This window comes from Methylobacterium platani (genome assembly GCF_001653715.1).
In the GTDB taxonomy this organism is placed as follows: Bacteria; Pseudomonadota; Alphaproteobacteria; order Rhizobiales; family Beijerinckiaceae; genus Methylobacterium; species Methylobacterium platani.
Genome location: NZ_LWHQ01000043.1, coordinates 149,436 through 199,287, shown reverse-complemented (window position 1 = coordinate 199,287; position 49,852 = coordinate 149,436). Strand labels below are relative to the sequence as shown.

The 49,852-nt window shown below is 72.2% G+C and carries 45 protein-coding genes, 1 tRNA gene and 1 rRNA gene (1 of these 47 running past the window's edge); 22 read left to right on the top strand and 25 right to left on the bottom strand.

The window, feature by feature from the left end:
* Window positions 1-61: 61 nt before the first annotated feature.
* A 5S ribosomal RNA gene (rrf, locus tag A5481_RS22035) occupies window positions 62-177 on the top strand.
* Between the two features lie 49 nt (window positions 178-226).
* Window positions 227-303, top strand: a tRNA-Met gene (locus A5481_RS22030).
* Between the two features lie 65 nt (window positions 304-368).
* On the opposite strand, the gene A5481_RS22025 is transcribed toward A5481_RS22030, so the two are convergent.
* From A5481_RS22025 to ubiG, 4 genes are all read right to left on the bottom strand, one after another.
* Entirely contained in the window at window positions 369-536 is a 168-nt protein-coding gene (locus A5481_RS22025; RefSeq protein WP_064504300.1) for a YqaE/Pmp3 family membrane protein, read from the bottom strand.
* 127 nt (window positions 537-663) lie between these two features.
* Window positions 664-1,638: an NADPH:quinone oxidoreductase family protein gene (locus tag A5481_RS22020; protein WP_048432671.1), complete on the bottom strand. Its 975-nt coding sequence runs from the start codon at window positions 1,636-1,638 to the stop codon at window positions 664-666.
* Window positions 1,639-1,739: 101 nt separating this feature from the next.
* Entirely contained in the window at window positions 1,740-2,312 is a 573-nt protein-coding gene (locus A5481_RS22015; protein WP_048432670.1) for a YbhB/YbcL family Raf kinase inhibitor-like protein, read from the bottom strand.
* 59 nt (window positions 2,313-2,371) lie between these two features.
* Window positions 2,372-3,121 (bottom strand): bifunctional 2-polyprenyl-6-hydroxyphenol methylase/3-demethylubiquinol 3-O-methyltransferase UbiG, encoded by a 750-nt coding sequence (ubiG, locus tag A5481_RS22010; RefSeq protein ID WP_048432669.1) that lies wholly within the window; start codon window positions 3,119-3,121, stop codon window positions 2,372-2,374.
* Window positions 3,122-3,327: 206 nt separating this feature from the next.
* On the opposite strand from ubiG, the gene A5481_RS22005 reads away from it, so the two are divergent.
* The 6 genes from A5481_RS22005 (at window position 3,328) to A5481_RS21980 (ending at window position 11,509) form a co-directional block, all read left to right on the top strand.
* Window positions 3,328-4,563, top strand: a complete 1,236-nt coding sequence (locus A5481_RS22005) for an aspartate kinase (protein ID WP_048432668.1) — start codon at window positions 3,328-3,330, stop codon at window positions 4,561-4,563.
* A 249-nt stretch (window positions 4,564-4,812) separates the two neighbouring features.
* Window positions 4,813-7,074 (top strand): phosphoenolpyruvate--protein phosphotransferase, encoded by a 2,262-nt coding sequence (gene ptsP, locus A5481_RS22000; protein ID WP_064504299.1) that lies wholly within the window; start codon window positions 4,813-4,815, stop codon window positions 7,072-7,074.
* A 493-nt stretch (window positions 7,075-7,567) separates the two neighbouring features.
* Window positions 7,568-8,647, top strand: a complete 1,080-nt coding sequence (gene prfA, locus A5481_RS21995) for a peptide chain release factor 1 (RefSeq protein WP_064504298.1) — start codon at window positions 7,568-7,570, stop codon at window positions 8,645-8,647.
* Entirely contained in the window at window positions 8,644-9,516 is an 873-nt protein-coding gene (gene prmC / locus A5481_RS21990; RefSeq protein ID WP_082984946.1) for a peptide chain release factor N(5)-glutamine methyltransferase, read from the top strand. Before prfA ends, prmC begins: the two co-directional genes overlap by 4 nt.
* A gap of 427 nt (window positions 9,517-9,943) precedes the next feature.
* The gene (locus tag A5481_RS21985; RefSeq protein ID WP_064504297.1) at window positions 9,944-10,966 is read left to right on the top strand and encodes a DUF4167 domain-containing protein; all 1,023 of its coding nucleotides are present in this window, start codon (window positions 9,944-9,946) and stop codon (window positions 10,964-10,966) included.
* A gap of 198 nt (window positions 10,967-11,164) precedes the next feature.
* Window positions 11,165-11,509: a CsbD family protein gene (locus tag A5481_RS21980; protein ID WP_048433031.1), complete on the top strand. Its 345-nt coding sequence runs from the start codon at window positions 11,165-11,167 to the stop codon at window positions 11,507-11,509.
* Window positions 11,510-11,533: 24 nt separating this feature from the next.
* On the opposite strand, the gene A5481_RS21975 is transcribed toward A5481_RS21980, so the two are convergent.
* From A5481_RS21975 to A5481_RS21955, 5 genes are all read right to left on the bottom strand, one after another.
* Complete coding sequence (locus tag A5481_RS21975; protein ID WP_048433032.1) at window positions 11,534-11,884, bottom strand: hypothetical protein; 351 nt, start codon at window positions 11,882-11,884, stop codon at window positions 11,534-11,536.
* Between the two features lie 80 nt (window positions 11,885-11,964).
* Entirely contained in the window at window positions 11,965-12,780 is an 816-nt protein-coding gene (locus A5481_RS21970) for a YfdX family protein (protein ID WP_048433033.1), read from the bottom strand.
* Window positions 12,781-13,428: 648 nt separating this feature from the next.
* Window positions 13,429-14,214: a 3-hydroxybutyrate dehydrogenase gene (locus A5481_RS21965; protein ID WP_048433034.1), complete on the bottom strand. Its 786-nt coding sequence runs from the start codon at window positions 14,212-14,214 to the stop codon at window positions 13,429-13,431.
* 26 nt (window positions 14,215-14,240) lie between these two features.
* Window positions 14,241-14,984, bottom strand: coding sequence for an acetoacetate decarboxylase (locus A5481_RS21960; protein WP_048433035.1), 744 nt, complete (start codon window positions 14,982-14,984; stop codon window positions 14,241-14,243).
* A 38-nt stretch (window positions 14,985-15,022) separates the two neighbouring features.
* Window positions 15,023-16,180, bottom strand: a complete 1,158-nt coding sequence (locus A5481_RS21955) for a patatin-like phospholipase family protein (RefSeq protein WP_064504296.1) — start codon at window positions 16,178-16,180, stop codon at window positions 15,023-15,025.
* A gap of 355 nt (window positions 16,181-16,535) precedes the next feature.
* Here A5481_RS21955 and A5481_RS21950 point away from each other — a divergent pair, with 355 nt between their 5' ends.
* Together A5481_RS21950 and A5481_RS21945 are read left to right on the top strand one after the other, a co-directional pair.
* Complete coding sequence (locus tag A5481_RS21950) at window positions 16,536-17,489, top strand: acetyl-CoA carboxylase carboxyltransferase subunit alpha (RefSeq protein ID WP_048437164.1); 954 nt, start codon at window positions 16,536-16,538, stop codon at window positions 17,487-17,489.
* A 298-nt stretch (window positions 17,490-17,787) separates the two neighbouring features.
* Window positions 17,788-19,338 (top strand): L,D-transpeptidase family protein, encoded by a 1,551-nt coding sequence (locus A5481_RS21945; protein WP_048437178.1) that lies wholly within the window; start codon window positions 17,788-17,790, stop codon window positions 19,336-19,338.
* Between the two features lie 80 nt (window positions 19,339-19,418).
* Here the strand turns inward: A5481_RS21945 and nhaA are convergent, their stop codons facing one another.
* Window positions 19,419-20,627, bottom strand: coding sequence for a Na+/H+ antiporter NhaA (gene nhaA / locus A5481_RS21940; protein ID WP_048437165.1), 1,209 nt, complete (start codon window positions 20,625-20,627; stop codon window positions 19,419-19,421).
* A 136-nt stretch (window positions 20,628-20,763) separates the two neighbouring features.
* Here nhaA and A5481_RS21935 point away from each other — a divergent pair, with 136 nt between their 5' ends.
* Complete coding sequence (locus A5481_RS21935; RefSeq protein ID WP_048437166.1) at window positions 20,764-21,075, top strand: hypothetical protein; 312 nt, start codon at window positions 20,764-20,766, stop codon at window positions 21,073-21,075.
* A gap of 40 nt (window positions 21,076-21,115) precedes the next feature.
* On the opposite strand, the gene tlpA is transcribed toward A5481_RS21935, so the two are convergent.
* On the bottom strand, window positions 21,116-21,760 hold the full coding sequence (tlpA, locus tag A5481_RS21930; protein ID WP_048437167.1) for a thiol:disulfide interchange protein TlpA: 645 nt from the start codon (window positions 21,758-21,760) through the stop codon (window positions 21,116-21,118).
* Here tlpA and argH point away from each other — a divergent pair.
* Entirely contained in the window at window positions 21,759-23,150 is a 1,392-nt protein-coding gene (argH, locus tag A5481_RS21925; RefSeq protein ID WP_048437168.1) for an argininosuccinate lyase, read from the top strand. The genes tlpA and argH overlap by 2 nt on opposite strands.
* Window positions 23,151-23,377: 227 nt before the next feature.
* Window positions 23,378-24,160, top strand: a complete 783-nt coding sequence (locus A5481_RS21920; RefSeq protein ID WP_048437169.1) for an SDR family oxidoreductase — start codon at window positions 23,378-23,380, stop codon at window positions 24,158-24,160.
* Window positions 24,161-24,579: 419 nt separating this feature from the next.
* Here the strand turns inward: A5481_RS21920 and A5481_RS21915 are convergent, their stop codons facing one another.
* Window positions 24,580-25,746: a complex I NDUFA9 subunit family protein gene (locus A5481_RS21915; protein WP_048437170.1), complete on the bottom strand. Its 1,167-nt coding sequence runs from the start codon at window positions 25,744-25,746 to the stop codon at window positions 24,580-24,582.
* 399 nt (window positions 25,747-26,145) lie between these two features.
* Between A5481_RS21915 and A5481_RS21910 the strand changes: the two genes are divergently transcribed.
* Window positions 26,146-27,468: a peptidoglycan-binding domain-containing protein gene (locus A5481_RS21910; protein WP_048437171.1), complete on the top strand. Its 1,323-nt coding sequence runs from the start codon at window positions 26,146-26,148 to the stop codon at window positions 27,466-27,468.
* 70 nt (window positions 27,469-27,538) lie between these two features.
* On the opposite strand, the gene A5481_RS21905 is transcribed toward A5481_RS21910, so the two are convergent.
* Complete coding sequence (locus A5481_RS21905; protein ID WP_048437172.1) at window positions 27,539-29,041, bottom strand: NAD(P)/FAD-dependent oxidoreductase; 1,503 nt, start codon at window positions 29,039-29,041, stop codon at window positions 27,539-27,541.
* 191 nt (window positions 29,042-29,232) lie between these two features.
* Here A5481_RS21905 and A5481_RS21900 point away from each other — a divergent pair, with 191 nt between their 5' ends.
* The 4 genes from A5481_RS21900 to A5481_RS21885 are packed head-to-tail and all read left to right on the top strand — an operon-like array spanning window position 29,233 to window position 33,508.
* Window positions 29,233-31,116: a hypothetical protein gene (locus A5481_RS21900; protein WP_197514221.1), complete on the top strand. Its 1,884-nt coding sequence runs from the start codon at window positions 29,233-29,235 to the stop codon at window positions 31,114-31,116.
* Complete coding sequence (locus A5481_RS21895) at window positions 31,113-31,667, top strand: hypothetical protein (RefSeq protein WP_245239197.1); 555 nt, start codon at window positions 31,113-31,115, stop codon at window positions 31,665-31,667. Before A5481_RS21900 ends, A5481_RS21895 begins: the two co-directional genes overlap by 4 nt.
* A 4-nt stretch (window positions 31,668-31,671) precedes the next feature.
* Entirely contained in the window at window positions 31,672-32,991 is a 1,320-nt protein-coding gene (locus tag A5481_RS21890) for a flavin monoamine oxidase family protein (RefSeq protein ID WP_048437173.1), read from the top strand.
* Between the two features lie 43 nt (window positions 32,992-33,034).
* Window positions 33,035-33,508 carry a hypothetical protein gene (locus A5481_RS21885; RefSeq protein WP_048437174.1) on the top strand — a complete coding sequence of 158 codons (474 nt, stop codon included), beginning with the start codon at window positions 33,035-33,037 and terminating at the stop codon, window positions 33,506-33,508.
* 61 nt (window positions 33,509-33,569) lie between these two features.
* On the opposite strand, the gene A5481_RS21880 is transcribed toward A5481_RS21885, so the two are convergent.
* The 8 genes from A5481_RS21880 to A5481_RS21845 all read right to left on the bottom strand — a co-directional run bounded on the left by A5481_RS21880 (window position 33,570) and on the right by A5481_RS21845 (window position 42,051).
* Window positions 33,570-34,022 (bottom strand): PIN domain-containing protein, encoded by a 453-nt coding sequence (locus A5481_RS21880; RefSeq protein WP_048437175.1) that lies wholly within the window; start codon window positions 34,020-34,022, stop codon window positions 33,570-33,572.
* Complete coding sequence (locus A5481_RS21875; RefSeq protein ID WP_048437176.1) at window positions 34,019-34,264, bottom strand: type II toxin-antitoxin system Phd/YefM family antitoxin; 246 nt, start codon at window positions 34,262-34,264, stop codon at window positions 34,019-34,021. Before A5481_RS21875 ends, A5481_RS21880 begins: the two co-directional genes overlap by 4 nt.
* Before the next feature lie 82 nt (window positions 34,265-34,346).
* Window positions 34,347-36,671 (bottom strand): Tex family protein, encoded by a 2,325-nt coding sequence (locus A5481_RS21870; protein ID WP_064504295.1) that lies wholly within the window; start codon window positions 36,669-36,671, stop codon window positions 34,347-34,349.
* Window positions 36,672-36,747: 76 nt separating this feature from the next.
* On the bottom strand, window positions 36,748-37,176 hold the full coding sequence (locus A5481_RS21865) for a hypothetical protein (RefSeq protein WP_048435805.1): 429 nt from the start codon (window positions 37,174-37,176) through the stop codon (window positions 36,748-36,750).
* A gap of 179 nt (window positions 37,177-37,355) precedes the next feature.
* Window positions 37,356-38,339 carry a DMT family transporter gene (locus tag A5481_RS21860; protein WP_245298650.1) on the bottom strand — a complete coding sequence of 328 codons (984 nt, stop codon included), beginning with the start codon at window positions 38,337-38,339 and terminating at the stop codon, window positions 37,356-37,358.
* A gap of 287 nt (window positions 38,340-38,626) precedes the next feature.
* A complete protein-coding gene (locus tag A5481_RS21855) occupies window positions 38,627-38,845 on the bottom strand; it encodes a YbdD/YjiX family protein (protein ID WP_064504293.1) in 219 nt (72 codons plus the stop codon).
* Window positions 38,846-38,849: 4 nt separating this feature from the next.
* On the bottom strand, window positions 38,850-40,913 hold the full coding sequence (locus A5481_RS21850) for a carbon starvation CstA family protein (protein WP_064504292.1): 2,064 nt from the start codon (window positions 40,911-40,913) through the stop codon (window positions 38,850-38,852).
* Between the two features lie 391 nt (window positions 40,914-41,304).
* Complete coding sequence (locus A5481_RS21845) at window positions 41,305-42,051, bottom strand: response regulator (protein ID WP_048437694.1); 747 nt, start codon at window positions 42,049-42,051, stop codon at window positions 41,305-41,307.
* A 523-nt stretch (window positions 42,052-42,574) separates the two neighbouring features.
* On the opposite strand from A5481_RS21845, the gene A5481_RS21840 reads away from it, so the two are divergent.
* The 4 genes from A5481_RS21840 to A5481_RS21825 all read left to right on the top strand — a co-directional run bounded on the left by A5481_RS21840 (window position 42,575) and on the right by A5481_RS21825 (window position 46,857).
* Window positions 42,575-43,735, top strand: a complete 1,161-nt coding sequence (locus A5481_RS21840; RefSeq protein WP_048437693.1) for an FIST N-terminal domain-containing protein — start codon at window positions 42,575-42,577, stop codon at window positions 43,733-43,735.
* A gap of 83 nt (window positions 43,736-43,818) precedes the next feature.
* Window positions 43,819-45,084: an ATP-binding response regulator gene (locus A5481_RS21835; protein ID WP_082984948.1), complete on the top strand. Its 1,266-nt coding sequence runs from the start codon at window positions 43,819-43,821 to the stop codon at window positions 45,082-45,084.
* Between the two features lie 289 nt (window positions 45,085-45,373).
* Window positions 45,374-46,534: an SDR family oxidoreductase gene (locus A5481_RS21830; protein WP_048433352.1), complete on the top strand. Its 1,161-nt coding sequence runs from the start codon at window positions 45,374-45,376 to the stop codon at window positions 46,532-46,534.
* Window positions 46,531-46,857: a DMT family transporter gene (locus A5481_RS21825; protein ID WP_048433351.1), complete on the top strand. Its 327-nt coding sequence runs from the start codon at window positions 46,531-46,533 to the stop codon at window positions 46,855-46,857. The genes A5481_RS21830 and A5481_RS21825 overlap by 4 nt, the downstream gene beginning before the upstream one ends.
* Here the strand turns inward: A5481_RS21825 and A5481_RS21820 are convergent.
* The 4 genes from A5481_RS21820 to A5481_RS21805 all read right to left on the bottom strand — a co-directional run.
* Entirely contained in the window at window positions 46,848-47,429 is a 582-nt protein-coding gene (locus A5481_RS21820) for a TetR/AcrR family transcriptional regulator (protein ID WP_048433350.1), read from the bottom strand. The genes A5481_RS21825 and A5481_RS21820 overlap by 10 nt on opposite strands.
* A gap of 49 nt (window positions 47,430-47,478) precedes the next feature.
* Entirely contained in the window at window positions 47,479-47,898 is a 420-nt protein-coding gene (locus A5481_RS21815; protein WP_048433349.1) for a tautomerase family protein, read from the bottom strand.
* 127 nt (window positions 47,899-48,025) lie between these two features.
* Window positions 48,026-48,673, bottom strand: coding sequence for a 5,6-dimethylbenzimidazole synthase (gene bluB, locus A5481_RS21810; RefSeq protein WP_048433348.1), 648 nt, complete (start codon window positions 48,671-48,673; stop codon window positions 48,026-48,028).
* Window positions 48,670-49,852, bottom strand: the 3' end of a protein-coding gene (locus A5481_RS21805) for an NAD-glutamate dehydrogenase (protein WP_048433347.1). 3,689 nt of this gene lie beyond the right edge of the window; 1,183 of the gene's 4,872 nt are visible here — the last part of the coding sequence; the start codon falls outside the window, past its right edge — the gene reads right to left on this strand; it ends in the stop codon at window positions 48,670-48,672. The genes bluB and A5481_RS21805 overlap by 4 nt, the downstream gene beginning before the upstream one ends.

The following is a 49,852-nucleotide window of genomic DNA, read 5'->3' as shown; positions in this document are numbered from 1 at the left end:
GACGGGCAGCCCCAGCGGCCGCCGGTCACCATGCTTGCCCGAACGCGACGTGCTTGGCCGGTCTGGTGGTCTGAGCGGGGTGATCAGAACCCGATCCCATCTCGAACTCGGCCGTTAACCGCCCCAGCGCCCATGGTACTGTGTCTCAAGACACGGGAGAGTCGGTCACCGCCAGACCTGCCAAGCACGTACACCTTCCCTCGACACGAAGCAGATCACACCCTGGCGCGGGGTGGAGCAGCCCGGTAGCTCGTCAGGCTCATAACCTGAAGGTCACAGGTTCAAATCCTGTCCCCGCAACCAACCACACGAAAAACCCCGCCGGGTGTGCCCGGCGGGGTTTTTCACGTTCACACGAGTGGCTCGCCTCAGTAGTTGCGGCGTGTCACGACCCAGATCGCATGGATCAGGCCCGGGATGTAGCCGAACAGCGTCAGCAGCACGTTGAGGATGAACTGCAGGCCGAACCCGACGGTGAACAGCACGCCGATCGGCGGGATCACGACCAGCAGGATGATGCGGATGATGTCGCCCACGGTATCTCCCGTCCTGACGCTTGGGAATCGAAAAGCCACGCTGTGAACGGCGTGGCACCCGAACTGTTCCCCGAGGCAGGCCGAAACCCTCCCGCATCGGCCGATGCGGGAGGGGAGGGGGGCGAGGTCAGGGCCGCAGCAGCACCTTCCCCATCGCTTCCCGTCGCGCCAGGATGCCGAGGGCGGCGGCCGCCTCCTCCAGCGGGTAGACGCCGTGGACCTTGGCCGAGAGCCGCCCCGTGCCGACCAGGTCCAGCAGGCGGGCCTGGTTGGCGGCGTGGCCCTCCGGCTCGCGCTTGAGGAAGGCGCCCCAGAACACCCCCTGGATGTCGATGCCTTTCAAGAGCGCGAGGTTCAGCGGGATCTTCGGAATCTCGCCGGCCGCGAAGCCGACGACCAGGAAGCGGCCCTTCCAGTTGAGCGAGCGCAGGGCGGGCTCGGAATAGGCGCCGCCGACCGGATCGTAGACGACGTCGATGCCGGCGTCCCCGCCGAGCCGCTTCAGTCCATCGCGAAGAGGTTCCTGGCTGTAGTCGAGGGTCAGGTCGGCACCGTGCGCCCTGGCGAGGTCGAGCTTCTCGGCCGAGGAGGCGCAGGCGATCACCCGCGCGCCCATCGCGTGGCCGAGCTCCACCGCCGCGAGGCCGACGCCGCCGGTGGCGCCGAGCACCGCCAGGGTCTCGCCGGGCTGCAGCTTCGCCCGGTCCTGCAGCGCGTGCAGCGAGGTGCCGTAGGTCACGGAAAGGCCGGCGGCCTGCTCGTCGCCGACGCTGCCCGGCACCCGGGTCAGGCCCGAGACCGGTGCGGCCACCCGCTCGCGGCAGGCGCCGTAGCCGAGATGGACGATGACCCGCTCGCCGACCCGGAAGGCCTCGGCGCCCGGCCCCAGGGCCTCGATGACCCCGCAGGCCTCGGCGCCGGGCGAGAACGGCAGCTCCGGCTTCACCTGGTAGCGGCCGGCGATGATCAGCGTGTCGAAGAAGTTCAGCGCCGCGACGGTCACCCGCACCAGGGCCTCGCCCGGACCGGGCACCGGATCCGGCACCTCCTCGATCACCAGGTCCTCCGGGCCGCCGAGCGCCTTGCACAGGAGTGCCTTCATCGCCACCGATCCTCCCCCGCCGCGCATCCGGCGGCTTTAGGCATCGAGTGGTGGGCCAGGTCGCGGCCGCTGGCAAGCCGGGACGGTGGATCAGCCCCGGGTCAGCGGCGCTCGTAGGTGCCGGTCAGCACGCCCTTGGCCAGGACATGGCCGTGCATCGCCGAGAGAAGGGCGCTGCGGCCCGGATGCCCGTCGAGCCCGAGATGCCGGTTCAGGGCGTAGAGCTGGAACAGGTAGCGGTGCGGGCCGTGGCCGGTCGGAGGATCGGGCGGCAGGTAACCGGCCTTGAGGAAGGTGTTCCGGCCGACCTCCTCGACCGTCCCGTCGGCGCCCGGGCTCGCCAGGGCTCCCGCGGGCAGGCCGTCGCTCGTCGGGCTCAGGTCCCAGGCGATGGCGTGGACGATCGGCTTCGGCGTCGGGCTGTCGGCATCCTCGACCAGCAGCACGAGGGCGGCGGTTCCGGCCGGGATGCCGCTCCAGGCGAGCGGCGGCGACAGCTTCTCTCCGTCCTGGGTGAAGCGGGCCGGCATCGCGGCCCCGTCGGCGAAGGCGGGGCTCGTCAGCCGGATCGTCTCCGGCGCGTTCTCGAACTCGGCGCGGTAGGCGGTCTTCTCGATGCCGGCCCGCAATCCCGACATGGCCTCGCCCACCGCGTGCGGAATTTTCTCCAGCATGGACCCCGTCTCCTCGTGTCGCAGCGACAACCGGGAGGGAGGGGTCGGGGTTGCCGAGGTCAGGCGCGCGGCCGCTCGGCCGTGATCATGTAGTTCACCGCCGTGTCGCGGGCGGTGCCCCAGCGGCCGGTGAGCGGGTTGAACACCACCCCGACCGTGTCGGTGAGCGACAGCCCGCCACCCTCGACCGCGCCGCGCAACTCGTCGGGGGTGACGAATTTTTCCCAGTCGTGGGTGCCCTTCGGCAACCAGCCGAGGACGTATTCCGCCCCCACGATGGCGAGCGCGAAGGAGCGCATCGTCCGGTTGATCGTGGCGGCGAAGAACAGGCCGCCGGGTTTCACCGCCCGGCAGGCCGTGCGCACGAAGGCCGGCATGTCGGTGACGTGCTCGACCACCTCCATGGCGCAGACCACGTCGAAGCGCTCACCCGCCGCGACCACGTCCTCGATCGTCTCGGCCCGGTAGCGCACCGGCACCCCGGCCTCGTCGGCATGGGCCTGCGCGATCGTCACGTTGGTGACCGCCGGGTCGAGGCCGGTGACGTCGGCGCCGAGGCGCGCGAGCGGCTCCGACAGCACGCCGCCGCCGCAGCCGACATCGACGAGGCTCAAGCCCGCGAGCGGCGCCGGCGCCAGGGGGGCGCGGCCGAGATGGCGGCAGACCGTGTCGCGGATATAGGTCAGTCGCACCGGGTTGAAGCGGTGCAGCACCCGCATCGGCCCGGTCTCGTCCCACCAGGTCGCGGCGAGGCGGTCGAAGCGGGCGACCTCGTCGCGGTCGATCGAGGGTCCGGTCGGTTCGCTCATCGGCACCAGGCTTTCGTGCGGGGATAGGGGATCGATCTCGACCGTCGAGGTAGCGCAGCCGCCGCCTCCGGCCAACCGTCGTGATCCGTCACGCGCAGGACCGGCGTTCGGCTCGCAAGATTGACACCGCCCCGGCCCGCTTGTACCCGCCGGACGCCCGCGGCCTCGCGCTGCGGCACAAGAGAACATTGTTCGATCGGATCCCCATGCCCCGCCTGGTGATGAAATTCGGCGGCACCTCCGTCGCCACGGTCGACCGCATCCGCAACGTCGCGCGCCACGTCGCCCGCGAGGTGCGGGCCGGCTACGAGGTGGCGGTCGTCGTCTCGGCGATGTCCGGCAAGACCAACGAGCTGGTGGCCTGGTGCAAGGACGCCTCGGCCCTCTACGCCCAGTCCGAGTACGACGCGGTCGTCGCCTCCGGCGAGCAGGTCACGTCGGGCCTGCTCGCCATCGTGCTCAACGAGATGGGCCTCAAGGCCCGCTCCTGGCAGGGCTGGCAGATCCCGATCGAGACCTCCGACCAGCACGGCTCGGCCCGCATCCAGCACATCGACGGCGCCCGCCTCGATGCCGGCTTCCAGCGCGGCGAGGTCGCGGTGATCGCCGGCTTCCAGGGCATCCATGCCGAGACCGGCCGCCTGACGACCCTCGGGCGCGGCGGCTCGGATACCAGCGCGGTCGCGATCGCCGCGGCGATCGGCGCCGAGCGCTGCGACATCTACACCGACGTCGACGGCGTCTACACCACCGACCCCCGGGTGGTGCCGAAGGCCCAGCGCCTCGAGCGGGTCGCCTTCGAGGAGATGCTCGAGATGGCCTCCCTCGGGGCCAAGGTGCTGCAGGTGCGCTCGGTCGAGCTCGCCATGGTGCACCGGGTGCCGACCACCGTGCGCTCCTCCTTCGACGACCCCGACGACGCCCGCCCCGGCACCCTCATCTGCGACGAGGACGATATCGTGGAACAGCAGATCATCACGGGCATCGCCTTCTCGAAGGACGAGGCGCAGATCACGCTTCGCCGGGTGAAGGACAAGCCCGGCATCGCCGCCGCCATCTTCGGCCCGCTGGCGGATGCCAACATCAACGTCGACATGATCATCCAGGTCGTGTCGGGCGACGGCGCGGCCACCGACATGACCTTCACGGTCCCGGCGGCCGATTACGAGCGCGCCCGGGCGATCCTCGACGCGCAACGCGGCGCGGTCGAGTTCGAGCGCATCGAGGGCGCCACCGACGTGGTCAAGGTCTCGGCGATCGGCGTCGGCATGCGCAGCCATGCCGGCGTCGCCGCCAAGGCGTTCCGGGCGCTGGCCGAGAAGGGCATCAACATCCGGGCGATCACCACCTCGGAGATCAAGTTCTCGGTGCTGATCGACGCCGCCTATACCGAGCTGGCCGTGCGCACGCTCCACGCGCTCTACGGTCTCGACAAGGCCTGAATTCCGGGCTGAATCCCCGGCTTGCATCGCCGAGCGCCCCGTCCGCGACACCCCGCGGGCGGGGCGCTCGCGCATGGGCGAGGCGCCGGCCCCGCTTCGACGGAGGCCGGCTCCCCCGGAAGGACGCTTGCCCGCCGGGCGCCGGACTCGCTATACGGCGGTAACGGGGCCGATGCGTCAGGCCCGCGCGAGCAGTCCTACGGTTGCGTCGCGCCGGGCCCGGCTCGCCAAAGGGTGGAACACGACACGATGCCCGCAGCGCCTGGAGGCCCGCGCCTGCTACTGCGCCGCCTTCGCGAGGCCATGGCGGAGCCCGTCGGCCCGCAGGCGCGCCTCGACCGCATCGTCGTCCTGATCGCGTCCAACATGGTCGCGGAGGTCTGCTCGGTCTACGTCCTGCGCGACGACGGCAATCTCGAGCTGTTCGCGACCGAGGGCCTGAACCGCGAGGCGGTGCACCTCACCACCATGCGGGCCGGCGAGGGCCTGGTCGGCCTCATCGCCGCCACCGCCGAGCCGCTCTCCCTCTCCGACGCCCAGTCGCACCCCGCCTTCTCGTACCGGCCGGAGACCGGCGAGGAGGTCTACCACGCCTTCCTGGGCGTGCCGCTCCTGCGGGCCGGCAACACGCTCGGCGTCCTGGTGGTGCAGAACCGCACCTACCGGGTCTATTCCGAGGAGGAGATCGAGGCGCTCCAGACCACCGCCATGGTGCTGGCGGAGATGATCGCCTCGGGCGAGCTGCAGGCGCTGTCGCCCGGCACCGTCAGCGCCTCGCGCCGGGCGCTCGCCCAGGGCGGCGTCGCCCTCGCCGACGGGGTGGGCCTCGGCCACGTCGTGCTGCACGAGCCGCGCATCGTGGTGCGCAACCTGATCGCCGAGAACGTCGAGCGCGAGGCGTCGCGCCTCGACACCGCCATCGCCGAGGTGCGCGCGGCGATCGACGACCTCGTCGAGCGCGGCGACGTCGCGGGGGCCGGCGAGCACCGGGAGGTGCTCGAGACCGTCAGGATGTTCGCCCACGACCAGGGCTGGCTGCGGCGGATGCGCGAGGCGGTCCTGTCCGGCCTCACGGCGGAGGCCGCGGTGGAGCGGGTGCAGTCCGACAATCGCGCCCGGATGCTGCGACAGAGCGATCCTTACCTGCGCGAGCGCCTGCACGACCTCGACGACCTCGCCAACCGGCTGCTGCGCCAGCTCGTCGGCCGCCCGATCGTCGGGCAGGACGCGATGCCCGAGAACGCCATCCTGGTGGCGCGCTCGATGGGCCCGGCGGCGCTCCTCGACTACGACCGCTCCCGCCTGCGCGGCGTGGTGCTGGAGGAGGGCGGGCCGACGAGCCACATCGCCATCGTGGCCCGCGCGCTCGGCATCCCGGCGGTGGGCGAGGTGGCGAACGCCACGGCCCTGGTCGAGACCGGCGACGCGATCATCGTCGACGGCGGGACCGGCGAGGTCCAGATCCGGCCGGGGCCCGAGATCGAGGCGGCCTATGCCGAGAAGGCGCGGCTCAGGGCCCGGCGCCAGGAGCAGTACCGCGCGCTGCGCGACGTGCCGGCGGTCACCCGCGACGGCGTCGCGGTCGGGCTCCAGCTCAACGCTGGCCTGATCGTCGACCTGTCGCACCTGCACGAGACCGGCGCTGAGGGCGTCGGGCTGTTCCGCACCGAATTGCAGTTCATGGTCGCCGAGCGGATGCCGACGGCGGCCGAGCAGCAGATCCTGTACGAGGCGGTGTTCGACGCCGTCGGCGACCTGCCGGTGACGATCCGGACCCTCGACATCGGCGGCGACAAGGTGCTGCCGTACATGAAGGCGCTCGAGGAGGAGAACCCGGCGCTCGGCTGGCGGGCGATCCGCATCGGCCTCGACCGGCCGGGCCTGCTGCGGATGCAGCTGCGCGCGCTCCTCAAGGCGGCGCGCGGGCGCCCGCTCAAGATCATGTTCCCGATGGTCGCGACCGTCGACGAGTTCGTCCAGGCGCGTGCCATCGTCGAGCGCGAGAAGGCGCATCTCACCCGCCACGGCCACCCGCTGCCGGCGGATTGCCGCCTCGGCGTGATGGTCGAGGTGCCTTCGCTGCTGTTCCAGATGGACGAGATCGCCGCGGAAGCCGACTTCCTCTCGGTCGGCTCGAACGACCTGATGCAGTTCCTGTTCGCGGTCGACCGCGAGAACCGCCAGGTCGCCAACCGCTTCGATCCCCTGAGCGCCGCGGCGCTCCGCGCCTTCCGGCTCATCGCCGAGCGGGCCGAGGCCGCCGGCACCCCGGCGACGGTCTGCGGCGAGATCGGCGGGCGGCCGCTCGAGGCGATGGCGCTGATCGGGCTGGGATTCCGCGCCCTCTCGATGTCCCCGGCCTCGATCGGCCCGGTCAAGGCGATGGTGCTGGGGATCGATGCCGGCGCAGTGGCGGCGTTCCTGGAGCAGGAGCTGGCGCGGACGAAGGACGGGGCGTCGTTGCGGCCGGCACTGGCGGCGTTTGCCGAGGAGCACGGCGTTCCGGTCTGACGGGCGCTTCTCCGCCGCTTACGCGAAACGGTAACCTCGCCGTGCGATCACGGTGACGTTGGGACAGATCCTCTCCGGCCGCGAAGGCTCCGTGGCACGCGGGGCTTGCGGCGGAATCGCCGGCCGCCGCCTTTCGAGCTGGCGTGAGACCGGAGAGGGGGTGAGAGATGTGAACGGCTTGCCGTTCGTGATGATCACAATCACGAAACGCCCGACCGGATGGGTTGTCACCATCACGATCGGGCTGATGTAGTGACATCGTCCTAGCAAGAGGAGCCGCGGGCTGCCACCCGCCGCTCCTCACCCTAAGATAGGGCACGCGGACCTCATCCGCAAAGGGTCTCGCGCGACCCCGGGACCGCGGGGCGTCTTTTGTCCACGGCCGCCCCGACTCCCCAACCCCCGCAGACCTGCTATACGCGGCACCATCGCCGGCACCGGGCGCGGGCCGCCCCGGCTGAACCGGCCGACGCCCATGGCCATATCTCCTTGCATGATCGCGATCCCGTCCGACCGTCTCGACGCCATCCTGGCCCGCCACGACATCGTCACCGCCACCCTGAGCGCCGGGGACGCCGATGCCGAGAGCTTCGTGCAGCTCTCGCGCGAGCTCTCCGAACTCGACGGGGTCGTGGAGGCGATCCGCGCCTTCCGGGCCGCCGAGAGCGCCCTGCGGGGCGTCGAGGAGATGATCGAGGAGGGCGACCCCGAGATGCGGGCGCTCGCGGCGGAGGAGAAGCCGGAGGCCGAGGCCGCCCGCGAGGCCGCCGCGCGGTCGCTCCAGCTCATGCTGCTGCCCAAGGATGCGGCCGACGAGAAGAGCGCCATCCTGGAGGTGCGCGCCGGCACTGGCGGCGACGAGGCCGCGCTCTTCGCCGGCGACCTGTTCCGGATGTATTCGCGCTACGCCGACCTGAAGGGCTGGAAGGTCGAGGTCATCTCCGAGAGCCCCGGCACGATGGGCGGCTACCGCGAGGTGGTGGCCGAGGTGAAGGGGCGCGGCGTCTTCGCCCGGATGAAGTTCGAGAGCGGCGCCCACCGGGTCCAGCGGGTGCCCGACACCGAGACGCAAGGGCGCATCCACACCTCGGCGGCCACCGTCGCGGTGCTGCCGGAGGCCGAGGAGGTCGATGTTCAGGTCAACGAATCCGACCTGAAGATCGACACCATGCGGGCACAGGGCGCCGGCGGCCAGCACGTCAACAAGACCGAATCGGCGATCCGCATCACTCACGTGCCGAGCGGCATCGTGATCTTCGTCCAGGAAGAGCGCTCGCAGCACAAGAACCGGGCGCGCGCCATGGCGCTGTTGCGGGCCAAGCTCTACGAGCAGGAGCGCAGCCAGAAGGACGCGGCCCGCGCCGCGGACCGCAAGTCGCAGGTCGGCAGCGGCGACCGGTCGGAGCGGATCCGCACCTACAACTTCCCGCAGGCGCGGGTGACCGACCACCGCATCAACCTGACCCTCTACAAGCTCGAGGAGGTGATGGCCGGCACCGCCCTCGACGAGGTGGTGGACGCGCTGATCACCGAGCATCAGGCGGCGCTGCTGGCCGCCGAGGGAATGGCGTGATCGCGCTTCCCCCGGAGACGAGCCGGATCGCGGCCCGGGCCCGGACCGTGGATGCGCTCCTCGCCCACGGGATCGAGACCGCGGCCCTCGATGCCCGGATCCTGGTCGAGGAGGCGCTCGGCGTCACCGCCACCGACCTCGCGCTGCGCGGGGCCGAGCCGATCGGGCCGGCGGGGGCGGCGCGCCTCGCCGCGTTCCTGGCCCGGCGTGCCGCCGGCGAGCCGGTGGCGCGGATCATCGGCGCCTGGGAGTTCTGGGGCCTGCCCTTCGGGCTCTCTCCCGACACCCTGGTGCCGCGCCCCGACACCGAGACCCTGGTCGAGGCGGCGCTGGGCCTCGGCCTCGACCCGGGCGCTGCGCACCGCCTCCTCGATCTCGGCACCGGCTCGGGCTGCATCCTGGTGGCCCTGCTGACCGAGTGGCCGCGGGCGCAGGGCCTCGGCCTCGACCGGTCGCACGGCGCTCTCCTGACCGCCCGGGCCAACGCCGCCCGCAACGGCGTCGCCGATCGCGCCGTCGTCGCGGTCGGCGACTGGGCCGGCGCGCTCAAGGGCCCGTTCGACGTCGTCGTGGCGAACCCGCCCTACATCGCCAGCGGCGTCGTCGCCGGGCTCGACGGGGAGGTCCGCGACCACGACCCGCTTCTCGCCCTCGACGGCGGTCCCGACGGGCTCGACGCCTACCGCGCCATCCTGGCGCAGGTGCCCCGCCTGCTGGCGCCGGGCGGGCACCTGCTCGTCGAGATCGGCTACGACCAGGAGGAGGCCCTGCGGGCGCTCGCCGCCGCGCACGGGCTCGCGGCGACGGTGCACCGCGACCTCGCCGGCCATCCGCGGGTGGTCGCGATGCGCGCCGCGATCGCGACCTGACGTGGATTGTTGAGGTTGCTGTGGCGTTTGTGCGCGAAATCGCGCCGAAATCGACGTGAGGTCCCTTGGCGCCGGGGGCCGAACCCGCTAACGTCCCAGGGCAGATCGTGAACGGTCCGGACAACACAGCCAGGCTCAGTTCTCGGGCGCGACATTGAGCGCGGACCTTTGGGCGATCTTCCACCACCGGGCAGACCAATGAGCGCGTAGGCGGTCCGGTGACCCGCATCTGTGGATCGATTACGGCCGGACCATGAGACGGCCCGCGGTCGCACAGGGCAAAGGCGGACATCGCTGCGGAGACGGCACATGGCCCGCCAGAGGCCGCCCGGCTCCGCGGACGAAGCACCGCCGCGCGCGTAGTCCCGCCCTTCAAGTCGTCGAAGAGGGTCAGTCGAGACCGATGAGACCGAACCAGAACAGGCGTATGCGTGGCCGCAACCGCACCAACAAGGGGCCGAACCCGCTCACGCGGGCCTACGAGTCGAACGGCCCCGACGTGAAGATCCGCGGCACGGCCCAGCACATCGCCGAGAAATACGCCCAGCTCGCCCGCGACGCCCAGGCGAGCGGCGACCCGGTGATGGCCGAGAACTACTTCCAGCACGGCGAGCATTATTTCCGCATCATCGCCGCCGCGAACGAGCAGTACCGGCAGCAATACGGCGGCACCTACGGCCGCCAGGGCTACGACGACGACGAGGACGGCGACGACGAGGGCGCGCCGACCAACGGCTATCCGCAGCAGGAGCGCGGCGGCGTCAACGGCTACCCCCAGTCCGGCTACGGCGCCGCCGACGATTACGGCGATCCCGGCCAGCAGCCGCAACCCTACGAGAGCCGCGACGACCGCCCGTCCCGCTTCGACCGGCAGGACCGTCAGGAGTCGCGGCAAGACTCGCGGCAAGAGGCGCGTCAGGACCGGCCCGACCGGCAGGAGCGCCGCGAGCGCTTCCAGAACCGGCAGGAGCGCCAGCAGCGCGACCGGCAGGGCGGTGATCGCCAGGAGCGGACGGACCGCCAGGATCGTCAGGATCTCTCCCGCGCCGAGCAGCCGCGCCAGGACGGCTCTCGTCAGGACTCTCCCCGGCAGGAGGCGTTCCGCCAGGACGCTCCGCGCCAGCAGGACGGCTACCGCGAGGGCGGCCGCTCCGAGTTCCGCCGCGAGCGCCGCCGCGAGGAGCCGCGCGCCGAGCCGGTCCTCGCCGCCGACGAGCCGACCGGCCTGCCGGCCTTCCTGACCACCCCGGTGCGTCCGGTGGCGCCCGCCCCCGCCCCGGTCGAGGAGCCGCCGCCGGCGCCCCCGGCCGCGTCCCCCGCCGAGGCGGAGGCCGAGGCGCCGGCCGCGCGGCCGCGCCGGCGCCGCCGGACCCGGTTCGAGGGCGGCGAGACCACGGGCGAGCCGTCCGGCGAGCTGTTCCCGAAGCCCTCCGACACGTCGGGCGAGTGACCCTTCCCGGATGAAGCGGCGCCCGGCCTCCCTCGCGGGGGCCGGGTGCGCGTTGCGAGCCGCTCCGCCGCATCCGTGCGGCGGGCCCGGAAGGCGAGGAAGACGCATCCGGGCCATTGCCGCGATGCGCGTCCGTCCCACCTGACGCTCAGGCGGCGCTCCTTCCGGGGGCCCGCGGGCCCGGCAAGGGAGGGACAGATGGTCGATACGGATCGCATCACCGGCGCGGCGCGCGAGCTCGGCGGCAAGGCGCAGGCGGCGCTCGGCGACATTGCCGGCGACCGGCGCGCGCAGGTCGAGGGCCGGCTCCGCGAGGCGCAGGGACAGGCCGAAGGACTGGCCGGCGAGGTCCGCGATGCCGCGCGCGGCGCCGCCGACACGGCGGTCGAGTATGCCGAGGACGCCTACGAGCGCGGCCGGCACGCGGCCCGGTCCGGCGCCCGTACGGTGACCCACTACGTCGAGGAGACCCCGCTGCTCGCCCTGCTGGTCGCCGGCGCGGTCGGCTACGGCCTCGCGCTCCTGGTGCATGGGCGCCGCTGATCGCTGCGCCGCTATCCCTGCAGCTCAATGCAAGGGCGGCAGGGGAGGCGGTTCGGTCGGGAGGGTGCCGTCGGCGAGCTGCAGGCAGGTGAGCAAGGCGACGTAGGACGGCGTGCCGCCGATCTCGCTCTCCTGCCGGCAGTCGCGCCGGTCCGGGGCCGGAAAGGTCGCCCATTGCCGGTGCAGCCGGCGCCGCGCCGCGCGCTCGTCGGACAGGCAGCCGCGATAGCTCGCGGGAGCCTCCCGCCCGGGCCGGCATTCGAGCTGGCAAGTCTTGGATAGGGAATAGACCGGGAAGCCGCCACCTTGCGCGTGCGCGGGGGCGGACAGGGCCAGCCCGATCACGACCGGAACCGAGAGCCGGGACAGCCTCACGACGACCTCCGGAGGGTTGGGTGTTCCAATGAGGCGCCGGCCCGGGACGGAGATCCCGGACCGGCGCGGTCGACCCGACGTTACTTCGTCGCCTTGCCGTCCGTCGCGTTCGTGGCGTTCTGCTGGGCCGGCTTGGCCGGTGCCTTGGCGGCATTCGCCTGCGGCAGGCCGATCGCGTCGATCACGTCGAAGCGCATCCCGTCCTCGGCGGTCTTCAGGGCCGCGTTCGCCTCGTAGTACTTGCCCTGGTTGATCAGGGTGGCCGCCTGGTTCACGTCGGCCACGGTCTTGTCGAGGGGCAGCACCGCCATCACGAAGTTGACGTCGACATGGGCGAGCTTCAGCTGCTCGATCGCGCCCTTCTGGTCACCCTTGGCGAGGTGCTTGTTCGCCTCGGTCACGGCAGTGGCCTTCTCGGGCGTCGCCAGGAAGTCCTCGCCGAGCGTCAGCTGGGCATCGACCGGCACCCAGGCGACCTTGTCCTTGGACTTGGCGTCGGCGGTGGCCGGCTGCACGCTGCCCGTCTTGTCGACCGAGGTCTTGTTCTTGGCCGCGTCCTTGGCCGCGCTCATCTCCGCCGGCGTCTTGAGGTCGGCCTCCGCCTTGTTGAACACCGCGTCGTCGGTCTTGGCCTTGGCGAGGGCGGCCTGGGCCTTGCCGATCAGCGTCTTGGCCTGAGCGGGATCGGCGTCGAAGATGGCGATCCGGGCGAGATGCATGTCGCGGAACGCCTGGGCCCCGTCCTTCGAGAGCTTGCCGACGTCTTGGTCGACCGCCTTCTGCGCCGCGCTCTCCTGCGTCACCATCGGTTTGGTCGCCTGCTCGGTCGCATAGGCAGCACCGCCCAGAACAGTGGTGGCGACAAGAGCAGCGGCGAGGGTTTTCCGATAGGACATGACCGTAACTCCTCTTGAGATCGATGCCGGTTTACTGGGTTGGCATCGCTGCGTTGGTGACATCCGGATAACCCATGCGTGAGGGGCCGGTTGCCTCTCCGTTTCATTAAAAGCCTGTAACTCAACGTCATCGCGCGAATGGCGACGGTATCAACCCGCGGTCGCTGCGAGGTGGCAGGCTGGTCCAAGCCGTGGACCGTGCCTGTCCTCGGCGCGCATGAACGGTCGGCGGAGCCGTTGGCCGCGGGCTTGCTCGATCGCCTGAGGGGCCATTCGAGCGGTATGTTCTTTCATGAAGCGGCGCCGACGCGAGGACGGGGAGACCTTGCGGGCTTGGCCAGCGCCGTCGAACGGATCCGTTCGAGGGCGCGGCGGTATAACGCCTCGGGATGAGGTGGAAGGATATCCCTGATTATCCGAGTTTCTTCGACGGAAATCTCGATCGAGCAGGCGCCCGGGACGAACTCGAGGGCGGAGCGGAATGGCCGCTCGATAATTTTTTTATGATAGATCGAGCAGGCTCTCGTGATGAGAGAACGTAATGCTTTCGATGACACGGCCAGGTGATCTGCTCGTCGTCGCGCCTGCGCGCATCGGCGCCGAAGGCCCGGGAGGGCCCGGCTCAGGCCCGCCCGTCGCGACGGCGCGCTACTGCGCCGTCCAGCCGCCGTCGACCGACAGGTTGGTGCCGGTGATCTGGCTCGCGGCGTCCGAGCACAGGAACGCCGCGATCGCCGCGACCTGCTCGACGGTGACGAATTCCTTGGTCGGCTGGGCCTTCAGCAGCACCTCGTCGATCACCTGCTCCTTGGTCAGGCCGCGGGCCTTCATCGTGTCGGGGATCTGCGCCTCGACCAGCGGAGTCCAGACGTAGCCCGGCGAGATGCAGTTCACGGTGATCTTGTGGGTGGCGAGCTCGAGGGCCGCGGTCTTGGTCAGTCCGGCGATGCCGTGCTTGGCCGCCACGTAGGCCGACTTGTAGGGCGAGGCGACGAGGGAGTGGGCCGACGCCGTGTTGATGATCCGGCCCCAGCCGCGGCTCTTCATGCCGGGGATCGCCGCCCGCATGGTGTGGAAGGCCGAGGACAGGTTGATCGCGATGATCTGGTCCCACTTCTCGACCGGGAATTCCTCGATCGCCGAGACGTACTGGATGCCGGCATTGTTGACGAGGATGTCGACCGCGCCGAGTTTCTGCTCGGCCTCCGCCACCATGGCGGCGATCTCGCCGGGCTTGGTCATGTCGGCGGCGGAGTAATGTGCCGTCACGCCGAACTCGGATTCGATGGCGGCGCGCTCGGTCTCGATCGCGTCGGGCTTACCGAAGCCGTTCAGGACCACGTTGGCGCCCTGCTGCGCCAGGGCCCGGGCGATGCCGAGGCCGATGCCGCTCGTCGAGCCGGTGACGAGGGCGGTCTTGGATGTCAGCGACATGGGTGGGGTCTCCTCGAGCCTGTCGATCAGGCCAGGTAGTCGTGCAGCACGTGGCCGTACGGCAGGGTGAAGTCGACGATCTGGTGGCGGCCGCCGACGATCCGGCGCACCGGCAGGTCGGCGACGCGGCAATTGACGTGCGGGATCAGGTGCAGCCGGGCCTCGCCCTCCCAGGCGCCGTGGACCCGGATGTCCTGGAGCCGGTAGCCGACGAGCTGCGCCACCTTCACGCCGCCGTCGACGTCGGGGATCAGCTTCAGGTTGACGTTGAGCTGGCCGATCCCGGCGCGGATTTTGTCCAGCTGCGCCTCCAGGCTGCGGTGCTTGTAGGTCATCGTGCCCATCGCCACCCGCTCCTCGTCGTAATGCAGGGTGCCGGTCAGCGTGTCCTTCATCACCTTGAGCCGGGGCACGCCGTACTTCTTCGGGAAGCCCCAGATCTCGCGGCCGGCGGTGATCGGCGGCTCGTCGTCGAGGTACATCTGGACCGAGTAGTTGCAGGGCTCGCCCTTCCAGGTCGCGACGATGGCCGAGCCGCTCTCCTCGTAATCGCCGAAGCCGGAAGAATCCGGCATCTTCATCCACTCGTAGTACGCCAGGTTGCCGGGCGCGGGTTCCAGGGGCTCGGGGAGAGCGGCCCGCAGCGCGTCCGGGTCGGTCTCGTAGGTGACGATGAGGTATTCGCGCCGCAGGAAGCGGTAGGGCCCGTGCGGGTAGCTCGGGCTGAAGGCCGGCATCGAGGGCGCCTTCAGGATCTCGTCGCGCGTCATGCGTATCGTCCTCCTGGACATCTTCCTCTTGGAAACAATCAGTCCCGCGCGTCGCGGGTGAGGTCGAACACGGTCACGCCCTGCTCGGGCCGGCAGCGCTCGATCCAGTGCCGGTGCCGGAGCGAGCGGCGCACGTCGTTGCGGCCGGCCTTCCAGTGCTCCAGCATCGTGGTGCGCGAGAACTCGTAGTCCTTGGCGTCGCTCTCGTAGTTCTTGGCGCGGTAGATCAGCTGCAGGATCGTCACCGCGTTCTGGTGGCTGACCTGCGACAGGAAGGCGACGTCGGGGTCCTGGCGCAAGCCGGGCGGCAGCTTGTCGAACAGGCGCCGGAACGCGGTCTTGGCCTTGTGGATCTCGATCTGGTCGTTCGTGTTGAGCCGGGTGCGGCTGGAATAGCGGATGTCCTTCTCGCGCTCGGCCGCCTCCGACAGGGTGCGGGGCAGCGGGCCGCGGGCGCTGAACAGGTCGACCTGGAACACCGCGAGATCGGCCAAGCGCTCCTCGTCGAGCACGTATTGCAGCGGCGTGTTCGAGACGATGCCGCCGTCCCAGTACAGCTCGCCGTCGATCTCGACCGGCGGGAAGCCCGGCGGCAGGGCGCCCGAGGCCATGATGTGCTCGGGGCCGATCCGGTCGCGGGCATTGTCGAAATAGACGAAGTTGCCGGTGCGGATGTTGACCGCGCCGACGCTGAGGCGGGTCTCGCGCCGGTTGATGCGCTCGAAGTCGATCAGCTCCAGGAGCGTCTGCCGCAGCGGGGCGGTGTCGTAGTAGCTGAGCGCCTGCGGCGCTCCGGGCGGGTAGAGGGTGGCGGGCGGGACGCGGGGCGCGAAGAAGCCCGGCACGCCCAAAGTCGCCCCGAAGGCGGCGCTCCAGGCGTTGAACACCTCCCGGACCTGCTCGCCGGGCCACCACGGCGAGACGGTGATCGCCGAGGAGACCTTCTCCCAGAACGCCCGCAGCCGCTCGACCCGGCGTTCGGGCGGGTTGCCGGCGATGAGCGCGGCGTTGATCGCCCCGATCGAGATGCCGGCGACCCAGTCCGGTGCCAGGCCGGCCTCCTGCATCGCCTCGGCGATGCCGGCCTGGTAGGAGCCGAGCGCGCCGCCGCCCTGCAGCACCAGCACCCGGCACTCGTCCGGCGGCGCGCGGTCCGGTGCGTTCGTGTCCGTCGCGTCCGTGTCCGTCGCGTCCATGGGGCCTCCGCGCACGAATCTCGGCGGTTAGATGATGCTGCAGTGCCGCGAAGCAAGGCGCCCGGCCCGCGCCGGGGAGCGTTTCCGCGCTCGCGGCCGCATCCGGGCTCGATCGCGCCGCCGGGTTGACACGGGCCGGCCCCCGCGCCAAGCCTCCGCGCCGCCCGGCCCCCGACCCAGGCTGCCGCGGCGAGCAGGCCCCGTCCCACCCCCGAAAGGGCCCTGTTCCACGGTTTCCCCGCCAAGGTTCACCCGTCAAGGCCAAGGTTTCCCTGCCGAGCGTTCTCGACCAAGGGGTCTCTCCCGAGGTTCCTCTCGGCTCCCCAGACGCCGGCCCGACACAGCACAGGTCCCGATGCGCTCCTACCTCGACTTCGAAAAGCCCGTCGCCGAACTCGAGGCGAAGCTCGAGGAGCTCAAGGCCCTCGGCGACCGCGACGGCGCGGTGGCGATCAGCGAGGACGTGGCGCGCCTGGAGGCGAAGGCCGCGGCGGCGCTCGCCGAGCTCTATGCCGGCCTCACCCCGTGGCAGAAGACCCAGGTGGCCCGCCATCCCCAGCGGCCGCACTTCGTCGATTACTGCGCCGGGCTGATCGAGGAGTTCCAGCCGCTGGCCGGCGACCGCGTCTTCGGCGAGGACGAGGCGGTGGTCGGCGGCTTCGGCCGCTTCCGCGGCCGGCCGGTCTGCGTCATCGGCCAGGAGAAGGGCGCCAACACCGAGGCCCGCATCCGGCACAATTTCGGCATGGCCAAGCCCGAGGGCTACCGCAAGGCGGTGCGCCTGATGGGGCTCGCCGGCCGCTTCGGCCTGCCGGTGCTCACCTTCGTCGACACCGCGGGCGCCTATCCGGGCATCGAGGCGGAGGAGCGCGGCCAGGCCGAGGCCATCGCCCGTTCCACGGAGGCCTGCCTCGGCCTGCCGACCCCGAACGTCACGGTGGTGATCGGCGAGGGCGGCTCGGGCGGCGCCATCGCGCTCGCCACCGCCAACACCGTGCTGATGCTGGAGCACTCGATCTACAGCGTGATCTCGCCGGAGGGCGCCGCCTCGATCCTGTGGCGCGATGCCGGCCGGGCCCAGGACGCCGCCACCGCGATGAAGATCACCGCCCAGGACCTGCTGCGGCTCGGCGTCATCGACGCCATCGTGCCCGAGCCGACCGGCGGTGCCCACCGGGACGGCGAGGCGGCCATCCGGGCGACCGGCGAGGCGATCGCCGCCGCCTTGGAACCGCTCTCGGCCCTCGACGCCGACGCCCTGCGCGACCGCCGGGCGCAGAAGTTCCTGGAGATCGGCCGGAGCCTCTGATCCGGCGCCGTCCCCGTCATCCACAGCCTCGCACAACCCTCATGCCCCAGACACGACCCGGCCTTGGTTTCGCCGAAGACCGGGCGGATGTCTTGGGCGTGAACCCCGTGACGCCGTGCGCCGGCTTGCTTGGCCCGCGCGCCTGTTGAGCCCATCCCCGCAATCTTGGCCGTTCTTGCGGTAAGAGCCGGGTAAGTTTAACGAAGCTATGGGGTTGGGGAGACCGGTCCGCGGCGTCAGGGTGCCGGCGGACCGAAGGCGAGAAGGCGGGGTTCCCATGGTGCGTCTGGCGAGGCGTCTGGCGGTGCGTCCGGTGCTGGCGGCGAGCGGGCTCGCGGCCGCCCTGTCGCTGGGAGCGTGCCAGGATGCCGGGTTCTCGGCCGCCGGCTCGGCACGGGCCCGCGAGCCGATCCCGCAGAAGACCGTCGCCCTGATGGCGACGAAGAACATGTCGCCCCGCGACCCGATCCTGATCCGCGCCTTCAAGAAGGAATCGGAGATGGAGGTGTGGAAGCGCGGCACCGACGGCCAGTACGCCCTGCTCAAGACCTTCCCGATCTGCCGCTGGTCGGGCCAGCTCGGGCCGAAGGTGCGGGAGGGCGACCGGCAGGCGCCCGAGGGGTTCTACCCCATCGCCATGGGCCAGATGAACCCGAACTCGTCCTACTACCTCTCGTTCGACACCGGCTATCCCAACGCCTTCGACCGCGCCAACGGCCGCACCGGCAGCTACCTGATGGTGCACGGCACCTGCTCCTCGGCCGGCTGCTTCGCGATGACCGACGAATCCATCGCCGAGATCTACGCCATCGCCCGCGAGGCCTTCGCCGGCGGGCAGCGGGCGTTCCAGTTCCAGTCCTACCCGTTCCGGATGACCGCGCAGAACCTCGCCAAGTTCCGCAACGACCCGAATATCGGCTTCTGGAGGAACCTGAAGGAGGGCTCGGACTATTTCGAGGCCCTGCACGAGGAACCGCGTGTCGGCGTCTGCGGCACCCGCTACGTCTTCGGCGGCGCGGATGCGGCGGCCGGGGCCTGCAGCCCGAAGGTCGATCCGGTCGTCGTCGCCAAGCGCGAGAAGGACGAGGTCGAGGTGGCCGAGCTCGTCGCCAAGGGGACGCCGGCGACCCGGCTGGTCTACCAGGACGGCGGCCAGCACCCGTTCTTCCGCGAATCCTCGCCGAGCACCCAGCTCTTCGCCGAGCAGGCGCAGCCGCGTCCGAACATGGGCACGATCAGCCGGCCCGAGGCCCTGGCGGCGGCCCCCGAGGAAATCGCGATCGAGCCGAAGATGAAGCCGATCCTGCTCGCCAAGACCGAGCCGAAGGGCCGGCACGGCGCGGTGAAGCCGACGGCGCTCGCCTTCGCGGCGCCGGCGACGAGCCCGGCGCCGATCCCGACCCGCGAGGCTGCGCAGGCGAGCGCCGCCCCGGCCGCACCGATCACCGTCGCGAGTGCCGACGGCGACCCCGCTGTCTACCGCAAGCTCCTCGGCAACCTGTTCGGCGGCGCCCCGGCGGCTCCGCCGGTCGCCTCCGCCGCCCTGCCGGCCGCCGACCCGGCTCAGGTCCCGGCCCCGGTCGCCGCGATCTCCCCGGCCGCGCCCCTGCCGAAGAAGGTCGCCGCCCACCTGCACCCGGCCACCCATTCGGCCGCCGCCAAGGTCGACGGGCTCAACCCGGGCACGGCGAAGAAGGCCGAGGCGAAGCCCTCCGACGGCAAGCCCTCCGACGGCAAGCCCGCCGCCAAGGCCGGCGAGGCGAAGCCGGCCGAGAAGGCGCCGGAGACCGGCAAGCGCACCGAGGGGCCGCACCGCAACCGCGTCGCCGTTTCGCAGCCGGCGAACTGAAACCCCCGCCGTCGTCCCGGGGCCGTGACGCGGCACCCGGGACGACGGCGAGTCGGGTCGATGTCGGCGCTGACGCTGCGCTACTTCGCCGCCGCCGGCCTCGGCTCCTCCCGCGGCCCGAGCGACAGCACCAGCGCCCCGGCCACCGTCGAGAGCACCGAGCCCAGGATCACCCCGAGCTTCGTCTCGGTGTCGTATTCCGGCATCTGCGCGAAGGCGAGGCCGCCGATGAACAGGCTCATGGTGAAGCCGATGCCGCACAGGAGCGCCACGCCGTAGACGTGGCGCCAGGTGGCCCCGGCCGGCTTCGGCGCCAGCCCGCTCCGCACCGCGAGCCAGACGCCGCCGAACACGCCGACCTGCTTGCCGAGGAACAGCCCTGCCGCGACCCCGAGGGTGACCGGCGCCAGCAGCGCCGACGGCGTCAGCCCGGCGAGCGATACCCCCGCATTGGCGAAGCCGAAGATCGGCAGGATCGCGTAGGCGACCCAGGGCTGGAGCGCGTGCTCGAGGGCGTGCAGCGGCGAGTGGCCGTCGTCGGGCCGGCCGGGGCTCGTCCGCAGCGGGATCGCCAGCGCCAGGACCACGCCCGCCACGGTGGCGTGGAGGCCGGAGCGCAGGACCAGGAGCCACAGCACGGCGCCGAGGATCAGGTAGGGCCCGAGCCGGCGCAGACCCGCGCGGTTGAGCACGAACAGCATCGCCGTCACCCCGCCGGCGAGCGCCAGCATCGGCCAGGCCAGGTCGGCGGTGTAGAACAGCGCGATGATCACCACCGCCCCGAGATCGTCGAGGATCGCGAGCGCGGTGAGGAAGATCTTGAGCGAGACCGGCGCGCGCGAGCCCAGGAGCGCCAGCACGCCGAGGGCGAAGGCGATGTCGGTGGCCGCCGGGATCGCCCAGCCGCGCAGGGTCCCGGGCGACGACGAGTTGACCGCCGCATAGACCAATGCCGGCACCGCCATGCCGCCGAGCGCCGCGATGCCCGGCAGCGCCCGGTCCGGCCAGGTGCGCAGGCCGCCGTCCAGGATCTCGCGCTTGATCTCGAGCCCGACCAGCAGGAAGAACACCGCCATCAGGCCGTCGTTGATCCAGTGCAGCAGGCTCAAGGGCCCGAGCTCGGCGTGGAGCGCGTGGGCGTAGCCCTCGCCGTAGGGGCCGTTGGCGACGATGAGCGCGAGCACCGCGCTCGCCATCAGGACGAGGCCGCCGCCGGCGCTGCTGACGATCAGGTCGCGCAGGGCCGAGAGCGGGCGCGGCAGGGGCCGGGGGGGGAGAGAGGGTTGCATGGCGCCCCGCGTGCCAGGAATCCGGAGCTGGATCAACGCGGGTCGGTCTGGCTCGGAGACCGCCGGCCGCCGCGAGGATTGCTGTTGCGAGGCGGCGAGGCCGGACGTTCAATCGGCGTCGCGGAGGGTCCTGGGGATGGAGCAGGTCGTGATCGTCGATCCGGCCGAGGCTGATGCCGGAACGTGGGCGGCTCTGCGCGGCCTGCCCAGGACACACGAATTCTCCGACCGCGTCTTCGTGGTGGAAGGCGAGATGCCGGTGATCGACGCCCTGAAGGCGCTGCCCGGCATCCGGACGCCGGCACAGCTCGACCCTGCGGCGCAGGCGCGCCTGTCCTCGGGCGAGAGGCTGTCGCTCCGCGCCTGGAGCGAGCGGGAGCGGGCCGCCCGGAACGCCCGGCCGGGCGACGGCCTGAACTGGGGCAGCGAGGGTTTCCGGGCTCCCTGATCCGGCCGGCCTCCTGTCCCGCAGCGCTACCCGGGGCGGCTCAGCCCCGCCCCAGCGCCGCCCGCACGAGCTTCACGGCATCCTCGCTCGCCCATTCCGCCGGGCCCTTCATCACGCCGATCTCGCAGCCGGCCGGGTCGATCAGGAAGGTGGTGGGCAGGCCGACGACGTCGCCGGTCTTCTGCAGCACCGGCAGCGCCCGCCCGCCCGGGTCGGCATAGTAGGCGAGCCGCGCGATCCCGTTCTCCTTCATCCAGAGCGGCGGCCGCTCGGGGTTGCGGGTGTCGAGGTTGAGGGCGACCACCTCGAAGTCGGGGCCGCCGAGCTCGCCCTGCAGCCGGTCGAGGGCCGGCATCTCCGCCTTGCACGGCGCGCACCACGTCGCCCACAGGTTCAGCAGCACCGTGCGGCCCTTGAGGTCGGCGAGCGTCTTCGGCCGGCCGTCCGGCCCGGTGAAGGTGATGGCCGGCGCGGGCTTCGGGTGGGCATCGACCTGGAGCGCCGCGACCTCGCCGCGGGCGAGCGGCGCGAGGCGGGCGGCGGTGGCGGCCCCGAGCGGGCAGGCGCCGCCGTTGCTCCGGTCGCCAAGCCCGTATAGGGCAGCCCCGAGGCCGAGGACGGCGACGAGCCCCCCTGCGAGGGCGAGGCGGGTGGTCCGCGAGGATGCGAGGCGAGGTGAGGACATGAGCAACCGGATGTGGGGCGGGCGCTTCGCGAGCGGCCCCGCCGAGATCATGGAGGAGATCAACGCCTCCATCGGCTTCGACAAGCGCCTCGCCCCCCAGGACATCCGGGGCTCGCTCGCCCACGTCGCGATGCTGGGCAAGGCGGGGATCCTGCCGGCCGAGGATGTGGCGAAGATCGAGGCCGGTCTCAAGACCGTCCAGGGCGAGATCGAGGCCGGGACCTTCGCGTTCCGCCGCGAGCTCGAGGACATCCACATGAGCGTGGAGAGCCGGCTGCGCGAGGTCGTCGGTCCCTCGGCTGGCCGCCTCCACACCGCGCGCTCGCGCAACGACCAGGTCGCCACCGACATGCGGCTGTGGGTGCGCGACACCCTCGACGCCCTCGACGGCCAGGCCGCCGACCTGCAGCAGGCGATGGCCGAGCTGGCGCTCAAGCATGCCGGCACGGTGATGCCGGGCTTCACCCACCTGCAATCGGCCCAGCCGGTCACCTTCGGCCATCATCTCCTGGCCTATGTCGAGATGCTGAACCGCGACCGCGGCCGCTTCCGCGACGCCCGTGCCCGGCTCAACGAGTGCCCGCTGGGTGCCGCCGCGCTCGCCGGCACCTCGTTCCCGATCGACCGGCACGCCACCGCGACAAGCCTCGGCTTCGACCGGCCGACCGCCAACTCGCTCGATTCGGTGGCCGACCGCGACTTCGCCCTCGAGGCGCTCTCGGCCGCGGCGATCGCGGCGGTGCACCTGTCGCGCTTCGCCGAGGAGATCGTGGTCTGGACCTCGGCCCAGTTCGGCTTCGTCAAGCTGTCGGACCGGTTCACTACCGGCTCCTCGATCATGCCGCAGAAGCGCAACCCCGACGCCGCCGAGCTGGTCCGGGCCAAGTCCGGCCGGATCATCGGCGCCCTGTCGGGCCTGCTCATCGTCATGAAGGGCCTGCCGCTCGCCTATTCGAAGGACATGCAGGAGGACAAGGAGGGCACTTTCGACGCGCTCCAGACCCTCTCGCTGTGCCTCGCCGCCATGGCGGGCATGGTGCGCGACCTCGAACCCGTGCCGGAGGTGCTGAAGGCGGCCGCCGGCTCCGGCTACGCCACCGCCACCGATCTCGCCGACTGGCTGGTACGCGAGCTCGGCCTGCCGTTCCGCGACGCCCACCACGTCACCGGCCGCCTCGTCGGCGAGGCCTCGTCCCGCGGCATCGGCCTCGAGGCGCTGCCGCTCGCGGTGATGCAGGCCGAGGAGCCGCGCATCACCGAGGCGGTCTTCGCGGTGCTCGGCGTCGAGAACTCGGTGGCGAGCCGCACCAGCTACGGCGGCACCGCGCCGGACAACGTCCGGGCGCAGGCCGAGGGCTGGCTCGAGCGGTTGGCCGGGGAGACCGCTTGAGCGGCGTCTATCCGCCCATCCCGCTCGCACCCTCATCCTGAGGTGTCGGTCCATCGGAGATGGACTGACCTCAAAGGGGGGCTCCAGGAAGCGCGAAGGCTTCCGGAGCCCTCCTTCGGTGCTCGCTTCGCTCGCACCTCGGGATGAGGGTGTGGGTGGGAGGGGGCGAGCGCTCGTGTTAGTTCCTGAAAGCTCCGAACAAGCTCGACCATCACGGGAGGAACACCATGGATCTCGGTCTCAAGGGCAAGCGCGCCCTCGTCCTGTCGTCCAGCCGCGGCCTCGGCCGCGGCATCGCCGAGGCCCTGGCGGCCGAAGGCGCGGACGTGCTGCTCACCGCCCGCACGGCGGAGCGCCTCGACGAGGCGGTGGCGGCGATCAACGCCCGCGGCCAGGGCCGCGCCCACGCCTTCGCGGGGCCCCTGAAGGACAACGTCGAGGCGATCTTCGCGGCCGCCCAGGAGCATCTCGGCGGGGTCGACATCCTGATCGCCAACACCGGCGGTCCGCCGGCCGGCACCGCGCTCACCGTGCAGCCCGAGGCCTGGACGCCCCAGTTCGAGGCGATGGTGACCCCGGTCTTCCGCCTCGCCGGCCTCGTCCTGCCGGGGATGCGCCAGTCCGGCTTCGGCCGTATCGTGGTGGTGGCCTCGAGCGGCGTCGAGCAGCCGATCCCGAATCTCGTGATGTCGAACGCCCTGCGCGCCTCGATCGCCGGCTGGGCCAAGACCCTGTCGGCCGAGGTCGCGGCCGACGGCGTCACCGTCAACATGATCCTGCCCGGCCGGATCGAGACCGACCGGACCGGCGAGCTCGACACCGCCAACGCCAAGGCCCAGGGCAAGTCGCGCGAGGAGATCGCCGAGGCCGCCCGCTCGGCGATTCCGGCCAAGCGCTACGGCAAGGTCCAGGAATTCGCCGACGTGGCGTGCTTCCTGGCCTCGGAACGGGCCTCCTACGTCACCGGCAGCATGATCCGGGTCGACGGCGGGGCGGTGCGGTCGATCTGAGGATAGTCGTCGGTGCGGGGCGATCGTCGTCCCGCCTCCATCCTGTTCGGGGCCAAAAAATCGTCCGGGAAAAGATCGGGCGCGGGTCCCTCCTCTCCCCGCGGGCGGGGAGAGGGCTGCGTCCCCGTTCAGGGGATGCAGCAAGCGGAGGCGAAAGCCGGAGCGAGGGTGAGGGGGTGGTGCCGGATGAGCCTCTTCCGGAGATACCCCCTCACCCTCGCCCTTCGGGCTCACTTCATCGACGACAAGGTCGATGACGTCCTCTCCCCGCCCGCGGGGAGAGGGGAGACCCGCGCCATTCGTGTCCTCGAATGGCCCCGACGGAAGCCTCGCAAGAGTACGACGACATGAAAAAAAGGGCGGTCCCGCGGGGCCGCCCTTTTTTCCAGCGTCCGAATTGTCGTGCCGCTTACTGCCGCTTACTGCCGCTTGCCCCAGCGCGCGCCCGGCGCCGGGCCGGCGCCCGCCGCGAGCTGGCCCACCGCCGGGCCGCTCGCATCGCCAGGGTGGTGCTGCGAGCCCGGGCCCATCGGCTCGGGCGCCATCAGGTCGGGGGTCGCGGCCATCTCGGGGGTGCCGCGGCCGGTGGCGAACTGGCCGGCCTTGCGGAAGCGCCAGAGATAGCCCGGCACCACCGCCTCGATCGCGGTCGGCGCGATGCCGATCCCCTCGATCGTGCGTCCCTCGGCCTTCGCCGCCTCCGACACGACGTTGTCGCTCTGGAGCAGGGTGACCTGGTCGCGAGTGAGCTTCAGGGTGTCGGGCAGGAGGCCGAGCGTCGCGGTGTCAACGATCTCCATCACCCGGGCCTGGAGCCGGGCGGCGGGGGCCGGCAGCGGCAGCACGACGCGGCTGCGCATCGTGACCTTCAGGGTGTACTCGACGAGCTGCTGCAGGGTCAGGATCTCCGGCCCGCCGAGCTCGTAGACCCGGCCGCCCTGGAGCCCGCCCTCGACCGCGCGCGCGATCGCCTCGGCGACGTCGCCGGCGAAGACCGGCTGCATCCGCGCCCCGGCCCCGGCGAGCGGCAGCACCGGCAGCATCCGGGCCAACCCCGCGAAGCGGTTGAAGAAGCTGTCGCCCGGCCCGAACACGATCGACGGACGGAAGACGATCGCGTCGGGCCGCGCCTCGAACACGCTGGCCTCGCCGAGCGCCTTCGAGCGGGCATAGGCCGAGGCCGAGTGCGCGTCGGCGCCGAGCGCCGAGACGTGCACCAGCGGGGCGTTCACCGCGGCGGCGGCCCGGGCGACCGCGGCGGCGCCCTCCGCCTGGAGGCGCTGGAAGCTCTGGCTGCCGCTCTCCTGCAGGATGCCGACGAGGTTGACCACGATGTCGGCGTGCTCCGCCGCCCGGACGATCGAGGCCGGGTTGCGCAGGTTCGTCTGCACGCCGACGATCTGGCCGACGCGGCCCAGCGGCTGGAGGAACTGCGCGAGGTCGGGCCGGCGCACCGCCACCCGGATCCGGTAGCCGCGCTTGGCCAGCGCCCGCACCACGTGGCGGCCGAGGAAGCCCGATCCCCCGAACACGGTCACGAGCTGCGAGGCGGGCCGGGTCAGGCCGACGGTGTCGAAGCCGGTCATGGTCGTGGAGTCCTTCCGCGGGTCTCGGCTGGAGCGGTCTTGTGCAGGAATTCTCGTCGGCTCCTTAGTCGAGGGGGCGGGCCCTGTGAAGCTCTTTGCACCGCACGCGCCCGGGCCGCTCTCCGGTCGCGCGATCCGCGGCCGCCGTCGGCCGCGCGCTTCGCGGCCGGGCGGGGCGCGGTGCGAGGGCGTGCGGCGACCCCGGACGAACGCCCGCAGCCACGGCCGGCCCGGTCCGCCGGGCCGGCCTACGCAAAGGTCCGACGGGCGGATGCTTGAAATTGACCCTTGGTTACATAGGATAATCGTCGCATGTCGGGTCGAGCGGCGGAAAGGCTGATGATTTCAAGTACGCAAGCGGTGATCGTTGCGGCCTGCTTTGGCCTGATTTCGCTCATTATGGCGGCCCGGTACGGGCGAGAATGGGTCAGAGAACGTTCCGTCATCCAGGATCATCGGCGCGACGACAGCGATATCCTGACGGGCGAGCCGGCAGGGGCGGCCCGCTCCGGCAGGGCCGCCGCCCCGGACGACGGCGTCTCCGCCCTCGGCAGCGCGCGATCCGTCAGTGCCCGGCTCCTGGGGGAGCCTCCGGTCCATTGCCGCACCATCAGCCTGGTTTCCGGGGCCGCGGGGGCCGGCGCGGCCCTCGTCCTGCTCGCGGGCGCGACGCTGTTCCTGTCCCGCGACGACGCGGCGGTCTCCGTCGAAGCGCTGCTCGCGCAGGCCGGCCGGGGGCTGCGGAGCGCCGGGATCGGGCCCGATGCGCACGAGCCGGAGGTCACCCGCCCCGTCGCCCCGGGGGAGGCGGAGCGCCGGGATCTCGCGATGCGGTCGCGCCGGCTCACCGCCGAGATGGAGGCGCTCGACCGCGCGGTCGTCCAGCGCCGGGACGAGCTCGACGTCGTCGGCGCCTCCGTGGCGCGGCTGCGCCTCGCGGCGGACGCGGATCACGAGGCCCGGCGGGCGGCAGAGGTGGCGAAGGCCGCCGCCGATGCCGGCGCGGACGAGGCCCGGGCGGGCATCGCCGCGGTGGGGCGGGAGATGGCAGCCCTGCGGGCACAGGTCGCGGAGCAGCGCGAGGCGCTGGCCGCCGCCCGCTCGGAGGTCGAGACGGCCAGGACCGCCCTGATCGTCCTGCGGGCCGAGATCGCCGAACAATCCGGCCGGATGGAGGCGGCCCGGACGGAGGGCGAGGCGGGGATCCGGCAGGTCGCCGACCGCCTCTCGGAATTCGGCCAGACCGCGCGGACCAACCGCGAGGCGATCGGCCGGATCGCCCGGACGATCGACGACCTCGAGGCGACGTCGCGCGGCATCGAGGCCGCCCGCGCGCACGCCGTCCCGGACCGGGCCGCTCTCGCCGACGGCAGCGGAGCCGCCGGTCGCCCCGCATCCGATCTCAGGACCCGGATCGCCGCCCTCGAGACGGCGCTGGCCGGAATGCCGGATCCCTCGGCCACCGCCGGAATCGGCCTGGATCAGTCGCTGCGGACCGAGGCGGCGCTGCAGCCGGAGCAGTGGCGCGCGATCCAGCGGGCGCTGGCGCGGACCGGGCATTACGCCGGCGAGACCGACGGCAGGCCCGGGACGGCGACCCGGGCGGCGATCGCGACGTACCAGCGCGGGCTCGGGGCCGCGGCCACCGGCCGGCTCTCCTCGGCACAGATCGCCCGGCTGCTCCCGCTCGCCCCGGTCCAGCCGCCGATGGCGGCGCGGTGATGCGGTTTGTCCGGACGGATCCTCCGGACGACCGCATCAGGCCGCCCTCCGCCGCACGCCGTCTTGCGCCTCACGCCACCTTGCGCGGCACCATCCGCTCGCTGCCCAGGGCCTCCTGCACCCCCGAGAGCCCGGCCTCGGCGTATTCGGCGTCCTCGTTGACGTTCCACACGTCGAAGCGCCGCTCGCCGGCGAGGATGTTCCGCGCCGTCAGCATCGCGGTCATCATCGCGTGGTCCTGGTTGTTGTACTTGTGCATCCCGTTGCGGCCGACGAGATGGAGGGTCGGGTAGCTGCCCTCGAGGTCCCGGCGGATCGTCGCCACGTGGGCGCGGTAGGCGTCGTCGTAGACCGGGTAGGCCTTGGGCTGGCGCACCACGCAGGCATCGACCACGCTCGCCGGGTCGACGAGGCCGATCAGGCCGATCTCGCGGCGGGCGAGCGCGATCAGCTCGGAATCGGCTGCGTTCCACAGCCCGTCGCCCTCGAAGCAGAAATATTCGAGGCCGAGACAGGTGTAGGAATCGTCCGGCACCATCTCGGGCGACCAGGAGCGGAAGTTCTGCACCCGGCCGACCTTCACCGCCGGGTCGTGGACGTAGATCCAGTTGTCCGGGAAGCTGTCCTTGGCCCGGGCGATCAGCGCCACGGTGACGAAGTCGCGGTAGCGCAGCGAGCGGGCCTGGAAGGTGCTGAGCGGCGCCGGGCGGATGGCGCCGACGAGCTCGCGGATCGGCGCCGAGGAGACGACGTTGCGGGCCGTGAAGGTCTCGCGGCCGCCGCCCTCGCGCCGGGTGCTCACCGTCCACAGCTTGGTGGCGGCGTCGTACGACAGGGCGTCGACCCGCCGGTCGAGCAGGACCTGCCCGCCGTTGCGCCGGATCGCGCCGGCTGCCGCGTCCCACATCATGCCGGGGCCGCGGCGGGGATAGCGGAACGACTCGATCAGGGTCTTGATGACCGCGCCGTCGGAGGCCGCCGGCCGGTGCAGCCCGAGCGAGCGCTTGAGCCCGTCGCGGATCGCTGCGCCGAGGTCGAGCCCCTTGATGCGCTGCGCCGCCCAGTCGGCCGAGATGTCGTCGCACGACATCCCCCACACCTTCTCGGTGTAGGTCTTGAAGAAGATCGAGAACAGCCGCTCGCCGAACTGGTTGCGGACCCAGTCGTGGAAGCTCTTCGGCTCCGCGATCGGCCGGGCCCGGGCCCAGAGGTAGGAGGCGACGCAGGCCGCGCTCTCGACGATCCCGAGGTTGCGCAGGGCCTCGAACGCCTTGAGCGGATAGGCGTAGGTCCGGCCCTTGTAGTAGATCCGCGAGAGGCGCGGCCGCTCGATGAAGTCGTCGGGCAGGATCTCGTTCCAGAGATCGACGACTTCCTTCGATTTCGAGAAGAAGCGGTGGCCGCCGATGTCGAACAGGAAGCCCTTGTACTCCACCGTGCGGCTGATGCCGCCGACCTGGGTCGGATCGCGCTCCAGCACCACGACGTCGCGGCCGGCCTTGGCCAGCATGTAGCCGGTCGTGAGGCCCGCCGGTCCCGCGCCGATCACCAGCGTCTCGGTGTGAAGGCTCATCGCTCGGGTGACTCCGGGGGGCGGCTCGGCCGCGGCGCGCAGAAGGTTCTCCCCGAGCTTTACCGCCCGGATGGTAAAGAACCGCTCAACCGGCTGCGCTAACCGAGGGGTAAGGGCGGGCGTGCGACTCAGGGCGCGCCGGATCATCGAGGCCCGCCAGGAATCCGGCAGGAACCCGCCAGGAACCCGCCATGCTCGCCGCCCCGCTCCCCGAGGCCGGATCCGGCCCGGAAGCCTCCGGACAGGGATCCCGTGGAGCGGCGGCGGACCGCTCGCCCTTCGAGCGGCCGGCGATCGTCTGGCTCATCGTCCTGGCCGGCGCCGCCGGGATCGTGTCCTGGCCCGATCTCTGGGCGGTTCTGCGCGACCTGCGCCTGCCGGATACCGACGACGCCATGCGGCTCGTCCAGGTGCGCGACTGGCTCTCCGGCCAATCCTGGTTCGACCTCGCCCAGCACCGCCATGCCGGGGCGCCGCCGATGCACTGGTCGCGCCTCGTCGACGTGCCGATCGCCGTCCTGATCCTGCTGGCGCGTCCTCTGGCGGATCTCCTGACGCAATCTTCGGCGGGTCCGATCAGCGCGGAGGGGATCGCCGCCGCGCTGTGGCCGCTCGTGCTGCTCGGGCTCTACGCGGCGATCCTGTATCGCGGGGTGTGCCGCGCCTTCGGCTGGCGGGCCGCGGCCTTCGCGGTGTTCGCGGCCGCCCAGGCGGTGTTCGTCACCGGCCTGTTCGCCCCGGGCCGCATCGACCACCACAACGTCCAGATCTGCGCGGTCCTCGCCCTCGTCCTCTCCCTCGCCCGGCCTGCCCCGACGTCGCGCGACGGCGCCTGCGCCGGGGCGCTCGCCGCGCTGTCGCTGGCGGTCGGGCTCGAGGCCCTGCCCTTCATCGCCGGGGCCGGCCTCGTCCTGGCGCTGCGGTGGTGGCGCGACGGGCGCACCGCCCTGCCGCCCTTCCTCGGCTTCTCCCTCGCCCTCGGCCTCTTCGCCCCGGCGCTGTTCCTGGCCCAGACCGATCCGGCGCTGTGGCGCGCCGCCGCCTGCGACGCCCTCTCGCCGCCCTGGCTCTGGCTCGCGGCCTCTGCTGCCGCGACGGCGGCGTGCGCCGCCTGCGCCCCCCGGGGGGCGGGGAGGGGCCTGCGGCTCGCGGTCCTGGCCGCCTGCGGGGCGGTCGCGGTCGGCGGCTTCCTCGTGCTGTTCCCGGCCTGCGCCGCCGGGCCGTTCACCGGCATGCCGGCCCTCGTGCACGACGAGTGGCTGGTGAAGGTGCGCGAGATGCGCCCGGTCTGGCAGCTCGTCCGCCTCGCGCCCGATGCGGTCCTCGCCGGCTACCTGCCGGTGCTGATCGGCGCCGTCGCGGCGAGCGTCTGGGCCCGGCGCGGGCGCGAGCCGGCGCAGCGATGCCTGATGGCGGCGGCCGCCGCCTCGCTCTGGCTCGGCCTGGTCCTCGGCCTGCCGCAGTTCCGCGGCCTCTACGTCGCCGGCGCCTTCGTGCCCCTGGTGGGCGGCCCGGCCCTCGACCGGGCGGTCGCGCTCCTGCGCGTGCCCGCGGCCGGCCCGCGGCGGCGCCTCGCCGCCCTCGCCCTGAGCCTCGCTTTGTGCGGCAAGGTCTGGCTCCTGCTGGCGGCGGTGCCGGAGGCCATCGCCGGCACGGACAAGCCCTTCGCGGCCGATCACGCCGCCTGGCAGGGCTGCGGCGCCCGCCGCGCCGTCGCCGCCCTCGACGCCCTGCCGCGGGGGCGGATCCTCGCGGAGATCGATCTCGGGCCCAACCTCCTGCTGCACGGCCACCACGCGGTCGTGGCGGCGCCCTACCACCGCGCGCTGCCCGGCCTCGTCGCCTCGCTCGAGGCGTTCAGGGACGCGCACGCGACCGCCGACGTGGCGCGGCGGGTGGGGGCGGACTACATCGTGGCCTGCGCCCCCCCGGCGGAGCCGGGCGAGGTGCCGAACGTCGCGGTCCGCCTCGGGCGCGGCGAGATCACCCCGCCCGGGCTGGAGCCGGTCCCGGTGCAGGACACGCCCTTGCGGGTCTGGCGCCTGTCGGCCGGCGCCGCAGGGGAGCATCGGTGATCGGGCGGATCGCGGCGTGTCTCCTCCTCGGCCTCGTCCTCGCGGCCCTGGCCGCCGGGGCCGTGGCGGTCGCCCGCGGCGAGGAGCCCGGCGGCATCGAGGAGGTCTGGACCGCCCTGTTCGGCCCGCCGGATCTCGGGCCGGTCGATTTCGCCGCCCTGGCGCGGGTGCCGTCCCGCAACGACGCGCTCGCCTGCGCGCCCGACGTCTGCCCCCTGGCGCGGGCCGATGCGGTGCCGCCCGATTTCGCGGTCGCCGGGGCGCGCCTGCGCGAGATCGTCCGGGCGGTGGCCGAGCGCCAGCCGCGCACGGCGCTCGTCTTCACCGACGCCTGGGGCGAGCAGGACCGCTACGTCGCCCGCACCGCGTGGCTGCGCTGCCCGGACACCGTCACGGTCGAGATCGTCGGCCGCGGGGAGGGCCGATCGAGCCTCGCGCTCTACATCCGCAGCCAGGTCGGCTGTCCCGTCCCGGCGACGAGCCGCGCCCGCCTCGACCGCTGGCTCGCCGCGATCGCGCGGGCGGCCGCGACCGAGGCCAACGAGGGGTGATGGGATGCCGCGCGCCGCACACGAGCACGCACACGAGCACTTGCCGCCGACCGCCGTTCCGCCGCTCGCGGGCCTGCCCGCCTCCCCCGACGTCGCGGTGATCGGCGCCGGCGCCGCCGGCATCGGCGCGGCGCGGCGGCTCGCCGCCCGCGGCCTGTCGGTGGCGGTGCTGGAGGCCCGCCCGCGGCTCGGCGGCCGCACCGTGACCACGCGGTTGCGCGGCCATCCGGTCGATCTCGGCGCCCACTGGCTCCATGCCGGGCCGATCAACCCGCTGGTGGCCCTCGGCTTCGCGCGCGGCGAACCGCTGCGCCGGGCCGCGCAGGAGAGCCACCTCTGGGTCGGCCGCCGTCCGGGCCGGCCGGCCGAGGAGGCCGCGTTCGGCCGCGCCTGGGCCGTCGCCGACCGGGCGATGACCGACGGCGCCCGCCTGCACGGCGAGGATCGCCCCGCCGCCGCCGCCCTGCCGCCGGGCCTCGGGCCCTGGGGCCGGCGCGTCGCCCTGGTGCACGGCCTCGTCTCGGGCCGCCCGCTGACCGAGGTCAGCCTGCACGACTTCCCGAGCATGGAGTACGGCGACAACTTCTTCATCGCCGGGGGCTACGGCGCCTATCTCGCCCGCCTCGCCGCCGGGCTGCCGGTGGCCCTGTCGACCCCGGTCTCCGCCCTCGACTGGTCGGGGGAGGGGGTGCGGCTCGATCTCGGGGACAACGGCGCCCTGACGGCGCGCGCCGCCCTCGTCACCGCCCCGATGATGGTGCTGCAGGAGCCGGCCCCGGCGCTCCGCTTCGCCCCGGACCTGCCGGAGCCCGTCCGCGCGGCGATCGACGGGTTCCGCACCGGCATCTACGAGCACGTCGTGCTGCACTGGCCGTCCTCGCCGTTCCGCGGCCGCGACCGGCTGGCGAGCCTGATCGGCGGCCGCCTGCAGCCGCCCGGCCTGCTGACCCGGGTCGACGGCACGCCGTTCCACTATTTCGAGCTCGACGTGCCGATGGCCGAGCGCCTCGACGCGGCCCGTTCCGGGCCCGACGGCGCGCGCCGGCTGGTGCGCGATACCCTGGCCGAACAGGTCGGCCGCGGGTGCCTGCGCGACCTCGCCGTGCCGGCGGTGACCGAGTGGCGCCACGATCCCTGGTCGCGCGGCTCCTGGGCGGTGGTGCCGCCGGGCCACACGCACGCCCGCGACCTCCTGAAGCAGGCGGTGGGCGAGCGGATCTGGTTTGCCGGCGAGGCCCTGTCGCGGGAGCAATGGGGCACCGCGGGCGGCGCCTTCGCGGAGGGCGAGCGGGCGGCCGACGCGATCGCCGCCGCACTCCACTAAAATCCATGGTGGGATTGCGGCGAAGGGTTCCTACATTCCGGCCATGCTCACGCGCATCCTCACCGTCCTCGTGCTCCTCGGCCTGTCCTGCACCGCCGAGGTCCATGCCCAGCCCATGACCCGCAACGTGCTCAAGGGCGCCTGCGAGAAGCTCGTGATCGCCGGCAAGGACGTCAGCCCGACCTGCGGCGACAGCATCGTCAACCTGGTCCAGGGCCGGCGCACCTCGTTCGACTTCACCTCGAGCGACGGCACCACCGTCAGCTTCAGCGGCACCGGCATGCCGCAGGACCGCCAGGAGGAGGTCGGCGTCGACGCGCTCCAGCCGGTCAGCGCCGTGATCCTCACCGTGAAGGGGCAGGACGGCGGCATCACCCGCGACACCCTGATGACCGTCGGCTCCTGCCGCTTCCCGGCCTCCGCGCCCGGCCGCTCCACCGTCGCCTGCGCGGCCGACACCCAGCGCGGCCGCTTCGAGGGCACCTTCACGACGGCGAGCGACGCGGCGGGAAAGTAGAGGGCCGCGCCGACGATGCGGCTGGTACGGAGCGTTCAGCGACCGGCGCCGTAAAGCGGCATCAGGTCATCCCGGCAAGATTCTGGGCCGTCACGCCGAACGGTGTCAGCGGTTCGAAGTGACGGAGGTTCTCGGTGACGAGGATGAGGCGGTGCGCCTTCGCGGTGGCGGCGATCGCGATATCCGCGAAGCCGGGATGCCGACCAATCCCGGCCGCCCGGTCCGAGAGCGCCCCCGATTCGTCGGCCTCCTCGCGTCCGAAGGCGAGGATGCGGTCCGCGAACAGGGCGGTGAGCGACGTCACCCACGCATCGAGCGCCTCCGCGCGGGCCATCGAACCTTTTCGGCGCAACTTGCAGATCCCCTCGCGGATCTCCGCGAGCGTCACGGCCGACAGGTGCAGACGTTCCGTTTCCTCGCGCAGTCGGGCCAGCACGGCCTCGGGCAGATTGGACCGACCCGGCGCGAGGAGCGAGAGCGACGAGGTATCGAGAAGATAGCCGCCATGGCTCATAAGTCGATTGGCCGCATCGGTGTCCGGTCGCGCTCGACGTCATCGAGACCGCCCGGGAACGTCATCAGGAAGTCGGCGAAGTTCGGCTTGTCGTCGGGGTACAGGCGACGTGCCACCTCTACGGGGACGATCACCGCGGCCGGTCGCCCATGCCGCGTGATCGTCGTCGGTTCGCCCCGCTCCGCCGCCTCGACCAGGGCCGAGAACCCCGCCTTGGCGTCCCTCGCCTGAATCGTCCGCATCAGCGCGCTCCCGCGATTATGACCACATGAGGTCACGGTATCGGAGCGACGTTCTGTGCACAACCAGTCCTCACGATCGGCCTCAGCGCCGCGGCCCGCGATCGAGCCCCGCCTTGCGCAACGCATCCGCAAGCGCGCCGCCGCCCGCCGGCTCCTCGCGGCGGGGTTGCGGGCGGGGAGCGTCCCGGCGGGGCGCGTCGCGGTGCTGGCCGCCCGGCTCGCGCGGAGGCCGGGCGCCGACCTCGTCGTCGAGGCGCAGGGTGAGCGAGATGCGCTTGCGGGGTGCGTCCACCTCCAGGACCTTCGCCCGCACCACGTCGCCGGGCTTCACCACCGCGCGGGGATCCTTCACGAAGGTCTTCGACAGGGCGGAGATGTGGACGAGGCCGTCCTGGTGCACGCCGATGTCGACGAAGGCGCCGAAGGCCGCGACGTTCGTCACCACGCCCTCCAGCACCATGCCGGGCCGCAGATCGCCGATCTTTTCCACGCCCTCCTGGAAGGTCGCGGTCTTGAAGGTCGGGCGCGGGTCGCGGCCGGGCTTTTCCAGCTCGGCGATGATGTCGGTGACGGTCGGCAGGCCGAAGGTCTCGTCGGTGAACGACTTGGCATTGAGGCCCTTGAGCACGGTGCCGTTGCCGATCACCGCCTTGATGTCGCTCTTCGTCGCCTGGAGGATGCGGCGCACCACCGGGTAGGCCTCCGGATGCACGCCCGAGGCATCGAGCGGATCGTCGCCGTTCTGGATCCGCAGGAAGCCCGCCGACAATTCGAACGCCTTCGGCCCGAGCCCCGCGACTTTCTTCAACCCCGAACGGCTGCGGAACGGGCCGTTGCCGTCGCGGTGGCTGACGATGTTCTGCGCCACCCGCTCGCTCAGGCCCGACACCCGGGCGAGTAGCGGGCCCGAGGCGGTGTTGACGTCGACCCCGACGCCGTTCACGCAATCCTCCACCACCGCGTCGAGGGAGCGCGACAGCTTTCCCTCCGCCAGGTCGTGCTGGTACTGGCCGACGCCGATCGCCTTCGGCTCGATCTTCACCAGCTCGGCGAGCGGATCCTGGAGGCGCCGGGCGATCGAGACCGCGCCGCGCAAGGACACGTCGAGCCCCGGCAGTTCCTGGCTCGCATAGGCCGAGGCCGAGTAGACCGAGGCGCCGGCCTCCGACACCATCACCTTGGTGAGCGTCAAGTCCGGCTGCTTGGCGATCAGCTCGGCGGCGAGCTTGTCGGTCTCGCGCGAGGCGGTGCCGTTGCCGATGGCGACCAGCTCGACCCCGTGCGCCCGGCAGAGCTTCGCCAGCGTCATCAGCGCGCCGGTCCAGTCGCGCCGCGGCTCGTGCGGGTAGATCGTGTCGGTGGCGACCACCTTGCCGGTGGCATCGACCACCGCGACCTTGACGCCGGTGCGGTAGCCCGGATCGAGGCCGAGGGTCGGGCGCGCGCCGGCCGGCGCGGCGAGCAGAAGGTCGCGCAGGTTGCCGGCGAAGACCCGCACCGCTTCAATTTCCGCGGCTTCCCACAGGCGGGCCCGCAGGTCGAGCTCGATCGAGAGCCGGAGCTTGGTGCGCCAGGCCCAGCGCACCGCCTCCATCAGCCAGCGGTCGCCGGGCCGGCCGCGATCCTGGATCCCGACCGAGAGGGCGATGCGGCCGTCATAGAGGCTCTGTGCGTCGACCCCCTCGGGGGCCTCGTCGAGGCGCAGGTCCAGGGCCTCCTCCTTCTCGCCCCGGAACAGCGCCAGCACCCGGTGGGAGGGGAGGCGGGTCAGGGGCTCGGAGAAGTCGAAATAGTCGGAGAACTTGGCGCCGGCCTGCGCCTTGCCCTCGCGCACCCGCGAGACGAGCCGGCCGCGGGTCCAGAACGCCTCGCGCAACTGGCCGACGAGTTCGGCATTCTCGGCGAAACGCTCGACCAGGATCGAGCGGGCGCCCTCGAGCGCCGCCTCCGGCGTCGCGACGCCCTTCGCCTCGTCGACGAACGGGGCGGCGGCGGTGAGCGGCACCTGGTCGGGGCGGGTCAGCAGCGCCTCGGCGAGCGGCCCGAGGCCCGCCTCGCGGGCGATCTGCGCCTTGGTGCGGCGCTTGGGCTTGAACGGCAGGTAGAGGTCCTCGAGCCGCGCCTTGGTGTCGGCGGCGAGGAGCTGTCCCCTCAGGGCGTCGTCGAGCTTGCCCTGGGCCCCCACGCTCTCCAGGATCGCGGCGCGGCGGGCCTCCAGCTCGCGCAGGTAGCGCAGGCGCTCCTCCAGATTGCGCAGCTGCGCGTCGTCGAGGGTACCGGTCACCTCCTTGCGGTAGCGGGCGATGAACGGCACCGTCGACCCGCCGTCGAGCAGGTCCACCGCCGCCTTGACCTGCCATTCCTGCGCGCCGATCTCGGTGGCGATGCGCTGGGTGATGCTGGACATGACGACTCCGCGTTTTTCCGGGGCGACGGGGAGGCGTGTCCTTAGAGGGGTTGGGGGCGAGTTGGAAGGGCGGGGATCAGAGGGTCGGGGCGTCCGTTGCGTCCGCGGCCCCACGAGGCTGCCGCCCCGCCCAGGCGTCGCGTTCGGCGCGGGTGAACAGGGCGCAGATGGTGACGTGGCTCACCGCGGCGACGGGCAGGGCGAGCAGGCCGAAGACCACGTACTTGCTGTAGCCGCCCGGCAGGCGCCAGAGCGGCGCCCCCTGCATGACGGCGAGGACTAGCCCGAGCTGGCCGCCGAGGATCCAGGCGAGGCGCTGATGGCCCGTGAAACGCCGCTCGACCGGCGTGATCGAACCCGCCAGGACCATCGCCGACCACGCCACCAGTCCGGCCGCCAGCGGGACGATCGCGGGGTCCAGGCTTCCGTCGAACACGGCCCGCATCGCTTCGAACAGGACGAGGCTGACGCCGTTCGCGGCGAGCAGGAGGAGGAAACGGGGCATGACCCTCTCCGGCGGGATCGACGGTCGATCCGCCTCGCGACGGTCGCTGCTCCCTGTCCCTGGGTCAAGTCGCGAAATCGACAACCGAGACCGGGCATGGCCGGCGACGGGAACGGGCGGTCCGAAGGATCGGGCCGCCCGTCACGATCGATGGCGTCGACGATGGGGCGTCGGGCGCCTCAGCGCACCCCGCCCGCCGGCAGCACCCCGGTCGGGGCGGGGACGCGGCGCATCCGCTCGCGGTGGGCGGTGTAGAGGCCGCTGCCGCAGATCACCAGCACGCCGAGGCCCATATAGGCGTTCGGCACGGTGCCGAAGAACAGGAAGCCGAGGAGGCCGGCCCAGATGATCTGGCTGTAGGAGAACGGCACCAGGGTCGAGGCCGGGGCGTGGCGGTAGGCGATGGTGACGATCCAGTGCCCGGCGGTCGAGATGAGGCCGATCGCGGCGCCGACCGCGACCTGGGTCAGGTTCGGGGTCTCCCAGACGAAGGGCACGAGGGCCGACAGGATCAGGAAGCCGACGATCGCCGACCAGGTCATGGTGGTCTGGGGGGCGTCGTAGCCGTTGATCTTGCGGGTCACGACGAGGGCGGCGGCCCAGAACAGGGCCGAGACGATCGGCAGGAGGGCGGCGGTCTGGAAGGCGCTGGTGCCCGGCCGCACGATGATGAGGACGCCGATGAGCCCGACGAAGGCGGCGGCCCAGCGCCGGGCCCCGACCTTCTCGCCCAGCACCGGGATCGACAGGGCGGTGACGAAGATCGGCGAGACGAAGGCGATGGCGGTGATCTCGGCCACCGGCAGGGAGCGCAGGCCGGCGAGGAACAGGAGCGCCGAGCCGACGAGCGCGACGCCGCGCACCACCTGCAGGCCCGGGCGCGCCGAGCGGAACGGCGAGGCGCCGCGCTTGAGACGCGCCCGCACCAGCGCCGCCACCAGCATCACCGCCAGGAACCCGGTGTAGCGCAGCCACGCCACCTCGATGCCGGAGAGCTGCCCGGTGAGAAACTTGGCGGTCGCGTCGGAGCTCGACAGGAACACGGTCGAGATCACCACCAGCGCGATGCCGCGCAGGGGCTGGTCGCCGAGCACGGCCGGCAGGGCCGGGCGGGCGGAGGGGGCGGCGGCGAGGGGAAGCGTCAGGGAGGCCACGGGTGTCACGGCGGGTGTCGGGGAGGGGCCTTAGTCCTACCACCGCCCCGGCTGCCTCAGCCGTGCCGATTGCGCGCTACGGCCATGCTGTCGGATCAGCCCTAGTTAAGGCACGCTTTACCCGATCGTGTTCGGCCCGCGGCGACTTGGTGTGGTGCCGCCATCATCCCGCCGCAAGGCTTAAACCTGTCTCCTGAAAGACTCGTGAAGAGAATTCGTCTTCACCGGAACCGGGTTTGGAATTGCGTGTTGTTTCGCCCGCGCAGGGTTAAGGGGCCCTGCGCGGGCGAGGGGGGTCAGCAGCAGCGGAAGCCGCCGCGGCCGCCGACGCCGAACCGGGCGTTCTGGCGCTCGCGGAAGAACTCCGTCGCGGTCATCGGCTGCTGGTCGGGATGGGTCTTGCGGATATGGGCGACGTAGGTGTCGTAGTTGCCCTGGCCGACCATCAGGCGCGCCCCGTCGCAGACGCAGCGCGTCAGGGTCGCCCAGCGATCCCGTAAGGACTCGGCGCCCATCGGCTCACTCCGCCGCCGCCGGCACCGTCCGCGGATCCGCCTCGAGGGCGGTCCAGCGGTCGGCGCGGTAGGCCTTGAGGCAGGCCTGGATGCCGAAGGCCACGATCGCCACCACGACGGCGACGAAGAGCAGCGCCAGCACCGCGTCGATGCGGTCGTTGAACACGATCTGGCGCATCTGGTCGGCGGTCTTGGCCGGCGCCAGCACCTTGCCCTCCGCGAGCGCGGTCGCGTAGCGCTCGGCGTGGGCGAGGAAGCCCACCCGCGGATCGGCGGAGAAGACCTTCTGCAGGCCGGCGGTCAGCGTGCAGGCGACGAGCCACACCGTCGGCACGATGGTGACGAGGGCGTAGCGCTCCCGCTTCATCTTGAAGATGACGACGGTGCAGAGCGTCAGCGCGATCGCCGCCAGCATCTGGTTCGAGATGCCGAAGAGCGGCCACAGGGTGTTCACGCCGCCGAGCGGATCGGTCACGCCCTGGTAGAGGAAGAAGCCCCAGAAAGCGACGCACAGGCCGGTCGCCACGATGCTCGGTCCCCAGGACGCCGTGTCCTTGAAGGCCGGCACCGCGACGCCGATCAGGTCCTGCAGCATGAAGCGCCCGGCCCGGGTGCCGGCATCGACGGCGGTGAGGATGAACAGGGCCTCGAACAGGATGGCGAAATGGTACCAGAACGCCATCATCGCCTTGCCGCCGACGACGTTCGAGATGATGTGGGCCATGCCGACCGCGAGCGTCGGCGCGCCGCCGGCCCGCGAGATCACGGTGTGCTCGCCCACATCCGCGGCGGTCTGCTTGATGGTCTCGGCCGAGATCGGGAAGCCCATGGCGGTGACCGCCGCGGACGCGCTCTCGGGCGTGGTGCCGACGACCGCCGCCGGCGAGTTCATGGTGAAGTAGACGCCCGGATCGATGACGGTGGCGGCGACGAGCGCCATCACGGCGACGAAGGATTCCATCAGCATGCCGCCATAGCCGATGAAGCGGGCATTGACCTCGTTGTCGATCAGCTTCGGCGTCGTGCCCGACGAGATCAGGCTGTGGAAGCCCGAGACCGCGCCGCACGCGATGGTGATGAACAGGAACGGGAACAGCGAGCCCGACCAGACCGGCCCGGTGCCGTCGACGAACTTCGTCACCGCGGGCATCTGGAGGTGGGGGGCCAGCACCAGGATGCCGAGCGCCAGGCCGACGATGGTGCCGATCTTGAGGAAGGTCGAGAGGTAGTCGCGCGGGGCGAGCAGCAGCCAGACCGGCAGGATCGAGGCGACGAAGCCGTAGCCGATCAGCATCCAGCACAGCTGCGTGCCGGTGAAGGTGAACATCGCGGCGAGCGCCGGATCCTCGGCGACGGTCTGGCCGTAGATGATCGCGGCCATGAGCAGCACGAAGCCGAGGATCGAGACCTCGCCGATGCGGCCGGGGCGGATCCAGCGCGAGTAGACGCCCATCAGGAGCGCGATCGGGATCGTCGCCATCACCGTGAAGGTGCCCCACGGGCTCTCGGCCAGCGCCTTGACGACGATGAGCGCCAGCACCGCCAGGATGATGACCATGATCAGGAAGGCGCCGAACAGCGCGACGATGCCGGGGATCGTGCCGAGCTCGGAGCGGATCAGCTCGCCGAGCGAGCGGCCGTCGCGGCGCATCGAGACGAACAGCACCATGAAGTCCTGCACGGCGCCGGCCAGCACGACGCCGGCGAGGATCCAGAGCAGGCCCGGCAGGTAGCCCATCTGCGCCGCCAGCACCGGGCCGACCAGCGGGCCGGCGCCCGCGATCGCCGCGAAGTGGTGGCCGAACAGGACGTACTTGTCGGTCGGGACGTAATCGAGCCCGTCGTTGTGGCGCAGGGCCGGGGTCTGGCGGGTCGGGTCGAGCCGCATGATGCGGTCGGCGATGAACAGCGAGTAGTAGCGGTAGGCGATCAGGTAGACCGACACCGCCGCGACGACGATCCAGAGCGCGTTGACGGTCTCGCCGCGCTGCGTCGCCACGACGGCGAGGGCGGCGGCCCCGAGCGCGCCCACGAGCGCCCAGGGCCCGTGCTTGCGGACGGCAGTCATGCGGTTTCCTCCCGGCTTTCGCCGCCGGGCTCACGACATGCTTCGGCGGCTTCCTTCGACTTTCGGGTAAAGGAATCGTCGAGGGCTGCCAATGCGGCAGCGAGTCGGAGGTGCCGTGCCGGAATGAGACTTTCGTCGTAGGGGCGGATGACCGATGGTCCGGGTGCGTGACGAGAAGCAATGACGCCCGCCACCGTCATCCCGGTGCTCGCCGCGGGCGAGGACCCGGGATCCACGACCGCAGACGTTGCCGAAAGGGACGGGAGAACTCTGCCGCATCAAGTATCGCCGGCGGTCACGGATCCCGGGTTCCGCCGCGCGGCCCCTGGACGACGTCGAGACATGTCGGCGGCGGGACGTTTCAACCAGGTTGCGCCGGCCTCGAATGCGCTCAGCTCGACGGCAACCCGCCCAGGATATGATCGTAATCCAGGTTCGCGGTCTCGATGACGATCTGCGTCCGGCTGATGACGCCCAGCTTGCGCAGGATCTCCGAGACGTGCGCCTTCACGGTCGAATCTCCGACGCCGAGCTCGTGGGCGATCTGCTTGTTGAGCTTGCCCTGGCGGATCATCAGCAGCACCCGCACCTGCTGCGGGGTCAGCTCGGCGATGCGCTCGGCGATCGGCGCCTTGCCGGCCTTGCGGCCCGGGACTTCCGCCGGGCCGGCCACGCCCTCGGGCACGAACACCGCGCCGTTGAGCACGTCGGTGATGGCGCGGATCAGCACCGGCTTGCCGGCGGCCTTGGGCACGAAACCGGCGGCGCCGTGGGCCAAAGCCTCGCGCATGATGCGCGGATCGTCGAGGCCGGAGACGACCAGCACCGGGATGCGCGGGAAGCGCGTGCGGATGGCGATCAGCCCGTCGAAGCCGTTGACGCCCTGCATGGTCAGGTCGAGCAGGGTCAGGTCGATCGAGCGGCCGCGGGAGAGCGCCGCGCAGGCGCTCTCGATCCCGTCCGCCTCCTCGACCTCGGCGGCCGGGAAGGCGAGGCGGACCGCGCTGCTCAGGGCGTCGCGGAACAGCGGATGATCGTCCACGATGATCAGGTGCATGTCCGACCCCTCCGCGACGGGCGGCGTCCCGTCCGGCCGCGGAAGAGATACCCCGGGGGCCGGGCTGGTCAATCCCACCATCGCAGCGGATCATCCTCTCGCCGTCGCGCCACCGGGCGGGGCGCGCAGTCGCAGATCGAGGACAGCAACGCGGCTACCCCGATAAAGTCGAGGTAAGAGTTACCACGCGGCCGCCGCAGCAGCCACCGTGCTTTGGTATGGAGCCCGGCGACGACCGCGAGGTCTGCACCTTGGTCCAATGGTCCGTGGCGGCGGCCCGGTCCTATCGTCGTGCGACCTCGGCGGATCAGAGACCTCCTCACCGCGGAGCGGGCGGGAGCGGAGCGTGGCATCTGGCGGCTGGCGGCGCGTGGGGCGCCGCCCGGCGGCCGATCGCGGGGGCGATCGCCCCTCCGTTCCTCGAAGCGCAGGCGCGGCCGCCGCACCGGCCGCGCCTGCGTGCCGTCATGCCCCAGGGTCATGCCCAAAGGTCATCGCCGGGCCGATTGCCTCGTTGCCAGTCGTTCCCCGCGGCCGCATAATGCGATCCCATGCCAGGAACGAGCCGGTCGCGAACGAGCCGGCGACGAGGGGGAGGCAACCGGTGGCGCAGGGCACGCGCACGCGCTCGCATCGCTGCGGGATTCAGACGGCCTGGACCGAGGCGGCCGGAGCGGACGCGGCGGTGGCGGCGCTCGCCGCCTCCCTCGACGTCGGCCGCATCGCGCATCTCGTGATCTTCTTCTCGCCGGTCTACGGCGTCGAGGCGCTCAACGCCGCGCTCGGGCGCACCTTCCCGGGCGTGCGGGTCGCCGGCTGCACCTCGTCGGGGGAGATCAGCCCGATGGCCGGGCTCGACCGCGGCCTCGTGGCGATCGCCTTCCCGCACGAGGGCTTCCGCATCGCCTCGACGGTGCTGGAGGCGGTCGACAACCTCGACGCCGAGCGGGCCTCGGCCTCGATCCGCGGCCTGCGCTGCACCATGGAGACGATCGGCCGCGGCGGGCAGCGTTTCGCGATCTCGCTCATCGACGGCCTCGCCAACGCCGAGGAGACGGTGATCGCCGCGATCGGCTACGGCCTCGACGGGGTGCCCCTCGTCGGCGGTTCGGCCGGCGACGAGCTGACCTTCTCGGAGACCGCCCTGATCCATGACGGGCAGGTGCACCGCCGCGCCGCGGTCCTGCTGCTGATCGAATCCGACTTTCCCGTCGAGATCTTCAAGAACGACAATTTCGAGCCGACCGGGGTCAAGTTCGTCGTCACCGAGACCGACCACGAGCAGCGCACCGTGCGCGAACTCAACGCCGAGCCGGCGGCGGTCGAGTACGCCAACGCGCTGGGCCTCGATCCCGACGCGCTCACCCCGACGAGCTTCGCCGCGCACCCGCTGGTGGTGCGGGTCGGCGGCGACTATTTCTGCCGCTCGATCCGCCACCTCAACCCGGACCGGTCGCTGAGCTTCCACTGCGCCATCGAGAGCGGCGTGGTGCTGACGCTGGCGCGCCAGAAGGACCTCGTCGAGGCGACCCGCGAGGAGCTCGCCCGGCTCGACGCGCGGCTCGGCGGCGTCGACCTGGTGATCGGCTTCGAATGCGTGCTGCGCCGCCTCGACGCCGAGATCCACCAGGCCCGGCACAGCATTGCCGAGCTCTACCGGCACTACAACGTCGTCGGCTTCGAGACCTACGGCGAGCAGTACCGCTCGATGCACCTGAACCAGACCTTCACGGGCATCGCCATCGGCCGGCCCGCCGGCCCGTGAGCGGAGTCGATTCCGGGGCCGGCGAGGACGTCGCGGCCCTGCACCGCCGCATCGCCAAGCTGGAGCGCATCAACGCCGCCCTGATGTCCCAGGTCGAGCGGACGATGGACCAGCGCGGCAGCGCCTACTCGCTGTTCCAGACCGCCATCACCCTTGAGGGCCAGGTCCGCTCCCGCACCGAGGAGCTGACGGCGCTGATGCGCAGCCTCGAGCGCTCGAACCAGGCGCTCACCGCCGCCAAGGAGGAGGCCGAGCGGGCCAACCGCTCGAAGACCCGCTTCCTCGCCGCCGCGAGCCACGACCTGCTCCAGCCCCTCAACGCCGCGCGGCTGTCGATCTCGGCGCTCGCCGACATGCGGATGGGGCCGGAACCCCGCGTCGTCGTCGGCCAGGTCGAGCGGGGCCTGCAGACCATCGAGGACCTGATCAAGACGCTGCTCGACATCTCGAAGCTCGATGCCGGGCTGATCCAGCCGGTGGTGCGGCCGGTGCGCGTCGCCGACGTACTCGAGAGCGTCGAGGCGAGCTTCGGGCCGCTCGCCGCCCGCAAGGGCCTGCGCCTCTCGGTCCGCGGCGGGCAGGCCTGGGTGGCGAGCGACCTCGTGCTGCTCCAGCGCATCCTGCAGAACCTGGTCTCGAACGCGATCCGCTACACCGCCGCCGGCGGCGTGCTGGTGGCGGCGCGCCGGCGCGGCTCCGCGATCCGCATCGACGTGGTCGATTCCGGCGCCGGCATCCCGGAGGACGAGCAGGACCTGATCTTCGAGGAGTTCCACCGCGGCGGGCGCGAGAGCGTCGACGGCGAGATCGCGCTCGGGCTCGGCCTGTCGATCGTGCGCCGCTCGGCCCAGGCGCTCGGCCACCACCTCACCCTCGTCTCCCGGGTCGGCCACGGCTCGCGCTTCAGCCTGCACCTCGCTCCGTGCGCCCCCGAGCCGACCCGGCCCACCCCCTCGCTGGTGCCGCCGACGAGCCTCACCGGCGCCCGCATCGCGCTCATCGAGAACGACAAGGCGGCCTTGGAGGCCCTGGCGCGGCTGTTCCACGGCTGGGACGCCAACGCCTTCGCGGCGCGCGACCACCTCAGCCTGGTGCGCCTTCTCGGCACGACCTGGTGCCCCGACGTCGTCGTCGCCGATTTCCACCTCGACGGCGGCGCCTGCGGCCTCGACACCGTGGAGTGGCTGCGCTCCGTCCACGGCCACGACATCCCGGCGGTGATCACCACCGCCGACCACTCGTCCGAGGTCGAGGCGCGGGTGCGGGCGGCCCGCTGCGAGCTGGTCCACAAGCCGCTGAAGCCGGCGCAGCTGCGGGCGCTGCTCGCGCACCTGCTGACCCGCGGCTGAGCCCCGTCGCGCTCGCGCCGGCACTGTTTCCGGAAGATGTCCGACTCCGATCGACGCCGGGCGGCTCGTCGACGGCCGCTGTCGTGGCCTGGAGACTAGGCCGATCGGACTATATCTTAGCGTTTCTACTGTGTATCTAAAACGGAAAATACTCGTATGGACTAGGCACAATGAGAAATAGACGGTTGCGCGCGCGCAACATACTGCGTGATTGCGAGTTTGGTGCCGCTGGAACGGATTATTTGCCCGCTCATCTGTGGCATCTCTCCTGAATGCGGGGAGGTCCAGCGTGGCACGGATATTACTGACGGGCGCAACCGGCTTTCTGGGCGGCGCCGTCCTTCACCAGGCCTTGAGCCGCCGCGACGGCACCGAGTGGGTGTGCCTGGTGCGCTGCGCCACCGCCGAGCAGGGCCGGCAGCGGATCGCCGCGCGGCTGTCGCGCTTCACCGACGCCTTCACCGCCCAGCGCCTCGCGCGCCTGGTCGAGGTGGTGCCGGGCGACTTCACCCGCGCCGACCTCGACGCCGATCCGCGGCTCGATTCGGTCACCCACGTCCTGCATCTCGCCGCCGACACCTCGTGGTGGGGCGAGGAGCGGGTCAGCCGCACCAACCACGACGGCACGCTGGCGCTCGCCCGCCGGGCGCGGGGCATGCCGGGCCTCGTGCGCTTCCTGCACGTCAGCACCGCGATGATCTGCGGCGCCGAGGCGCCGTCCCTCGTCGAGGAGGCGGCCTATCCCTCGCCCCAGGCCCGCCACCTCGTCGCCTACACGGTCTCGAAGGCCGCGGCGGAGACCTCGCTCGCCGGCAGCTTCTCCGACCTGCCGATCGTCGTCGCCCGGCCCTCGATCGTCGTCGGCCACTCGACCCTCGGCGCCGCGCCGAGCTCGAGCATCCTGTGGGTGATCCGCGCCGCCGACCGGCTGCGCCTGGTGCCGTGCGCGCCCGAGAGCGCCGTCGACATCGTCCCGGTCGACTGGGTCGCCGACAGCCTGCTCGGCCTGCTGCGCAAGCCGCAGCTCGCCCACACCCTCTACCACATCTCGGCCGGCGCCGGCGCCCGCGCCCGCTGGGACGACCTGATGCGGGCCTTCGCGGCCGCCGATCCGGCGGGCGGCCCGCGCGACGACTTCGCCCGCTTCGACCTCGCCGCCGACCGGGCGCTCCTACGCCGGCGCTTCGCCGAGACCTTCGGCCTCGACGGGGCGCTCAAGCAGGCGATGCTGCGGGCGGTACGGGCCTACTACGCCTTCTGCTCCCTCGACCTGACCTTCTCCAACGAGCGCCTGCTCGCCGAGGGCCTGACGCCTCCGCCGGCCTTCACCGACTACCTCAAGGTCTGCCTCGAGAACGCGCCCGAGATCGCCGAGCAGTTCGCCGACGACCTCGAGATGTTCGTGGCGCCCCAGGCCAATCCGGCCCTGCCGCGGACGGCGAGCGCATGAACCCGTTCCTCACCCTCGCGGTCGCCATCCTGGCGGAGATCACCGCCACCCTGTCGCTCAAGGCCGCCGACGGGCTCACCCGTCCCGGCCCGACGCTCCTGGTGGCGCTGGGCTACGGCACCGCGTTGTGGCTGATGTCGAGCAGCATGGACATGCTGCCGATCGGCATCGTCTACGCGATCTGGGCCGGCGTCGGCATGGTCGGCGCCGCGCTCGGCGGCGCGATCCTGTTCGGCGAGCCGGTGACCCCGCTGATGATCGTCGGCATCGGGGTGATCGCGGTCGGCGTCGGCATCCTGGCGGCGGCCCAGGCTCACGCCTGAGGGCTCGCCGCGGCGAGGAGCTGCACCGCGCCGTCGATCGCCTCGCGCATCGCCGCCTCGTCCCAGTGCACCCGGGCGAGCACGTAGCCGCCCTCGACGACCGCGATCAGCGCGGCCGCGACCGCGCCGGGCGCGAGGCCCGGCGCCAATCCGCCCGCGTCCCGCGCTTCCTCCAGGCATCCGTGCAAGGATGCCCGGATGTGCCCGACATAGGCCGCGACCGGATCGCGCAGGACGGGTTCCTCCATCGCCGCCTCGTTGGCGAGGCGGGCGAGGCGGCAGCCGCGCAGGGCCTGCCGCTCCCGGGTCAGGTAGGCCCGGACCCGGTCGAGGGGCGGAGGGCCGGGGGCGAACAGCGCGTCGATCACCGCGATCTCCTCCGCGGCCATTTCGGCGAGGGCGGCGGCTGCCACCTCCCGCTTGCCGGGGAAGTGGTGGTAGAGGCTGCCCTGGCCGGCCCCGCTCAGGGCCAGCACGTCCCGCGGGCTCGTCGCCTCGTAGCCGCGCTCCCACAGCAGCGCCTTCGCCGCGGCGACGATCGCCTCGCGCTTCGATGATCCTGGCCGCGCCACCGCTCCTACCTCCTGCCGACGGAAACGCGGTATGCCGTGGCCGGGCCCGTCAGGCCAGGGGCCGGGCCGTTTCCGCCAGATGGGGCGGCGCGGCATCTGCGTAGGTCGCGAGGCCATGGCCGAAGGACCAGTTCTCGCGGGCGATCTCCACCAGGGTGACCAGGACGTCCTCCGGCCGGATCCCGAGCCGGCCCAGATTCGCGGCGATCCTGGCGAACAGGGCCTTCTTCTGCGCGACGCGGCGCCCGGTCGAGAGATGGATCTGGATCATCACCAGGTCGTCGGTGCGGGCGATGCCGAGATAGGAGGGATCGTAGATCACGTCGTCGAATTGGCTCGAGACGACCTGGAACCGGTCGTCGGGCGGGATGCCGATGCTGTCGACGAGGGCGGCGTGGACGGCGTCGGCGATGGCGCGGCGCTGGTCCGACGAACGGTCGCGCTTCAGCGTGATGGTGGCGAGGGGCATGGGCGAATCTCCCGGAGAGGTCTTACGCGGCCGCGACGGCAGCCTCGTCCCTTCTATTGTACCTACTGGTATGTATGGAATGGCGGCGGGCGCATTGCAGGCTTGCTCCGCGCGCGGCCGTGCCGCGCTACCGCTCCAGGATCATCGCCCCGGTATCCTGGCGCGCCTGCCAGCCGTGGCGGACCAGCTCCGGATCGGCGTGCTCCTCCGCCGGGTATCCGACGCAGAGATAGGCGATCAGCCGCCACGCGGCCGGCACGTCGAGGGCAGCCGCGACCTCCTCCGGGCACAGGATCGAGACCCAGCCGACGCCGAGCCCGTGGGCGCGGGCGGCGAGCCAGAAAGTGTGGATCGCCGTGACGGCGGAATAGCGCAGCATCTCCGGCATGGTCGCGCGGCCGAGCCCGTGGCCGGCCTCCGTCGCCTCGTCGCAGAACACCGCCAGATGCACCGGCGCCTCGCGCAGGCCCGCGAGCTTGAGGCCCCGATAGGCGCTCGCGCGGGCATCGTCGTAGGCGGCGGCCGCCGCCTCGTTGCAGCGGGAAAAGCTCCCGGCCACGGCCGCGCGCCGCGCCGGATCGGCGACGCGCACGAAGCGCCAGGGCTGGCTGTTGCCGACCGAGGGGCTGAGGCAGGTGAGCGCGAGGGCGTCGCGCAGGGCCTCCTCCGGCACCGGGTCGGCGCGGAAGCGCCGCACGTCGCGGCGCCAGGCGACCAGCTCCGCGAAGCGGGCCCGGAACTCGCTTCCGAATTCCGGCGCGCCGGTCGCGTTCATCGTTGCGCCGGGCCCGGCTGCGCGAGGTCGCCGAGCAGGCTGGCCGCCACCGACACCTTCGAGACCGTCAGCCCCGAGGCCGCGATGGCGGCGATCGCGGTGCGGATGCGGGCGAGCGACGCGCCGCGGGCCTGGCTCCAGGCCTCGACCGCGGCGGCGCCCTCCTGGTCGAACGCGGCGGCCTCGGCGGTGAGCGCCCGGTGGGCCGAGGCGAGGCCCGCCACCGCGCGCTCGAGCGCGATGCGGTCGAAGGTGTCGGCCACCGGCACCGCCCGGGCGGCGGCGGCGAGCGCGTTGAGGCGGAAGAGGTCGGCGAGCGCGAAGTGGGTCGCGGCGATCGCCGCCGGCGGGCGCCCGGTCGCCTCGGCGACCTGGACGATGTCGGGCGCCGCCCCGAGCTCGCCCAGGGCCGCGAGGCGGGAGGCGAGCGCCCCCGGCACGCCGTGATCGACGAGGGTCCGGATGCGCCGGGCCAGCGCCTCGGCCGCCGCCGGGGGGAGGGCGCCCGGCAAGGCGGCCGACACCGCCGCGATGCCGTCGCGGTAGCGCGCGACCGCCGCCTCGATGCCGCCGGGCGCGGCCTCGCCGTTGCGGATGAACCAGACCATGCGCTGGCGCAGCAGGTCCTGCAACTCGGCGTAGAGGGCGAGCTGCTGGTCGCCGGCGATCGCGCCGTCGAGCCCGTCCACCGCCTTGTTGAGGTCGACCAGCCCGAAGGCGTCGCGGGTGACGGCGAAGGCGGCGGCGATCGACGGCGCCTCGGCGCCGGTCTCGTCGGCGAGCCGGCTGACGATGGTCGGCCCGCCGCGGTTGACGATGGCGTTGGCGAGACTCGTGGCGATGATCTCCCGGCGCAGGCGGTGGCCCCGCACCGCGTCGGGGTAGCGCGCCACCAGGACCGGCGGGAACGCGCGCTCCAGCTCCCGGGCGAGGTAGGGATCGTCCGGCACCGCGCTGTCGAGGAGCGCGTCCTTGAGCGCGAGCTTGGCGTAGGCCAGCAGCACCGCGAGTTCCGGCCGGGTCAGGCCCTCGCCCCCTTGCGCCCGCTCGGCGAGGACCGCGTCGGAGGGCAGGAACTCGACGCCCCGGTCGAGGCGCCCCTCGGCCTCCAGCATCTGCATCATGCGGCTGGCGAATCCCGTCTCCGGCGCGGCGGAGAGCTGGGCGAGCGAGAGGGCG

Excerpts from the sequence above, each read along its gene's own strand:
- A5481_RS22020 (WP_048432671.1), bottom strand. The coding sequence starts at position 1,638 with ATGAAGGCACTCCTGTGCAAGGCGCTCGGCGGCCCGGAGGACCTGGTG.
- A5481_RS22015 (WP_048432670.1), bottom strand. The coding sequence starts at position 2,312 with ATGCTGGAGAAAATTCCGCACGCGGTGGGCGAGGCCATGTCGGGATTG.
- ubiG (WP_048432669.1), bottom strand. The coding sequence starts at position 3,121 with ATGAGCGAACCGACCGGACCCTCGATCGACCGCGACGAGGTCGCCCGC.
- A5481_RS22005 (WP_048432668.1), top strand. The coding sequence starts at position 3,328 with ATGCCCCGCCTGGTGATGAAATTCGGCGGCACCTCCGTCGCCACGGTC.
- ptsP (WP_064504299.1), top strand. The coding sequence starts at position 4,813 with ATGCCCGCAGCGCCTGGAGGCCCGCGCCTGCTACTGCGCCGCCTTCGC.
- prfA (WP_064504298.1), top strand. The coding sequence starts at position 7,568 with ATGATCGCGATCCCGTCCGACCGTCTCGACGCCATCCTGGCCCGCCAC.
- A5481_RS21985 (WP_064504297.1), top strand. The coding sequence starts at position 9,944 with ATGCGTGGCCGCAACCGCACCAACAAGGGGCCGAACCCGCTCACGCGG.
- A5481_RS21980 (WP_048433031.1), top strand. The coding sequence starts at position 11,165 with ATGGTCGATACGGATCGCATCACCGGCGCGGCGCGCGAGCTCGGCGGC.
- A5481_RS21970 (WP_048433033.1), bottom strand. The coding sequence starts at position 12,780 with ATGTCCTATCGGAAAACCCTCGCCGCTGCTCTTGTCGCCACCACTGTT.
- A5481_RS21965 (WP_048433034.1), bottom strand. The coding sequence starts at position 14,214 with ATGTCGCTGACATCCAAGACCGCCCTCGTCACCGGCTCGACGAGCGGC.
- A5481_RS21960 (WP_048433035.1), bottom strand. The coding sequence starts at position 14,984 with ATGACGCGCGACGAGATCCTGAAGGCGCCCTCGATGCCGGCCTTCAGC.
- A5481_RS21955 (WP_064504296.1), bottom strand. The coding sequence starts at position 16,180 with ATGGACGCGACGGACACGGACGCGACGGACACGAACGCACCGGACCGC.
- A5481_RS21950 (WP_048437164.1), top strand. The coding sequence starts at position 16,536 with ATGCGCTCCTACCTCGACTTCGAAAAGCCCGTCGCCGAACTCGAGGCG.
- nhaA (WP_048437165.1), bottom strand. The coding sequence starts at position 20,627 with ATGCAACCCTCTCTCCCCCCCCGGCCCCTGCCGCGCCCGCTCTCGGCC.
- A5481_RS21935 (WP_048437166.1), top strand. The coding sequence starts at position 20,764 with ATGGAGCAGGTCGTGATCGTCGATCCGGCCGAGGCTGATGCCGGAACG.
- argH (WP_048437168.1), top strand. The coding sequence starts at position 21,759 with ATGAGCAACCGGATGTGGGGCGGGCGCTTCGCGAGCGGCCCCGCCGAG.
- tlpA (WP_048437167.1), bottom strand. The coding sequence starts at position 21,760 with ATGTCCTCACCTCGCCTCGCATCCTCGCGGACCACCCGCCTCGCCCTC.
- A5481_RS21920 (WP_048437169.1), top strand. The coding sequence starts at position 23,378 with ATGGATCTCGGTCTCAAGGGCAAGCGCGCCCTCGTCCTGTCGTCCAGC.
- A5481_RS21915 (WP_048437170.1), bottom strand. The coding sequence starts at position 25,746 with ATGACCGGCTTCGACACCGTCGGCCTGACCCGGCCCGCCTCGCAGCTC.
- A5481_RS21910 (WP_048437171.1), top strand. The coding sequence starts at position 26,146 with ATGGCGGCCCGGTACGGGCGAGAATGGGTCAGAGAACGTTCCGTCATC.
- A5481_RS21905 (WP_048437172.1), bottom strand. The coding sequence starts at position 29,041 with ATGAGCCTTCACACCGAGACGCTGGTGATCGGCGCGGGACCGGCGGGC.
- A5481_RS21900 (WP_197514221.1), top strand. The coding sequence starts at position 29,233 with ATGCTCGCCGCCCCGCTCCCCGAGGCCGGATCCGGCCCGGAAGCCTCC.
- A5481_RS21890 (WP_048437173.1), top strand. The coding sequence starts at position 31,672 with ATGCCGCGCGCCGCACACGAGCACGCACACGAGCACTTGCCGCCGACC.
- A5481_RS21885 (WP_048437174.1), top strand. The coding sequence starts at position 33,035 with ATGCTCACGCGCATCCTCACCGTCCTCGTGCTCCTCGGCCTGTCCTGC.
- A5481_RS21880 (WP_048437175.1), bottom strand. The coding sequence starts at position 34,022 with ATGAGCCATGGCGGCTATCTTCTCGATACCTCGTCGCTCTCGCTCCTC.
- A5481_RS21875 (WP_048437176.1), bottom strand. The coding sequence starts at position 34,264 with ATGCGGACGATTCAGGCGAGGGACGCCAAGGCGGGGTTCTCGGCCCTG.
- A5481_RS21870 (WP_064504295.1), bottom strand. The coding sequence starts at position 36,671 with ATGTCCAGCATCACCCAGCGCATCGCCACCGAGATCGGCGCGCAGGAA.
- A5481_RS21865 (WP_048435805.1), bottom strand. The coding sequence starts at position 37,176 with ATGCCCCGTTTCCTCCTCCTGCTCGCCGCGAACGGCGTCAGCCTCGTC.
- A5481_RS21855 (WP_064504293.1), bottom strand. The coding sequence starts at position 38,845 with ATGGGCGCCGAGTCCTTACGGGATCGCTGGGCGACCCTGACGCGCTGC.
- A5481_RS21850 (WP_064504292.1), bottom strand. The coding sequence starts at position 40,913 with ATGACTGCCGTCCGCAAGCACGGGCCCTGGGCGCTCGTGGGCGCGCTC.
- A5481_RS21845 (WP_048437694.1), bottom strand. The coding sequence starts at position 42,051 with ATGGTGGGATTGACCAGCCCGGCCCCCGGGGTATCTCTTCCGCGGCCG.
- A5481_RS21835 (WP_082984948.1), top strand. The coding sequence starts at position 43,819 with ATGTCCCAGGTCGAGCGGACGATGGACCAGCGCGGCAGCGCCTACTCG.
- A5481_RS21825 (WP_048433351.1), top strand. The coding sequence starts at position 46,531 with ATGAACCCGTTCCTCACCCTCGCGGTCGCCATCCTGGCGGAGATCACC.
- A5481_RS21815 (WP_048433349.1), bottom strand. The coding sequence starts at position 47,898 with ATGCCCCTCGCCACCATCACGCTGAAGCGCGACCGTTCGTCGGACCAG.
- bluB (WP_048433348.1), bottom strand. The coding sequence starts at position 48,673 with ATGAACGCGACCGGCGCGCCGGAATTCGGAAGCGAGTTCCGGGCCCGC.